48 protein-coding genes (1 of these 48 only partly in view) are annotated in these 52,356 nt (G+C 68.2%); 23 read left to right on the top strand and 25 right to left on the bottom strand.

The features are described 5' to 3' along the window. Positions 1-121: 121 nt before the first annotated feature. Positions 122-1,207, bottom strand: a complete 1,086-nt coding sequence (locus FN976_RS03155) for a PA0069 family radical SAM protein (RefSeq protein ID WP_145890853.1) — start codon at positions 1,205-1,207, stop codon at positions 122-124. Positions 1,208-1,310: 103 nt separating this feature from the next. Here FN976_RS03155 and FN976_RS03150 point away from each other — a divergent pair, with 103 nt between their 5' ends. The 3 genes from FN976_RS03150 to FN976_RS03140 are packed head-to-tail and all read left to right on the top strand — an operon-like array spanning position 1,311 to position 4,293. Next, positions 1,311-1,883 carry a GbsR/MarR family transcriptional regulator gene (locus FN976_RS03150; protein WP_145890851.1) on the top strand — a complete coding sequence of 191 codons (573 nt, stop codon included), beginning with the start codon at positions 1,311-1,313 and terminating at the stop codon, positions 1,881-1,883. 5 nt (positions 1,884-1,888) lie between these two features. Next, complete coding sequence (locus FN976_RS03145) at positions 1,889-3,268, top strand: cytochrome ubiquinol oxidase subunit I (protein WP_145890910.1); 1,380 nt, start codon at positions 1,889-1,891, stop codon at positions 3,266-3,268. 11 nt (positions 3,269-3,279) lie between these two features. Then, positions 3,280-4,293: a cytochrome d ubiquinol oxidase subunit II gene (locus FN976_RS03140; protein WP_145890849.1), complete on the top strand. Its 1,014-nt coding sequence runs from the start codon at positions 3,280-3,282 to the stop codon at positions 4,291-4,293. Between the two features lie 6 nt (positions 4,294-4,299). On the opposite strand, the gene FN976_RS03135 is transcribed toward FN976_RS03140, so the two are convergent. The 5 genes from FN976_RS03135 to FN976_RS03115 form a co-directional block, all read right to left on the bottom strand. Continuing rightward, complete coding sequence (locus FN976_RS03135; RefSeq protein ID WP_145890847.1) at positions 4,300-5,271, bottom strand: NAD(P)H-dependent flavin oxidoreductase; 972 nt, start codon at positions 5,269-5,271, stop codon at positions 4,300-4,302. Positions 5,272-5,285: 14 nt separating this feature from the next. Further along, entirely contained in the window at positions 5,286-7,076 is a 1,791-nt protein-coding gene (locus tag FN976_RS03130) for an acyl-CoA dehydrogenase (RefSeq protein ID WP_145890845.1), read from the bottom strand. A 63-nt stretch (positions 7,077-7,139) separates the two neighbouring features. Continuing rightward, complete coding sequence (locus FN976_RS03125; RefSeq protein ID WP_145890843.1) at positions 7,140-8,072, bottom strand: electron transfer flavoprotein subunit alpha/FixB family protein; 933 nt, start codon at positions 8,070-8,072, stop codon at positions 7,140-7,142. Position 8,073: 1 nt separating this feature from the next. Next, positions 8,074-8,823 (bottom strand): electron transfer flavoprotein subunit beta/FixA family protein, encoded by a 750-nt coding sequence (locus FN976_RS03120; RefSeq protein ID WP_145890840.1) that lies wholly within the window; start codon positions 8,821-8,823, stop codon positions 8,074-8,076. Positions 8,824-8,874: 51 nt separating this feature from the next. Further along, a complete protein-coding gene (locus FN976_RS03115) occupies positions 8,875-9,105 on the bottom strand; it encodes a hypothetical protein (protein ID WP_145890838.1) in 231 nt (76 codons plus the stop codon). On the opposite strand from FN976_RS03115, the gene FN976_RS03110 reads away from it, so the two are divergent. The 3 genes from FN976_RS03110 to FN976_RS03100 all read left to right on the top strand — a co-directional run bounded on the left by FN976_RS03110 (position 9,104) and on the right by FN976_RS03100 (position 11,979). After that, positions 9,104-10,120, top strand: coding sequence for a TRAP transporter substrate-binding protein (locus tag FN976_RS03110; protein ID WP_145890836.1), 1,017 nt, complete (start codon positions 9,104-9,106; stop codon positions 10,118-10,120). The two genes, FN976_RS03115 and FN976_RS03110, sit on opposite strands and share 2 nt — an antisense overlap. Positions 10,121-10,204: 84 nt before the next feature. Continuing rightward, positions 10,205-10,690, top strand: a complete 486-nt coding sequence (locus FN976_RS03105) for a TRAP transporter small permease (RefSeq protein WP_145890833.1) — start codon at positions 10,205-10,207, stop codon at positions 10,688-10,690. Further along, a complete protein-coding gene (locus tag FN976_RS03100; RefSeq protein ID WP_145890831.1) occupies positions 10,687-11,979 on the top strand; it encodes a TRAP transporter large permease in 1,293 nt (430 codons plus the stop codon). The genes FN976_RS03105 and FN976_RS03100 overlap by 4 nt, the downstream gene beginning before the upstream one ends. On the opposite strand, the gene FN976_RS03095 is transcribed toward FN976_RS03100, so the two are convergent. From FN976_RS03095 to FN976_RS03085, 3 genes are read right to left on the bottom strand one after another with little or no spacing between them, the layout of a single operon-like run. Further along, entirely contained in the window at positions 11,948-13,240 is a 1,293-nt protein-coding gene (locus tag FN976_RS03095; protein ID WP_145890830.1) for a mechanosensitive ion channel family protein, read from the bottom strand. The genes FN976_RS03100 and FN976_RS03095 overlap by 32 nt on opposite strands. Then, a complete protein-coding gene (locus FN976_RS03090) occupies positions 13,237-14,010 on the bottom strand; it encodes an enoyl-CoA hydratase (RefSeq protein ID WP_255440073.1) in 774 nt (257 codons plus the stop codon). The genes FN976_RS03095 and FN976_RS03090 overlap by 4 nt, the downstream gene beginning before the upstream one ends. 10 nt (positions 14,011-14,020) lie before the next feature. Next, positions 14,021-14,974, bottom strand: a complete 954-nt coding sequence (locus FN976_RS03085; protein WP_145890908.1) for a histone deacetylase family protein — start codon at positions 14,972-14,974, stop codon at positions 14,021-14,023. A 53-nt stretch (positions 14,975-15,027) separates the two neighbouring features. On the opposite strand from FN976_RS03085, the gene FN976_RS03080 reads away from it, so the two are divergent. Genes FN976_RS03080 through FN976_RS03060 form a run of 5 tightly spaced genes read left to right on the top strand, consistent with a single transcriptional unit; the run spans position 15,028 to position 20,753 of the window. Next, positions 15,028-15,948, top strand: coding sequence for an AAA family ATPase (locus FN976_RS03080; protein WP_145890826.1), 921 nt, complete (start codon positions 15,028-15,030; stop codon positions 15,946-15,948). Between the two features lie 5 nt (positions 15,949-15,953). Then, complete coding sequence (locus FN976_RS03075; RefSeq protein ID WP_145890825.1) at positions 15,954-16,931, top strand: DUF58 domain-containing protein; 978 nt, start codon at positions 15,954-15,956, stop codon at positions 16,929-16,931. Then, complete coding sequence (locus FN976_RS03070; RefSeq protein WP_145890823.1) at positions 16,925-18,931, top strand: transglutaminase TgpA family protein; 2,007 nt, start codon at positions 16,925-16,927, stop codon at positions 18,929-18,931. Before FN976_RS03075 ends, FN976_RS03070 begins: the two co-directional genes overlap by 7 nt. Then, positions 18,931-20,127, top strand: a complete 1,197-nt coding sequence (gene mltB, locus FN976_RS03065; protein WP_145890820.1) for a lytic murein transglycosylase B — start codon at positions 18,931-18,933, stop codon at positions 20,125-20,127. The genes FN976_RS03070 and mltB overlap by 1 nt, the downstream gene beginning before the upstream one ends. Next, positions 20,124-20,753 (top strand): HD domain-containing protein, encoded by a 630-nt coding sequence (locus tag FN976_RS03060; protein WP_145890818.1) that lies wholly within the window; start codon positions 20,124-20,126, stop codon positions 20,751-20,753. Before mltB ends, FN976_RS03060 begins: the two co-directional genes overlap by 4 nt. Before the next feature lie 107 nt (positions 20,754-20,860). Here the strand turns inward: FN976_RS03060 and FN976_RS03055 are convergent, their stop codons facing one another. Genes FN976_RS03055 through FN976_RS03035 form a run of 5 tightly spaced genes read right to left on the bottom strand, consistent with a single transcriptional unit; the run spans position 20,861 to position 27,744 of the window. Continuing rightward, positions 20,861-21,286 (bottom strand): GNAT family N-acetyltransferase, encoded by a 426-nt coding sequence (locus FN976_RS03055; RefSeq protein ID WP_145890817.1) that lies wholly within the window; start codon positions 21,284-21,286, stop codon positions 20,861-20,863. 21 nt (positions 21,287-21,307) lie between these two features. Further along, the gene (locus tag FN976_RS03050) at positions 21,308-22,906 is read right to left on the bottom strand and encodes a tetratricopeptide repeat protein (protein WP_145890815.1); all 1,599 of its coding nucleotides are present in this window, start codon (positions 22,904-22,906) and stop codon (positions 21,308-21,310) included. Then, on the bottom strand, positions 22,903-23,856 hold the full coding sequence (locus FN976_RS03045) for an alpha-E domain-containing protein (RefSeq protein WP_145890812.1): 954 nt from the start codon (positions 23,854-23,856) through the stop codon (positions 22,903-22,905). The genes FN976_RS03050 and FN976_RS03045 overlap by 4 nt, the downstream gene beginning before the upstream one ends. Before the next feature lies 1 nt (position 23,857). Then, positions 23,858-25,354, bottom strand: a complete 1,497-nt coding sequence (locus FN976_RS03040; RefSeq protein ID WP_145890810.1) for a circularly permuted type 2 ATP-grasp protein — start codon at positions 25,352-25,354, stop codon at positions 23,858-23,860. Between the two features lie 44 nt (positions 25,355-25,398). Beyond that, positions 25,399-27,744 (bottom strand): DNA internalization-related competence protein ComEC/Rec2, encoded by a 2,346-nt coding sequence (locus tag FN976_RS03035; protein ID WP_145890906.1) that lies wholly within the window; start codon positions 27,742-27,744, stop codon positions 25,399-25,401. A 140-nt stretch (positions 27,745-27,884) separates the two neighbouring features. Between FN976_RS03035 and FN976_RS03030 the strand changes: the two genes are divergently transcribed. The 4 genes from FN976_RS03030 (at position 27,885) to FN976_RS03015 (ending at position 35,548) form a co-directional block, all read left to right on the top strand. Next, a complete protein-coding gene (locus FN976_RS03030) occupies positions 27,885-31,361 on the top strand; it encodes a transglutaminase family protein (protein ID WP_145890809.1) in 3,477 nt (1,158 codons plus the stop codon). A 169-nt stretch (positions 31,362-31,530) separates the two neighbouring features. Further along, complete coding sequence (locus FN976_RS03025) at positions 31,531-34,152, top strand: circularly permuted type 2 ATP-grasp protein (protein WP_145890807.1); 2,622 nt, start codon at positions 31,531-31,533, stop codon at positions 34,150-34,152. Between the two features lie 12 nt (positions 34,153-34,164). After that, on the top strand, positions 34,165-35,064 hold the full coding sequence (locus tag FN976_RS03020) for a transglutaminase family protein (protein ID WP_145890805.1): 900 nt from the start codon (positions 34,165-34,167) through the stop codon (positions 35,062-35,064). 28 nt (positions 35,065-35,092) lie between these two features. Beyond that, positions 35,093-35,548 carry a RidA family protein gene (locus tag FN976_RS03015; protein WP_145890803.1) on the top strand — a complete coding sequence of 152 codons (456 nt, stop codon included), beginning with the start codon at positions 35,093-35,095 and terminating at the stop codon, positions 35,546-35,548. On the opposite strand, the gene FN976_RS03010 is transcribed toward FN976_RS03015, so the two are convergent. From FN976_RS03010 to FN976_RS02995, 4 genes are all read right to left on the bottom strand, one after another. Then, positions 35,494-35,763, bottom strand: coding sequence for a DUF2442 domain-containing protein (locus FN976_RS03010; protein WP_145890800.1), 270 nt, complete (start codon positions 35,761-35,763; stop codon positions 35,494-35,496). The two genes, FN976_RS03015 and FN976_RS03010, sit on opposite strands and share 55 nt — an antisense overlap. Then, entirely contained in the window at positions 35,763-36,746 is a 984-nt protein-coding gene (locus FN976_RS03005) for a response regulator (RefSeq protein ID WP_145890798.1), read from the bottom strand. Before FN976_RS03005 ends, FN976_RS03010 begins: the two co-directional genes overlap by 1 nt. Next, positions 36,746-37,345: an acyl-homoserine-lactone synthase gene (locus FN976_RS03000; RefSeq protein WP_145890796.1), complete on the bottom strand. Its 600-nt coding sequence runs from the start codon at positions 37,343-37,345 to the stop codon at positions 36,746-36,748. Before FN976_RS03000 ends, FN976_RS03005 begins: the two co-directional genes overlap by 1 nt. Positions 37,346-37,485: 140 nt before the next feature. Continuing rightward, positions 37,486-37,896: a DUF4902 domain-containing protein gene (locus FN976_RS02995; RefSeq protein ID WP_186510735.1), complete on the bottom strand. Its 411-nt coding sequence runs from the start codon at positions 37,894-37,896 to the stop codon at positions 37,486-37,488. 38 nt (positions 37,897-37,934) lie between these two features. On the opposite strand from FN976_RS02995, the gene FN976_RS02990 reads away from it, so the two are divergent. Continuing rightward, on the top strand, positions 37,935-38,654 hold the full coding sequence (locus FN976_RS02990; RefSeq protein ID WP_145890791.1) for a helix-turn-helix transcriptional regulator: 720 nt from the start codon (positions 37,935-37,937) through the stop codon (positions 38,652-38,654). A 79-nt stretch (positions 38,655-38,733) separates the two neighbouring features. Here the strand turns inward: FN976_RS02990 and parC are convergent, their stop codons facing one another. Genes parC through FN976_RS02965 form a run of 5 tightly spaced genes read right to left on the bottom strand, consistent with a single transcriptional unit; the run spans position 38,734 to position 45,553 of the window. Then, entirely contained in the window at positions 38,734-41,091 is a 2,358-nt protein-coding gene (gene parC, locus FN976_RS02985; RefSeq protein WP_145890789.1) for a DNA topoisomerase IV subunit A, read from the bottom strand. Between the two features lie 7 nt (positions 41,092-41,098). After that, entirely contained in the window at positions 41,099-42,250 is a 1,152-nt protein-coding gene (locus FN976_RS02980; protein WP_145890787.1) for a GGDEF domain-containing protein, read from the bottom strand. Then, on the bottom strand, positions 42,250-43,035 hold the full coding sequence (locus FN976_RS02975; RefSeq protein WP_145890785.1) for a lytic transglycosylase domain-containing protein: 786 nt from the start codon (positions 43,033-43,035) through the stop codon (positions 42,250-42,252). The genes FN976_RS02980 and FN976_RS02975 overlap by 1 nt, the downstream gene beginning before the upstream one ends. Then, positions 43,032-43,586, bottom strand: a complete 555-nt coding sequence (locus FN976_RS02970) for a GNAT family N-acetyltransferase (RefSeq protein ID WP_145890783.1) — start codon at positions 43,584-43,586, stop codon at positions 43,032-43,034. The genes FN976_RS02975 and FN976_RS02970 overlap by 4 nt, the downstream gene beginning before the upstream one ends. Continuing rightward, a complete protein-coding gene (locus tag FN976_RS02965; RefSeq protein WP_145890781.1) occupies positions 43,586-45,553 on the bottom strand; it encodes a DNA topoisomerase IV subunit B in 1,968 nt (655 codons plus the stop codon). Before FN976_RS02965 ends, FN976_RS02970 begins: the two co-directional genes overlap by 1 nt. A gap of 158 nt (positions 45,554-45,711) precedes the next feature. Between FN976_RS02965 and FN976_RS02960 the strand changes: the two genes are divergently transcribed. The 3 genes from FN976_RS02960 to FN976_RS02955 are packed head-to-tail and all read left to right on the top strand — an operon-like array spanning position 45,712 to position 47,458. Then, the gene (locus FN976_RS02960) at positions 45,712-46,944 is read left to right on the top strand and encodes an MFS transporter (protein WP_186510734.1); all 1,233 of its coding nucleotides are present in this window, start codon (positions 45,712-45,714) and stop codon (positions 46,942-46,944) included. A gap of 7 nt (positions 46,945-46,951) precedes the next feature. Beyond that, positions 46,952-47,083 carry a hypothetical protein gene (locus tag FN976_RS29350; RefSeq protein WP_255440071.1) on the top strand — a complete coding sequence of 44 codons (132 nt, stop codon included), beginning with the start codon at positions 46,952-46,954 and terminating at the stop codon, positions 47,081-47,083. 9 nt (positions 47,084-47,092) lie between these two features. Next, entirely contained in the window at positions 47,093-47,458 is a 366-nt protein-coding gene (locus FN976_RS02955; RefSeq protein ID WP_145890779.1) for a glyoxalase superfamily protein, read from the top strand. On the opposite strand, the gene FN976_RS02950 is transcribed toward FN976_RS02955, so the two are convergent. Then, the gene (locus FN976_RS02950) at positions 47,455-48,798 is read right to left on the bottom strand and encodes a M1 family aminopeptidase (RefSeq protein ID WP_145890778.1); all 1,344 of its coding nucleotides are present in this window, start codon (positions 48,796-48,798) and stop codon (positions 47,455-47,457) included. The two genes, FN976_RS02955 and FN976_RS02950, sit on opposite strands and share 4 nt — an antisense overlap. Before the next feature lie 39 nt (positions 48,799-48,837). Further along, complete coding sequence (locus FN976_RS02945; protein WP_145890776.1) at positions 48,838-49,716, bottom strand: alpha/beta hydrolase; 879 nt, start codon at positions 49,714-49,716, stop codon at positions 48,838-48,840. A gap of 84 nt (positions 49,717-49,800) precedes the next feature. On the opposite strand from FN976_RS02945, the gene FN976_RS02940 reads away from it, so the two are divergent. The 4 genes in view from FN976_RS02940 to bamC are tightly spaced (at most 34 nt apart) and all read left to right on the top strand, a layout consistent with a single transcriptional unit that may run on beyond the window. Beyond that, positions 49,801-50,613: an SDR family oxidoreductase gene (locus tag FN976_RS02940; RefSeq protein ID WP_145890773.1), complete on the top strand. Its 813-nt coding sequence runs from the start codon at positions 49,801-49,803 to the stop codon at positions 50,611-50,613. Then, a complete protein-coding gene (locus FN976_RS02935) occupies positions 50,613-51,146 on the top strand; it encodes a class I SAM-dependent methyltransferase (protein WP_145890771.1) in 534 nt (177 codons plus the stop codon). The genes FN976_RS02940 and FN976_RS02935 overlap by 1 nt, the downstream gene beginning before the upstream one ends. A gap of 32 nt (positions 51,147-51,178) precedes the next feature. Further along, a complete protein-coding gene (dapA, locus tag FN976_RS02930; RefSeq protein ID WP_145890769.1) occupies positions 51,179-52,066 on the top strand; it encodes a 4-hydroxy-tetrahydrodipicolinate synthase in 888 nt (295 codons plus the stop codon). Between the two features lie 34 nt (positions 52,067-52,100). Continuing rightward, positions 52,101-52,356: the beginning of an NlpB/DapX family lipoprotein gene (gene bamC, locus FN976_RS02925; RefSeq protein ID WP_145890767.1), read on the top strand. Its footprint extends 824 nt past the window's final position; only the first 256 of its 1,080 coding nucleotides appear in the window; it begins with the start codon at positions 52,101-52,103; the stop codon falls past the right edge of the window.

The raw sequence follows: 52,356 nt of genomic DNA, 5'->3' as shown, positions 1-52,356 counted from the left end.
TGCCGCTTTGGCCCCCACCCATGCCCCCGGCCGTCGTGGGGGGGCGGTGCGCCGGGCGCCCCACCCCAGCACCGCCACAAGAGCCAAGTAGGCTGGGTTGCGCGCAGCGCACCCCAGCTTGTCAGAAGAGGCTCGTCTGGCCCCCGATCGACGGCCGCCGGAACTCCACCGTCGGGAAGTCCGCCTTCTTCTGGTTGAACCCGAGCCGCTGCGCCGTCTTGCGGAAGCGCTGCCCGATCAAGTCGGCCCACGGCCCGCTGCCCTTCATTCGCGTGGCGAAGTCGCTGTCGTAGTCCTTGCCGCCGCGCATGTCCTGCACGCGATGCATGATGCGGTCCGCGCGCTGCGGATAGTGCAGTTGCAGCCACTGGCGGAACAGCGGCGCCACTTCCCAGGGCAGGCGCAGCACGTGATAGAACGCCTCGCGGGCACCCGCGTCCCACGCCGCTTCGAGCACCTGCTCCATGTCATCGGTCAGAAAGGGAATCTGCGGCGCCAGGCTGACGCCGCACGGGACGCCGTGTTCCGCCAGGGTGCGCAGGATGCGCAGCCGCCGGTGCGGCGCCGCGGCGCGCGGCTCCAGCTTGCGCGCCAGGTCGGCGTCGAGCGTGGTGATGGTGACGTACACCGCCGCCAGCCCCTGTGCGGCCATCGGTGCGATCAGGTCGAGGTCACGCTCGACACCGCTCGACTTGGTGACCAGGGCGAACGGATGGTTGGTCTCGTGCATCACCTCGATGATCCCGCGCGTGATGCGCAGTTCTCGTTCGACCGGCTGGTAGCAATCCGTCGCGGTGCCGATGGCGATGAAGCGCGGCTCGTAGGCCTTGCGTGCCAGTTCCTTTCTCAGGATCTCCACCGCGTTGCGCTTGGCGATGATCTTCGTTTCGAAGTCGAGCCCCGGGGACAGGTTCAGGTAGCTGTGCGTGGGCCGCGCGTAGCAGTAGATGCAGCCGTGCTCGCAACCGCGATAGGGGTTGATCGAGCGGTCGAAGTGGATGTCCGGGGAATCGTTGGTGGTGATGAGGCTGCGCGCGTCCTCCCAGATGACTTCCGTGGCCGGCCGTGCGGCGCCGTCCTCTTCGTCCAGGTTCTCCCAGCCATCATCGAAGCTGTGGCGCTCGTCGCGCTCAAAACGGTGCGGCATCCGCGTCGCCGCGCCGCGCCCCTTGATGGCCTCGACCGGAATGCGTTTGATACTGTACATGCAGACAGTATCGCAGCACGGCCGCCCGTGCCATAGCCCTACCGCCATTATCGAATTTTCAGTAATTACTGAAAACTAAAAAGAAGTGGCGCAGAATGGCGCCATGCCGCTCCAAGACCACCTGCCTCCGCTCAGCCGCCAGTTCGTCGCGCACTTCGGCGAAATGGGGAGCCGCTGGGGAATCAACCGAACCGTGGGGCAGATCTACGCGTTGCTGTTCATCGCTCAAAAGGCGATCCACGCCGACGAGATCGCCGAGACACTGGAGTTCTCGCGCTCCAATGTGAGCGTGGGCCTCAAGGAGCTGCAATCGTGGCGGCTGGTCCGCCTGAAGCACCAGCCGGGCGACCGCCGCGAGTACTTCGAAGCACCGGCCGACGTGTGGGAAATCTTCCGCGTGCTGGCGGAGGAGCGCCGGCGCCGCGAGGTCGAGCCCACGCTGTCCATGCTGCGCATGGCCTTGCTGGAGACGCCGACCACGGAAGCCGAGCGCCACGCACAGCAACGCATGCGCGAGATGTACGAGCTGATCGACCGGCTCATGACCTGGTTCGACGACGTGCAGAAGCTCGCGCCCGAAACCGCCATGCAACTCATGGGCATGGGCGCCACCGTGACCAAGGTGCTGGAACTGAAGGACCGCGTCACCGGCCGGTCCGCACGAAAGGACGCCTGATGGAGCTGGACACCCTGATGCTGTCGCGCATCCAGTTCGCGGCCAACATCTCCTTCCACATCCTGTTTCCGACGATCAACATCGCGCTGTGCTGGTTCCTGGTGTATTTCCGCCTGCGCCACAGCGCCACCAGGGACACACCGCAGGCGCAGGCCTGGGAAGAGGCCTACTACCTCTGGACCAAGGTGTTCGCCCTCACCTTCGCGCTGGGCGTGGTCTCCGGCATCACGATGAGCTTCCAGTTCGGCACCAACTGGCCCGGCTACATGGAGCGCGCTGGCAACATCGCCGGGCCGCTGCTTGGTTATGAAGTGCTCACGGCGTTCTTCCTGGAAGCGACGTTCCTCGGCGTCATGCTGTTCGGCCGCTCACGCGTCTCGGACCGCGTCCACCTTGTAGCCACCCTGATGGTCGCCGCGGGCACGACCTTGTCGGCCTTCTGGATCCTGAGCCTCAACTCGTGGATGCAGACGCCCACCGGCTACACGATCGTCGACGGCGTCTTCCACGCGAAAGACTGGTGGGCCATCGTCTTCAACCCGTCCTTCCCCTACCGGCTCACGCACAAGCTGCTGGCCTCGACCTTGACGGTGTCGTTCCTGATCGCGGGGCTGTCGGCCTGGCAGTTGGTGCGCGGCACCGCCAACGACGGCACGCAGCGCGCGTTGCGAGCCGCAGTGACGGCCGCCGCCATCGCGATCCCGCTGCAGATCTTCGCCGGCGACCTGCATGGCCTCAACACGCTGGAGCACCAGCCCGCGAAGATCGCCGCCATCGAAGGCATCTGGAAGACCGAGAAGAGCGCGCCGCTCACGCTGTTCGGTTTCCCGAACGAGAAGGAAGGTCGCACCGACTACGCGATCCACATCCCGAAGCTCGCGAGCCTGATCCTGGCGCACGACATCAATGCCGAACTCAAGGGCCTGAACGAATTTCCGAACGCGCATCCGCCGGTGGCGCCGGTGTTCTGGAGCTTCCGGGTCATGGTCGGCATGGGTATGTTGATGCTGGCGGTGTCGTGGTGGTGCGCCTGGACGCTGTGGCGCAAGCGGGCGCAGCCGTCGATCGCGCTTTCGCGGTGGCAGTTGCGTGCCCTGGTGGCGATGACCTTCTCCGGCTGGGTGGCCACCCTCGGCGGCTGGTTCGTCACCGAGATCGGCCGCCAGCCATTTCTGGTTTATGGCCTGCTGCGCACGGCAGACCTGGTGGCCGACCATGCGCCCGGGATGGTGCTGTCCACCTTGATCGCCTACCTCGCGGTCTACGCCTTCCTGCTCGTGTCCTACATCTTCGTGCTGGTGTACATGTCCGAGCACCCCGCGATGCCAACGCCCGAGACACCGCTCAGCCCCAAGGCCGCCACGCCCATCGGCGGCCCGGCCTGAAGGAGCACACGATGACTTTCACCTGGCCCACCGTGCTGCCGCTCATCTTCATGGCCGTGATGGGGCTCGCGCTGCTGGCCTACGTCATCCTCGACGGCTACGACCTCGGGGTCGGCATGCTCCTGCCCTTCGCCGCCGATGACGAGAAGGACCTCATGGTCGCCAGCATCGGGCCGTTCTGGGATGCGAACGAGACCTGGCTGGTGCTGGGCATCGGGGTCCTGCTGATCGCCTTCCCGAAGGCGCACGGGCTCGTGTTGTCCGCCCTGTACCTTCCGGTGGCGCTGATGCTGATCGGGCTGATCCTGCGCGGCGTGTCGTTCGATTTCCGTGTCAAGGCGCGGGCCGAGCGGAAGGCCCTGTGGAACCGCCTGTTCTTCGCCGGCTCGCTGCTGGCCTCGGTGGCGCAAGGCTGGATGCTCGGCAGCTACCTCACCGCCTTCGATCGGGGCCTGCTGTCGCTGCTGTTCAGCCTCGGTATCGCGGTCACGCTGCCGACCGCCTACGCCATGTTGGGCGCCGGCTGGCTGATCATGAAGACCAGCGGGCCGCTGCAGGCCAAGGCCGTCGCCTGGGCGCGCGCCGTGTTGTGGCCGATGGGCGCGGCGCTGGTCGGCATTTCGCTGGCGACACCATTGGTCAGCCACAACATCTTCGACCGCTGGTTCGCGATGCCGCAGTTCATCGGCCTGCTGCCGATCCCGGTGGCCTGCGCAGCGGCCTTCTTCGCGGCATTCCATGTGACGGCGCGGCCGCGCGTCATCGAAGCCGGTTACGGCTGGGTCGTATTCGCCAGCACGGTGCTGCTCTTCATGCTGGCCTTCCTGGGACTGGCGTACAGCATCTACCCGTACATCGTGATCGACAAGCTGACGGTCTGGCAGGCCGCGAGCGCCCACGATTCACTCGTCGTGATCTTCGTGGGGGTCGCGGTCACGCTGCCGGCCATCATCGTCTACACGGTCTTCATGTACCGGGTGTTCTGGGGCAAGGCGAGCGCATTGAGCTACGGGCTGCGCCCTTGAGGCGACTCAGGCCGCCTGGGGAACGAGCCGTGCGCGGGCCGCGTCGTATTCGCGCTTGAGCTTGGCGACGTAAGCCGCAGTGGTCATGACTTCGGTCACGGCGCCGATGCCCTGACCGCAGCCCCAGATCTCTTTCCAGGCCTTCGCCTTCGAGCCTTCGCCGCCGCTGAACTTCATGGTGCTGACGTCGCCCTCCGGCAGGTTGTCCGGGTCCAGGCCGGCCGCGACGATGCTGGGCTTCAGGTAGTTGCCGTGCACGCCGGTGAACAGGCTCGAGTACACGATGTCGTCGGAATTGCACTCGACGATCGCCTTCTTGTAGTCGTCGCTCGCGCGCGCTTCCTGGGTGGCGATGAAGGCGGAGCCGATGTAGGCGAAGTCCGCGCCCATGGCCTGGGCCGCCAGCACGGCGCCGCCGGTCGAGATCGAGCCCGACAGCGCGATCGGGCCGTCGAACCACTGGCGGATTTCCTGCACCAGCGCGAACGGACTCTTGATGCCCGCATGGCCGCCGGCACCGGCCGCGACCGCGATCAGGCCGTCCGCGCCCTTCTCGATGGCCTTGCGCGCGAACCTGTTGTTGATGATGTCGTGCAGCACCACGGCGCCGTAGCTGTGCGCGGCCGCATTGATGTCCTCGCGCGCGCCGAGCGAGGTGATGTAGACCGGCACCTTGTACTTCACGCACATCTCCATGTCGTGCTCGAGCCGGTCATTGCTCTTGTGCACGATCTGGTTGATAGCGAACGGCGCCGCGGGCTTGCCTGGGTTCGCCCGGTCATACGCCGCGAGCGTCTCGGTGATCTCGTGCAGCCACTCCTCCACCTGCGAGGCGGGCCGCGCGTTGAGCGCCGGCATGGCACCGACGATGCCGGCCTTGCACTGCTCGATCACCAACTTGGGGTTGCTGATGATGAAGAGCGGCGAGCCGATGACGGGAAGCGCGAGGTTCTGCAGGACGGCGGGGATCTTGGACATGGTTTCCTTGGAGATCAGAATGCTTCGAGTGGCAGCGCGGTGACGCTCTCGGCGCCTTCGACGATGCTGTCGCGCAGGCCCGGCGCCTTGGCCAGGATGTGGTCGGCATAGAAGCGCGCGGTGACGATCTTCGCCTCCATGAAGGCCTTGTCTTCGCCTTTGGCCGCAAGGTCCTCAGCCACGAGCAGCGAGCGCGCGAGTTGCCACCCCGCCATCACATTGCCGGCGAGCATGAGGTAGGGCACCGAGCCGGCGAACACGGCATTGGGCGAAGCCTTGGTCTGGCCGGCGACGAACTCGATCACGTCCACCAGGGCCTGGCGAGCGGCCGTGAGCCGCTTGCCGACGGCGCGCGCGGCGACGCTGTCGCGCTTGGCGAGCTCGGTCTCGGTCTTCTCGATCTGCGCGCAGATGGCCTTGGCCGTCTGCCCGCCGTCGCGCGCCGTCTTGCGCCCCACCAGGTCATTGGCCTGGATGGCCGTCGTACCTTCGTAGATGGTCAGGATCTTGGCGTCGCGGTAGTACTGCGCCGCGCCGGTCTCCTCGATGAAGCCCATGCCGCCGTGCACCTGCACGCCGAGCGAGGTGACTTCCAGGCTCATCTCGGTGCTGTAGCCCTTGACCAGCGGCACCATGAATTCGTAGAACGCGGCATTCTGCTTGCGGACGTCGGCATCTTGGTGGTGATGCGCGGCGTCATAAGCCGCGGCGGCCACGCTGGCCATGGCCCGGCAGCCTTCCGTGTAAGCGCGCATCGTCATCAGCATCCGCTTCACGTCCGGGTGATGGATGATGGGCGCGCTGGTGTTCATGGAGCCGTCGACCGGGCGCGATTGCACGCGGTCCTTGGCATACGCCACCGCCTTCTGGTAGGCGCGCTCGGCCACCGCGATACCCTGCACGCCCACCGCGTAGCGGGCGGCGTTCATCATGATGAACATGTACTCGAGGCCGCGGTTCTCCTGGCCGACCAGGTAGCCCACCGCGCCTCCGTGGTCGCCGAACTGGAGCACCGCCGTTGGCGAAGCCTTGATGCCCAGCTTGTGCTCGATGCTCACGCAGTGCGCGTCATTGCGGGCGCCGGGCTTGCCGTCCTGGCCGACCATGAACTTGGGCACCACGAACAGGCTGATGCCCTTCACGCCCTCCGGCGCGCCCACCACCCGGGCCAGCACCAGGTGGACGATGTTCTCGGCCATGTCGTGCTCGCCGTAGGTGATGAAGATCTTGGTGCCGAAGATCTTGTAGGTGCCGTCGGGCTGCGGCTCGGCGCGCGTACGCACCAGCGCGAGATCGCTGCCGGCCTGGGGCTCGGTCAGGTTCATGGTGCCGGTCCATTGGCCGCTCACCAGCTTTTCCAGGTAAGTCGCTTTGAGGTCGTCCGAACCCGCGGTCAGCAGGGCCTCGATGGCGCCGTCGGTCAGCAGCGGGCACAGCGCGAAGCTCAGGTTGGCCGAGTTCAGCATCTCGCCGCAGACCGCGCCGATGGTTTTGGGCAAGCCTTGGCCGCCGAAATCGCCCGGGTGCTGCAGGCCCTGCCAGCCGCCCTCGGCGTATTGCTTGTAGGCGTCCTTGAAGCCGGGCGTGGTCGTGACCACGCCGTCCTTCCAGCTCGAAGGATTGCGGTCGCCTTCGACGTTGAGCGGCGCCACCACGCCCTCGTTGAACTTCGCGCATTCCTCCAGCACCGCCTGGGCCGTCTCGAACCCGGCCTCCTCGAAGCCCGGCAATTGCGCGATCTGCTCGATGCCGGCGAGGTGCCGGATGTTGAACAGCATGTCCTTGACGGGGGCGGTGTAGCTCATGTCTTGTCTCCGGAACGGGCGGAAACAAGGCCTCCAGCGGAGGCCTTGTCCTTGGTTTGGCGCTTAGAGCTGAGAGATCAGTTCCGGCACCGCCGTGAACAGATCCGCTTCCAGCCCGTAATCCGCCACGCTGAAGATCGGCGCCTCCGGGTCCTTGTTGATCGCGACGATCACCTTGGAGTCCTTCATGCCGGCCAGGTGCTGGATGGCGCCGGAGATGCCGCAGGCGATGTACAGCTGCGGCGCGACGATCTTGCCGGTCTGGCCAACCTGCCAGTCGTTCGGTGCGTAGCCGGCATCGACCGCGGCGCGCGAAGCGCCCAGAGCCGCGCCCAGCTTGTCGGCCAGCGGCGTCAGCACTTCGTTGAACTTCTCGCTCGAGCCCATGGCGCGGCCACCGGACACGATGATCTTGGCCGCGGTGAGTTCGGGCCGGTCGTTCTTGGCGATTTCCGAACCGAGGAAGGTCGCCTTGCCCGAATCGGCCACGCCGCTCGCGGATTCCACCGCGCCGCTGCCGCCCGTCGCAGCCGCGGGATCGAACGCCGTGGTACGCACCGTGATCACCATCGTGGCGTCGCTGCTTTCCACGGTGGCAATCGCGTTGCCGGCGTAGATCGGCCTCTCGAAAGTCTTGGGACCATCGACTTTGATGATGTCGCTGATCTGCGCGACATCCAGCTTGGCGGCCACGCGTGGGGCGATGTTCTTGCCGCTGGCGGTGGCCGGGAACAGGATGTGGCTGTAGTTCGAGGCGATGGCGAGCACCTGCGCCGCCATGTTCTCGGCCAGGCCGTGCTCGAAGTGCGCGCCGTCGGCGTGGATCACCTTGCTGACGCCGGCGATCTGGCCGGCGGCCTTGGCCGCCTCCGCCGCGTTGGCGCCGGCCACGAGCACGTGGACGTCGCCGCCACATTGCGCAGCTGCGGTGACGGTGTTGAGGGTGGCCGGCTTGATGCTGGCGTTGTCGTGTTCGGCAATGACAAGGGAAGCCATTTCAGATCACTTTCGCTTCGGTCTTCAGTTTGGCCACCAGCGTGGCGACATCGGGCACCTTCACGCCGGCGCTGCGCTTCGGCGGCTCGGTCACTTTCAGCGTCTTCAGGCGCGGCTTCACGTCCACGCCCAGGTCCTCGGGCTTGACGATGTCCAGCTGCTTCTTCTTCGCCTTCATGATGTTGGGCAGCGTCACGTAGCGCGGCTCGTTCAGGCGCAGGTCGGTGGTGATGACCGCGGGAATGGAGATCGACAGCGTCTCCAGGCCGCCATCGACTTCACGCGTGACCTTGGCTTTGCCGTCAGCCACTTCCACCTTCGAAGCGAAGGTCGCCTGCGGCAGGTCGGCCAGGGCGGCCAGCATCTGGCCGGTCTGGTTGGCGTCGTCGTCGATCGCCTGCTTGCCCAGGATGACCAGGCCCGGCTGTTCCTTGTCGAACAGGGCCTTCAGCAACTTGGCCACGGCCAACGGCTGCAGTTCCTCGGTGGTTTCCACCAGGATGGCGCGATCGGCGCCGATGGCCATGGCGGTGCGCAGGGTTTCCTGGCATTGGGTGACGCCGCAGGAGACGGCGATGACCTCGGTGGCCACGCCCTTTTCCTTCAGGCGGACGGCCTCCTCGACGGCGATCTCGTCGAAGGGGTTCATGCTCATCTTGACATTGGCGATGTCCACACCCGTGTTGTCCGACTTGACCCGGACTTTCACGTTGTAGTCGACCACCCGCTTGACCGGGACCAGGACCTTCATCTGACGCGCTCCTAGATAGTGCTCGAATTGACGTTGACGTAAACTGGAATTCTATTCGGCATCGGCCTGCGCATTTGTCGCGATGCCGACAAAAACGAACGATCGTTCTTTTTTGATTATAGGCGGCACGGCAGCTGGTTTTAGAGCCGCATCACCAGGCAACTGTCCTGCGCCCGACAATTTGCCGAACGCACGGTCGGTGAATCCGGGTAAGTCAGGACCGGTGCGGCAGGCGCCCCGGCTTACAGTCTGTCGCACTGCAATCAGGAGTTCCTTCCGCATGAAACGCCAACTCGTCTCCCTCGCCGCCGTCGCCGCCTGCTGTGCCGCGCTGCCGGCCGCCGCCCAGACCACGCTCACCCTGTCCAGCTGGGTTCCGCCCACCCACGCGCTCACCATCGCCCAGGGCGAATGGTGCGAGCTGGTGTCCAAGAACTCCGGCGGCAAGATCAAGTGCAACCAGCTGCCGCGCGCCGTGGCGGCGCCGCCCGGCACCTACGACGCGGTGAAGAACGGCCTGGCGGACGTCTCGTTCACCGTGCACGGCTACACGCCCGGCCGTTTCGTGTTCACGCAGATGGCCGAGTTCCCCTTCCTCGGCGACACCTCCGAACCCCTGTCGGTCGCCTTCAACAAGGTGGCCATGAAGTACCCGCAGTTCGTGCAGGAGCACCAGGGCATCAAGGTCCTGGCGTTCTTCACGCACGGCCCGGGCATCGTCTTCAACACGAAGAAGCCCGTGACCAAGGTGGAAGACCTGCAGGGCCTGAAATGGCGCGTGGGCGGTGGCATGGTCAACGAGATCACCAAGACGCTCGGCATGAACGTCACGCTCAAGCCGGCGCCGGATTCCTATGAGCTGCTGTCCGGCGGCGTCATGGACGGCACCTTGTTCCCCGCCGAGTCCACGGAATCGTTCAAGATCGACAAGCTCGTCAAGCACGCCACCATGTTCCCGGGCGGCCTGTACAACACCAGCTTCGTCTTCATGATGAACCCCGACAAGTACAACAAGCTGACGCCTGACGAGAAGAAGGCCGTGGACGACGCCTCGGGCGAAGTCGCCGCCCGCATCATGGGCCGCAACTGGGACAAGGTGGACCGCCGCGGCATCGCCCTCATGCAGGCCAACAACGTGCAGATCGTCAAGGCCGACGCCAAGTTCGTGGCCGACGTGAAGTCCAAGACCTCGCAGCTCGAAGCCAAGTGGGCGAAGGACGCGGAGGCCAAGGGCCTGAAGGACGCCGCCAAGGTGCTGGCCGAATTCCGCAGCGAGATCGCCAAGGCGTCGAAGTAATCCGCGGGCTCTGGTACAAAGGCGGCACCCCGGGGACTCCGGGGCGCCGCCTTTTTTGCGCGCCCTGAACGGAAAATTCCAACAATGAAGAAAATCCTGGAGCTGCTGTGCGGCCTGCTGGCCGGCACCGCGCTGTTCGCCATCATGGCGCTCACGTTCTTCGACGTGCTGGGCCGCAAGTTCCTGAGCAACTCCATCCCCGGATCGCTGGAACTCACCGAGCTGCTGATGGTCGTGGTGATCTTCGGGGCGCTGCCCCTGGTGTCGGAACGCGGCGAGCACGTGGAATTCGACTCGCTCGACCCCTTCCTGCCGCTGTGGCTGCGCAGGCTGCAGGCCGTGCTGGTGCATGTGCTGTGTGCCGCCGCGCTGTTCGGCCTGGCCTACGTGATGTGGGGCTCCGCCGGGCAGTTCCTGCAGAACGGTGAGACCACCGCGCAGCTCAAGATCCTGAAGGCGCCCTTCCTCTACGGCATGAGCGTGCTCTGCGCGGCGACGGCCGTGATCCACCTGTTCCTGGTCGCGCAGCCGCCGGCGCAGCGGATGGAAGGTGAAGGGGTGGCGTTATGACAGAGGCGCTGCTGGGTTTCGGCGCCATCTTCCTGCTGGCACTGATGCGGGTGCCCCTCGCGTTCGCCATGGGCCTGGTCGGCATCGCCGGCATCGGCCTCACCAGGGGCTGGAACCCGGCGGTGGCCAGCACCGCGCAGGTGGTTTACGAAACCGGCTTCGCGTACACGCTGTCGGTGATCCCGCTGTTCATCCTGATGGGCAACTTCGTGGCGCGCGCCGGGCTCGCGCACGAGCTGTTCCAGGCGGCTTATGCGTTCATCGGCCATTTCCGCGGCGGCCTGGCCCATGCCACGGTGGCGGCGTGCGCCGGCTTCGGCGCCATCTGCGGCTCGTCCATCGCCACCGCCGCCACCATGAGCAAGGTGGCATACCCGTCGATGAAGAAGCTGGGCTACAGCGGTGCCCTCTCCACGGGCGTCATGGCCGCCGGCGGCACGCTGGGCATCATGATTCCGCCGTCCACCATCATGGTGATCTACGGGATCATCACCGAGACGAACATCGGCAAGCTGTTCGCGGCCGGCGTGATCCCGGGCGTCCTGAGCGCGTTGGGGCTGATGGCGGGCATCGTCATCATCACCTCGCGCGACCCCGAACATGCCCCCCCCGGCGAACGCACTTCGTGGCCCGATCGCTGGCGCGCACTGCGCGGCATCTGGGGCGTCGCGTTGCTGGTCGTGGTGGTGCTGGGCGGCATCTACGGCGGACTGTTCACCGCCACCGAGGGCGCGGGCTTCGGCGCCTTCGGCGCTTTCCTGTTCGCGCTCGCGCGCCGGCGCCTCAGCTGGAAGATCCTGCTCGACGTCCTGGTGGAATCGGCCCGCACCACGGCCATGCTCTTCACGCTGCTGATCGCCGCGACCATCTTCGCCAACTTCGTCAACTTCACGACCTTGCCTGGCGACCTCAAGGCGTGGATCACGACCGCTGGCCTGTCGCCCACGATGATCATCGTGGCGATGATGGGGATCTACGTGATCCTGGGCACGGTGATGGAAGAACTGACGATGGTGCTGCTCACCATCCCGCTCTTCTTCCCCATCGTCACCAGCCTGGGCTTCGATCCCATCTGGTTCGGCGTGCTGATCGTGATGGTGGTCCAGATCGGCCTGATCTCGCCGCCGGTCGGCATGAACCTGTTCGTGCTGAACGCGCTGATCCCCGAGGTCGGCCTGGGCCAGATCTTCCGGGGCTGCTGGCCCTTCGTGCTGGTGCTGGTGATGATGCTGGGGCTGCTGATCGCCTTCCCGCAGCTCAGCCTGTGGCTGCCGTCGCTGATGAAGTAGCGGGGGGGCCGGCCGCGGCCGGCGCGGGCTGCATGTGCAGCACGCGCTGCGGGAAGGGGATGTCGATGCCGGCCTCGCGCAAGGCCTTCAGGATGCGCCGGTTGACGTCGGACTTGACGGCGCCCTGGCCGTTCTGCGGGTCGGCGATCCAGAACTGCACCGAGAACTCGAGGCCGTCGGCGCCGAAGCGCGTGAGGCGGACCGCGCATTCCGGCTCGGCGATCACCCGGGGCACGTCGCGGGCCGCCTCGAGCAGGATGCGCTCCACCTGTTCGACGTCCGCGTCGTAGCCGACCGTCACGTCGGTGGTGAGCAGCACCTTTGGGTCGGCCAGCGAGAGATTCTCGATCCGCTGGGTGATGAGCATCTCGTTGGGCACCACGGACTCGCGGCCGTTCAGCGAGCGGATCAGCGTGTAGCGCGTCTTGATGTCCACGACGATGCCCTCGAAGTTGTCCACGCGCACCGTGTCGCCGATGCGCAGCGAGCGCTCGAACAGGATGACGAAGCCGCTCACGTAGTTGGCGGCGAGCTTCTGCAGGCCGAAGCCCAGGCCGACGCCCAGGGCGCCGCCCAGCACCGACAGCGCGGTCAGGTCCACGCCCACCGCCGACAGCGCGAACAGGAAGCCGACCAGCAGCAGAACGGCGCGGATGGCGTTGGCCGCCACCTTGCGCAGCGACAGGTCGGACACGGAGTCGCGCAGCACGTTGCGCTCCACCGTCGCGGAAATCCAGAGCGCCAGCACCAGCACCACGCCGGAGGAAAGCACACCCTGCACCAGGCTCAGCAAGCTCAGCTTGGACTTGCCGAAGGCGAACTGGATGGACTCCATTTCATCCATCACCATTGGCAGCAAGCCCAGGATCCACAGCACGGCCGCGCCCCAGGCCAGCCAGGAGAAGAGCCGCTCCACCAGCCGCGCCAGCGAGGAGTGCGGGAACGCCACCGTGAACACGCGCGCAAGCAAGCGGATGCCCGCCAGCGAAATCAGCACCGGCACGGCGATGCGCAGCAGCGGCACCTTCTGGAACTGCTGCAGGCCCAGCCGGCTGGAATACACCAGGGCCAACGCCAACAGCGGAAACAGCACGCCGTCGACGATGGCGCGGCCGAACCAGATGGAATCCCGGGAAGACGCACGCCGGCCGACCGCCCAGCAGATCCCGTAGGCGGCCGCCAGGCACAAGACCAGCACGGCGAATTCCCAGCTCAGGGCCTCGTGCCCCAGCTCGCGCAGCAGCTTCTCCAGCGGGATCATGCCCAGCCGGGCTTCCGCTTCTGGGTGAAGGCGGTCACGCCTTCCAGCGCGCAGCCGTCCATCATGTTCGCGGCCATGGTCTGGCCGGCCAGCTGGTACGCCGCCTCCAGGCCCATCTCGCGCTGGCGGTAGAAGAGTTCCTTGCCCATGGCCAGCGCCACGCGCGGCTTCGCCAGGATGCTGGCGACGAGCTGGTCGATCCGTGCGTCGAGTTCCGCCGGAGGTACCGCGTGGTTCACCAGCCCGCGCCGCGCGGCTTCGCCCGCATCGATGAAATCGCCGGTGACGAGCATCTCCATCGCCTGCTTGGCCGGCACGTTGCGCAGCAGCGGCACGCTGGGGGTGGAGCAGAACAGGCCGAAGTTCACGCCGCTCACCGCGAAACTGGCGTCGGTGGAGGCCACGGCCAGGTCGCATTGCGCCACCAGCTGGCAGCCCGCGGCGGTTGCCAGGCCCTGCACGCGCGCGATCACCGGCACCGGCAGCTTCTGGATGGCCAGCATCATGCGGCTGCACTGCGCGAAGAGCCGCTGGTAGTAGTCCAGCGAGGGGTGGGCGATCATTTCCTTCAGGTGGTGCCCCGCGCTGAAGGCCTTGCCTTGCGCGCCCAGCACCACCACGCGCGCGCCCTCGTCGGCCGCGACAGCGTCCAGGGCCGACTGCAGCGCGGCCAGCATCTCTTCGGACAGCGCGTTGAAGCTGGCCGGCCGGTTCAGCGTGAACCGGACGACGCCGCGGCCATCCCTTTCGACGATCAGTGGTTGGTCCACGCCGTCGCCTCTACAGGTCCGCCAGTACGCGCACGTGGGCTTCGACGCTTCGCCCCAGCGCATCGAGGTTGTAGCCGCCCTCCAGGCAGGACACGATGCGTCCTTGCGCGTGGCGCTTGGCGACCTGGCGGATCTGGGCCGTGATCCAGGCGTAGTCCGCCTCGACCAGGCCCATCTGGCCGAGATCGTCTTCGCGGTGCGCGTCGAAGCCGGCGCTGATGAAGATCATCTGCGGCTTGAACGCCTCCAGCCGGGGCAGCCAGCCGTACTCCACGAGTTCGCGCACCGCCGGGCCCCGCGTGTAAGCGGGCACCGGCAGGTTGACCATGTTCTTCGCTTGCGAACCGGCGCCGGTGTGCGGATAGAACGGGTGCTGGAAGAAACTCACCATCAGCACCCGCTCGTCGCCGGCCAGGATGTCCTCGGTGCCATTGCCGTGGTGAACGTCGAAATCGACCACGGCGACCCGTTCGAGCCCGTGCCGCTCCAGCGCGTAACGGGCCGCGACGGCCACGTTGTTGAAGATGCAGAAGCCCATGGCGTGATCGCGGCACGCGTGGTGGCCCGGCGGGCGCACGGCGCAGAAGGCGTTTTCCAGCTCCCCGGCGATCACGGCATCGGTGGCTGCCAGGGCGGCCCCGGCGGCACGCAGGGCGGCGTCCCAGCTGTGCCGGTTCATGGCCGTGTCGGGGTCGATGTAGATGTGGTCGGAGCCGCCGGCGTCTTCCTGCTCGCGCAGGTCCTGGGCCAGCCCGCGCATGGCGGCCACGTGCAGGCGGTCGTGGGCCAATTCGAGCTGGGTCAGGCCCGCGAGCGGCGCCTCGCGGTGCTCCAGGGCGTCGGCGACGCCGCTGGCAAGCAAGCGGTCGTCGATCGCATCGAGGCGTTCCGGGCACTCGGGGTGGCCGCGGCCCATGTCATGGCGCCTGCAATCGGCGTGCGTGAAATACCCGGTTTTGTTCACCGTCAAGGCCTGCTAACGCTCGGCTAATGCTGTTTTGGGATAAGGTTCCCGCTATGGAAGCACAACAAAAACTGAAGAAACTGCTCGATCAGCTTAACACGGTGATCGTCGGCAAGCCGGCCCAGGTCCGGGACTGCGTGGCCTGCCTGCTGGCGGGGGGGCACCTGCTGATCGAGGACGTCCCCGGCGTGGGCAAGACCACCCTGGCGCACGCCCTGGCCCGGGCGTTCGGGCTCCACTTCTCGCGCGTGCAGTTCACGGCCGACTTGATGCCCAGCGACCTGTCGGGTGTCTCCATCTACGACCGCGGCAAGGAAAGCTTCATCTTCCACCCAGGTCCGATCTTCGCGCAGGTGCTGCTGGCCGACGAGATCAATCGCGCCAGCCCCAAGACGCAGAGCGCGCTGCTGGAAGCGATGGAAGAGAAACAGGTGACGGTGGAAGGCGAGACGCGCGCCCTGCCTTCGCCCTTCTTCGTGATCGCCACCCAGAATCCGCACGACCAGCTGGGCACGTTCGCCTTGCCGGAGTCACAGCTGGACCGCTTCCTGATGCGCATCTCGCTGGGCTACCCCGACCGGGCCGCCGAGCGCGCGCTTTTCACGGGCTCCGACCGCCGCCACATGGTCGAGCACCTGCAGAACACCTTGGCGCCGGCGGAGTTGCAGTCCCTCCAGCAGGACGTGCTGGCCATCCACGCGGCCGACCCGCTGCTGGACTACGTGCAGGACCTCATTGCGGCCAGCCGGAACGGCCGCTGGTTCCTGCAGGGCCTGAGCCCGCGGGCCGGCATCGCGGTCATCCGCGCGGCCAAGGCGCAGGCGCTGCTGTCGGGCCGCGACTACGTCGCGCCGGACGACGTGCAGGCCATCTTTCCCCAGACGGTGGCGCACCGCCTGATCCCAGTGGGTGACGCTGGCCGGGGGCCCATCGAGCAGGTCCGGGCCATGCTGGAAGGCGTGGCGCTGCCCTAGAACCAATGGTCGCCGCAGTCTTCAACCCGTTCGGGTACGCGCGTCAGCGCTTCCGCCAGTGGTGGCAGGCGCGCCTGCCCCTGGTGGACACGATGACGCTCACGCAGCGCAACGTCTACATCCTGCCGACGCGGCCCGGCTTCATGCTCATGCTCACGCTGCTGGTGCTGCTGGTGGCGTCGATCAACTACCAGCTGAACCTCGGCTACCTGCTCACCTTCCTGCTGGCCGGCAGCGCGGTCGTCGGCATGCACGTCTGCCATGCCACCCTGCGCGGACTCACGCTGATCCTCACGCCGCCCGAGGCGCAGTTCGCCGGCGCCAGCGCCACCTTGTCCATCGTGCTGGCGAACGAGCGCAAGTCGGCCCGGCACGGCATCGGCCTGGCGGTGCTCGACGCCACGCATGAAGACCACTGGGCCTGGACCGACGTGCCCGCGCAAGGCAGCTGCACCGTGCAGGTGGCCTTCAAGCCGGAGCGCCGCGGGCTGCATCCGGTCCCTCCGCTCACCGCCGAAACCCGTTTCCCGCTGGGCACGTTCCGCGTCTGGACGGTGTGGCGGCCCGCTTCCCAGGTGCTGGTGTACCCACGGCCCGAGCCTTATCCGCCACCCCTGCCTCCCGGCGAGCCGCGCGCGGGCGGCGCCGCCGCCATGCGTGCGCAGAACAGCGGCGAATTCGAAGGCGTGCGTGCCTACCGCCGCGGTGACCCGCTGAAGCTGGTGGTGTGGAAGAAGGCCGCCAAGTCCGACGAGCTGGTGAGCCGCGACACGATGCAGTCCCAGCGCTATGAACTCTGGCTCGACTACCAGCAGGCCGGCCACGCCGACCGCGAGCCTCGCCTGTCCCGCCTCGCGGCGTGGGTCCTGCAGGCCGACAAGCTGGGGCAGGACTACGGGCTGCGGCTGCCGGGGCACGAGATCGCGCCGGGAAGCGGCGAGGCGCACAAGCGGCGCTGCCTGGAGGCGCTCGCCGTATGCTGAAGCGCGCCATTTCCCTGGGCGCGCTGCCGCGCGACACGCGCGACACGCTGTTCCTGTTGCTGGTGATCGCCTGGGTGATGATGCCGCAGGTGGGCAACCTGCCCTGGTGGTGCTCGCTCCTCGCCGGCGGGGTGCTGGCCTGGCGCGCGATCATCGCCGTCACCGGCAAGCCGCTGCCGGGTCGCTGGTGGATCGCCGGCATCCTGGTCGTGGCGCTTGGTGCCACCTGGCGCACGCACAACACGCTGCTGGGGCGTGACGCCGGCGTGACCCTGATCGTGGTGCTGCTGGCCCTGAAGACGCTGGAGCTGCGGGCGCGGCGCGACGCCTTCGTCATCTTCTTCCTGGGCTTCTTCGCGATGCTCACGAACTTCTTCTTCTCCCAGACGCTGCCGGTGGCCGCTGCCATGCTGCTCGGACTGCTGGGGCTGCTCACTGCGCTGGTGAACGCCCACCTGCCGGTGGGCCGCCCGCCGCTGGCGGAGGCCGCCAAGACGGCGGCCTGGATGGCGCTGCTGGGCGCGCCGATCATGGCCGTCATGTTCCTGCTGTTCCCGCGCTTCGCGCCGCTCTGGGGCATCCCGGCGGATGCGATGAGCGGCCGCAGCGGCTTGTCGGCCAACATGCAGGTAGGCAACGTGGCCAGCCTGGCGCTGGACGAGAGCGTGGCATTCCGCGTCAAGTTCGAAGGCGAGCCCCCCGCGCAGAGCGATCTCTACTTCCGCGGGCCCGTGCTCTCCAATTTCGACGGCCGCGAATGGCGGCCGCTGCAGGCCCGCCCGGGTTCGCGCTTCCCGATCGTGTACTTCGGCGCTTCCGGGCTGGAGGGCCTGGGCACCCCGGTGCGCTACCAGGTGACGCTGGAGCCGCACAACCGGCCCTGGCTGCTGGTGCTGGACGCCGCCGTGAAGCCTCCGGCCGCGCCGGGCATGGAAGCGATCATGAGCACCGAGCTGCAATGGTTCTCGACCCGCCCGGTGACAGACCTGCTGCGCTACCAGGCCGAGAGCTACGTCGACTTCCGCCATGGCCCGAGGAACAGTGCCGCCCTCCCGCAGGAATACACGCAGCTGCCGCCCGGCTTCAACCCGCAAACGCAGAACCTGGCGGACGAGATCAAGGCCGAGTTCCCCGGCAACCCGGCGGCGCAGGTCCGCGCCGCGATGAACCGGCTGCGCACCGGGGGCTACAGCTACACGCTGGAGCCGGGGGTGTATGGCCAGCACACGGCCGACGAATTCTGGTTCACCCGCAAGGAAGGCTTCTGCGAGCACATCGCGTCGGCCTTCGTGGTGCTGCTGCGCGGCATGGACATCCCGGCGCGGCTCGTGACGGGCTACCAGGGCGGGCAGCGCAATTCGGTGGACGGCTTCTGGATCGTGCGGCAAAGCGATGCCCACGCCTGGACCGAGGTCTGGCTGGCCGGGCAGGGCTGGGTCCGCGTGGACCCCACATCGGCGGTGATGCCGGGCCGCACCGGATCGTTCCAGCGCTTGGTCGCGCCGCAAAGCGTGTTCACCACCGCGATGAACAGCGTGAACCCCAGCCTGGCGGCCAACCTGCGCGCGGCCTGGGAAGCGCTGAACAACAGCTGGAACCAGTGGATCCTGAACTACACGCAGAGCAAGCAGCTCGACCTGCTGAAGAACCTGGGCTTCAAGTCGCCGAGCTGGGAAGACCTCAGCTACGTCCTGATCGCGATCATCGTCGCGCTGGCGCTCGTGGGGGCGGCATGGAGCTGGTGGGACCGCCGCGTGCACGACCCGTGGCTGCGCCTGCTGTCGCGCGCCCGCAAGCGGTTGAACGCGGCCGGGCTGGAGCTCGGCAGCGCCGCACCGCCGCGCCAAATTGCGACGCTTGTCACAGCACGTTTCGGCGAGGATGGGCGACGATTGGCGGACTGGTTCCTGCGGCTCGAAGCGCAGCGTTATGCGCGCCGGCCGGAGGCCGACCTGCGCGCGCTCCGGCGCGAATTCCAACAGCTTCCCTGGCCCGCCTGATGCACTTCGCTTCGCTGCTCTTCCCACTCACCCTGCTCGTTTTCTCCTTGCCGGTCGTGGCCCAAACGCCGCCCGGGCCCGCGTCCGAACCCGCCGCAGCCGCCCAACCGCAGGCTGCAGAACAACAGGCGCCCGCGCCGGCAGCCAAGGCATCGAACGCCACGCCGTCACGACCGCGCCCCGCGGCGGCCGCCCGCCGGGCTCCCGCGCGCGGCACGCCGTACGCCGGCCGCGAGGACGCGATGCAGTTCGCCGACGAAATCGCGCAGAAGCGCGGCCTCGACCGCGACTGGGTGCGAGCCGCCATCGGCGAGGCGCAGAACCTGGCCGTCGTCTCGCGGCTGATGCAGCCGCCACCGGCCGGCACGCCCAAGAACTGGCGGGTCTACCGCAGCCGCTTCATCGACCCGATCCGCACCGCGGCCGGCGTGAAATTCTGGCGGGCGAACCGGGCTACCCTCGAACGCGCCGAGAAGGAATTCGGCGTGCCCGCCGAAATCATCGTCGGCATCATCGGCGTCGAGAGCATCTACGGACAGCAGATGGGCGACTTCCGCGTGATCGATGCGCTGGCCACGCTGTCGTTCGATTTCCCGGCTTCGCATCCGCGCGCGGCCGAGCGCGTGCAGTTCTTCCGGGGCGAACTCGAACACTTCCTCGCCTGGCACAGCAAGGCCGGCACGAGCCCCCTGCGCCCGCGCGGCAGCTACGCCGGCGCCATGGGCATGCCGCAATTCATGCCGAGCAGCCAGGCGCGCTGGGCGGTCGACTACGACGGCGACCAGCGCATCGATCTCGCGGGCAGCCCCGCCGACGTGATCGGCTCGGTCGCCAACTACTTCAAGGGCTACGGCTGGAACCCCGGCATGCCCACCCACTACCCCGTGCGGTTCGACACCGCCCGGCTGGATCTGGAAGGCCTGCTCGTGCCTGACATCCTGCCCACCTTCAGTGTGGCCAGCTTCCAGGCCAAGGGCGCCATCCTGGAAGGGCCCGCACTGGATCACAAGGGACCGCTGGCGCTGGTGGAACTGCAGAACGGCGCCGACCCGCCGCAGTACGTGGCGGGCACCGAGAACTTCTACGTGATCACGCGCTACAACTGGTCGAGCTACTACGCGATGGCGGTCATCGAACTGGGCCAGGAGGTGAAGGAAGCACTGGGCCGGCCGCCTGCCGCGCGGGCCACGCAATGATCGGCCCGCAGGAGTGGCGGCGCCTGTGGGAATCCCTGGGGGCGCGTACCGTGCCCCAGGGCCTGCTCAACCAGCTGATGGCGAGCTACAGCGAGCCGCACCGGCGCTACCACACGCTGCAGCATCTGCGCGATTGCCTGCTGCACTTCGACGCGGCGCGATCCATGGCGGAGCGTCCGGATGAAGTGGAACTGGCGCTGTGGTTCCACGACGCCGTGTACGACCCCGCGGGCAAGGACAACGAAGAGCGCAGCGCCGATTGGGCGCGCGCCAGCATGCTGGCGGCGGGCTGTGACGCCGCCGCGGCGGAGCGCGTGCATGCATTGGTGCTGGCGACGCGCCATGACGACATGGCGGCACCGGACGACGGCGACACGAAACTGCTGCTCGACATCGACCTGGCCAGCCTGGGATCCGCGCCAGCGCGCTTCGACGATGACAACCGCGCGATCCGGGCTGAGTACGCGCATGTGCCCGAACCCGACTACCGGGACGGACGGCGGCGCATTCTCGAAGGCTTCGTGGCGCGGCCGCGCATCTACCGGACCTCCGCCTTCCATGACGCGCTGGAACGCCGGGCGCGCGAGAATCTCGGCCGGGCGCTGGCGGCGCTGCAGGAGCCTTAGCCCTCGGCTCCAGCTAGCGCAATGCGTTCGCCGATCCAAGGGGCGTGAGGTGGATCGAACACAAGGCCGGTGACGGTAGGCAAGTCGGCGGGTTCCTCCCGCGTAGGTCAGGCGCCGCCGACGTATGGATCTGCGCGGTTGATCTCCATGAAAGTCTCTGGTTTCTCGAGCGGAGCGAAGCCGTACTTCGCATAGAGCCCCCTCGCGGTGCTGCTGACGAGAACCCAGCGCCTCAAGCCCTGCAGGCGCGGATGAGCAAGCACTGCCTCCGTGAGCATCCTGCTGTAGCCCTTGCCGCGGTGTTCCTGAACAACGAATACGTCCAGCACGTAGGCAAAGGTCGTGTAGTCGGTCACCACCCGCGCGTATGCAACCTGCGCCTCTGAGTTGAACAGGCCGAAGTTCAGCGAGTTCTGCATGGATTCACGCACCAAGTCTTTGGGGATCCCCCTCGCCCAGGGAGAGTCTTCCGAGAGGAATCGATGGATCAAGTCCACGTCTTGCGCCGCAGGATCGGTTCGGAGTGACAGCATGGGTTCCTTCTACCTGACGCGCTAGGGGGAGGTGGTGTTGCGCTCAAGTGCCGGTGCAGGCCAGTTTCCGAGCCCCTGCTGCAAAGCGGCCATCACCCGCCCCACCTGCACCGCCCTCGGCTCGCCGAAGCCACGCCGGAACAGGCGCGCCGAGGGGTACCAAGGTGAATCCTCGCGCTCCAGCAGCCAGCGCCAATCGGCATTGGGCGGCAGCAGGATCCAGACCGGTTTGCCCAAGGCCCCGGCCAGGTGCGCGATCACCGTATCGACAGTCACGACCAAGTCGAGCTGTTCGATCATCGCGGCGCTGTCACCGAAGTCGCGCCACTCGGGGGTGAGGTCGACCAGGCGCGCCGCATCGACTTCAGCATCGGTGAAGCCCGCCGCGTCGCCCTTTTGCAGGCTGTAGCACTGCACACCCGGCAAGCGGGTGAACGGCTCCAGCAAACTCAAGGGAACGCCGCGATTGCGGTTGTTGACCTGCCCCGGCGCACCGGACCAGCACAGGCCCAGCTTGAAGCGGCCTTCCGCCGGCCGCAGGCGTTCACGCCACGCAGGGCGCCGCTGCTCGGGCGATTGCAGGTACGACACGGGCGCGGGGATGGTCGCCAGCGCCGTGTCGAACCGGCCCGGCAGCTCCATCAGCGCCGCATGCACGTGCACCTGGAGGTTCTCGCCGGGCGCCAGGCAATGCACGCGCGGAAAGCTCGCCTGCACCACGGGCACCAACTCTGGCTGGATCACGCAGTGCACCCTGGCGCCCAGCGCCTCGAGTTGCGGCACGTAGCGGATTGCCTGGATCACGTCGCCCAAGCCCTGCTCGGCATAGACCGCAATGTCCTGCCCGGCCACCGGCTGCTGCCGCGCGCCCTGCCACTCGGCATGCGGCACGTAGAAGGCGGGCCGCCGCACACGCTCGGTGTCCCGCCAGCGATGTTCGTACCAGGCCCAACCCTCCTGCAGGCGGCCGGCCAGCAGCAGCGTGAACGCCAGGTCCAGCTGCGCGAGCGCAAAGCCCGGCTGCAGATCCAGCGCCTGCCGCAGCACGCGTTCGGCTTCATCCAGGCGATTGAGGTTCAGCAGGGCGGTGCCCAGGATGCGCACGGCGTAGGGATGGTCGGGCGCGAGTTGCACCGCGCGCTGGGCGTGCGCGAGCGAGCCCTCGAAGTCCTCCATGCGCCAGAGGATGCCGGCCAGGTCCACATGCGCCTCCAGGAAGCTGGCATCCAGCGCGAGCGCGTCGCGGTAGTGCTGCGCGGCGCCATCCAGCTTGCCGGCCTGCTCCAGGCAATAACCCGCATGCAGCAGGTTCGCGCGGTTGCGCAGCCCCAGGCGCTCGAGCAGCTCACGGTAAATTGGTGCGGCCTGCGCGTACTGCCGTTGCGCCAGCAGCAGGTCGGCCAGCAACTGCATCGCCGTCGGTTCACCCGGGGCGATGCGGCAGGCATCCGTCAGCCACGCGGTGGCGCTGAGCTTGTCACCGCCGCCGGCCAGTGCCTGGGCGAGGCCGATGCGCGCGGGAACGGATTGCGGCTCGCGCTGCAGCGCCTGCACGAAGGCGGCGCGCGCTTCGTGGAAGCGGCCGGCGGCCAGCAGGGCGCCGCCCTCCGCGAAGGTCATGCCGGCACGAGGAAGTCGCGGCTGATGCGCGCGCCGAGGTCGTTCACGCGGTCCAGGAACTGCGTCAGGAAAGCGTGCAGGCCGTTGGCGAGAATCTCGTCGATGTGGCCGTACTGGAGTTCGGCGCGGATCTTCCCCGCACGCCGGCGCGTTTCGTTCGATTGGTCGTTGGCCACCGAGGCCAGGTTGCTCACCACCTCGTTCATGCTGGCATGCAGCGAGCGCGGCATGTCCGCACGCAGGATCAGCAGATCGGCCACGCGCTCCGGCTTGATCACGTCCCGGTAGACCTTGCGGTAGATCTCGAAGCCGGAGACGCTGCGCAGGATCGCGCTCCAGTGGTAGAAGTCGTATTCCTGGTCCTGCTCGGTGGCGGCGCCGAAGAAGTCGCTCTGCACCGCGTGGAACTTCACGTCCACCAGCCGCGCCGTGTTGTCCGCGCGTTCGAGGAAGGTGCCCAGGCGCATGAAGTGCAAGGCTTCGTCCATCAGCATGGTGCCCACGGTCACGCCGCGCGACAGGTGCGAGCGGAATTTCACCCATTCGAAGAACTGGCCCGGGTCGCGCTCGAACTCGCCGGAGCGCAGCATGCGGTTGACCTCCAGCCAGGTCTGGTTCTGCGTCTCCCAGGCCTCGGTGGTGAGCGAGCCGCGCACCGCCCGCGCGTTCTCGCGCGCCGCGCGCAGGCAGGACACGATGGAGGACGGGTTGCTCTCGTCCTTCACCATGAAAGGCATCACGCGCACCGGGTCGATTTCCCCGTGCTTGGCGGTGTAGGCCGGCATCAGCTCGCTGATGGACAGCATGCCCTGCCAGCCGACCTGCGCCACGGCGGCCGACTGCGGCAGCAGCGAGGTCTGGTAGTTGACGTCCAGCATGCGCGCGGTGTTCTCCGCACGCTCGGTGTAGCGGGACATCCAGAAGAGGTGGTCGGCGGTGCGGCTCAGCATGTCAGACCTCCAGGATCCAGGTGTCCTTGGTGCCACCGCCCTGCGACGAGTTGACGACCAGCGAACCTTCCTTCAGCGCGACGCGGGTCAGCCCACCCGGCACCATCTGCACCTCCTTGCCCGAAAGCACGAACGGCCGCAGGTCGATGTGGCGCGGAGCAATGCCTTTTTCGACGTAGGTGGGGCAACTGGAAAGCGAAAGCGTCGGCTGCGCGATGTACCCATCCGGCTTGGCCTCCACCGCCTTGCGGAAGTCCTCGATCTCCTGCTTCGTGGCGGCGGGCCCGACCAGCATGCCGTAGCCGCCCGCGCCATGGACCTCCTTCACCACCAGGTCTTTCAGGTTGGCCAGCGTGTACTTCAGGTCTTCCGGATTGCGGCACATGTAGGTGGGCACGTTGGAGAGGATCGGCTTTTCGCCCAGGTAGAACTCGATCATCTTGGGCACGTAGGGGTAGATCGACTTGTCGTCGGCGACGCCGGTGCCCACCGCATTGCAGATGGTGACGTTGCCGGCGCTGTAGGCGTCGATCAGGCCGGCGCAGCCCAGCGTCGAGGTCGGGCGGAAAACCGACGGATCGAGGAAGTCGTCATCCACGCGCCGGTAGATCACGTCGACCCGCTTCGGCCCGCGCGTGGTCCGCATGTAGACGTAGCGGTCCTTGACGAACAGGTCCTGGCCCTCGACCAGTTCCACGCCCATCTGCTGCGCCAGGAAGGCGTGCTCGAAGTAGGCGCTGTTGTACATGCCGGGCGTGAGCACCACCACCGTGGGGTCGGACGCGCCGGGCTGGGCCGAGGCGCGCAGCGTCTCCAGCAGCAAGTCGGGATAGTGCATGACCGGCGCGACGCGATGCGAGCTGAACAGCTCGGGGAACAGCCGCATCATCATCTTGCGGTCTTCCAGCATGTAGCTCACGCCGCTGGGCACGCGCAGGTTGTCCTCCAGCACGTAGTACTCGCCTTCGCCCTTGGCGTTGCGGGCGCGCACGATGTCGACGCCGGCGATGGTGGAGTACACGTGGTGTGGCGTGTAGACGCCCATCATCTCCTTGCGGAACTGCGCGTTGTTCAACACCTGTTCGGCGGGCACGATGCCGGCCTTCAGGATCTCCTGCTCGTGGTAGACGTCATGCAGGAAGCGGTTCAGCGCCGTCACCCGCTGCACCAGGCCTTTTTCCATCGTGGCCCACTCGTGCGCAGGGATGATCCGGGGGATCAGGTCGAACGGGATCAGCCGTTCGGTGCCGGAACCGTCTTCGTCCTTGGCGCCGTACACCGCGAACGTGATGCCGACCCGGCGGAAGATCATCTCCGCCTCTTCGCGGCGCGAGCGCATCATCTCTTCGGGCTGGCGGCCCAGCCACTGGGCGTAGCCCTTGTAGTGGTCCCGCACACCCTGCGCCTGCGACTGCGACATGCCCCCCATCGACTGCGACTGGAACTGGATCGGCCCGCCTTCGGGCAACTGGGTGAGCATCTCGTCGAATTTCTGCATGGGCGCTTTTCTCCGGAACACAGGATAGCAAGTTCCAGGCCGCGTCAGGGTGGCCGGTGGTGCCAATAGCGCCGGGCCGTCACCCTTTCGCAATCGACGGCCTCGGGCCGCGCGGACCGCCAGCGGGCCGCGCCGCAACGCGCCGATTCGATGAGAGCGATGTCCTGCGCCGAGTAGCGCTGCACGACCTCGGGCGCCGGGTGGCCGAAGCGGTTGCGGTACCCGGCCTGCACCAGGGCGGTGGTGGGGCGCACGGCCGCCAGCCAGGCTGTGCTGGAGGATGTCTTGCTCCCATGGTGAGGCACCAGCAGGATGTCCGCCCGCAACGCGCTGGCGCCCCGAGTGAGCAGGGCCTCTTCCTGCGCCCGCTCGATGTCGCCCGCCAGCAGCGCCTGGCGGCGCCCGTTCGCAATCCGCAGGACGCAGCTGACGGTGTTGGGCTTCACGCCGGCGCGGTAGTCGGCGGCGGCCGGATGCAGCACCTCGAAGCGCACGCCGTCCCATTCCCAGCCTTGGCCCGTCTCGCAGCGCGCGGCCGGGCGGCCTGCCAGGAGCGGATGCCCGTCTTCCAGCGAACTGACCAGGCGGGCCTGCGGCTGCATGCCCAGGACGGCCGGTGCGCCGCCCGTGTGGTCGATGTCGCGGTGGCTGAGGACGATCGTGTCCACCGTCTCGCCGAGCGCGCGCAACAGCGGGACCACCACCCTCTGGCCGGCATCCGATTCACGGCTGTAGGCTGGGCCGGCGTCGTAGACGAGTGTGTGCGTGGCCGTCCGGACCAGCACCGCGTTGCCCTGGCCCACGTCGGCCGCCAGCAGCTCGAACTCGCCGGGCGGTGGCCGGGCCGGCTGCCAGAGCAGCACCGGCAACAGCAGCGGCAAGCCCATCGCCCGCCAGGCGGGCGGCCAGCGCATCGCCAATAGCGTGCCGCCCAGCACCCCGGCGACGCCCGCCCACACGGGCGGCGCCGCGGTCGACAGCGTGGCGAAAGGCAGCTGCGCCAGCCATCCCAGCGCGCTGGCCAGCACGGCGAGCGCCGCGGCCGCGCCATCCCAGGCCACGGGGATCACCACGCCGGCAAGGCCGAGCGGCGTCACCACCAGCGTCACCCACGGGATCGCCACCAGGTTGGCCAGCATGCCCACCAGTGACACCTGGCCGAACAGCAGCAGCGACAAGGGCGTCAGCGCCAGGGTGACGATCCACTGCTCGCGCAGCAGCGCCAGCGTGCGGGCGGGCAGCCCGCGCGGCGCCGATGCGGCGCCGGGGTCGGTGGCGAACAGCACCCCCACGGCCACGAAGCTGAGCCAGAACCCGGGTTGCAGGAGGGCCCAGGGATCCACCGTGACCACGGTCGCGCAGGCCAGGAGCCACACATGCGGCCAGGGCCAGGCCCGCGCCCCCAGGCGCAGCCACCCCACGGCCGCCAGCATCCAGACCGTCCGCTGGGCCGGCACGCCCCAGCCGCTGAAGATCGCATAGGCCAGCGCCAGCAGCATCCCGCCCAACAGGCCGGCCTGTTGCGCCGGCAATCGCAGGCACAGCCGCGTGCTGCGCCGCCACAGGCCACGTACCGCCAGGGCGGCGGCCCACGCGAACATCGTCACGTGCAGGCCCGAGATGCTCATGAGGTGCGCGACGCCAGTGGCGCGGAACACGTCCCAGTCGGCGCGCTCGATGGCGCCCTGGTCGCCCACCACCAGCGCGGCCAGGATGCCGGCCAGCCGCCGGTCCTCGACGCGGGCGAAGATCGCGTCGCGCACCTGCTGCCGCAGTTGCTCCACCGGGTGCTGCCAGGTGCTCGCGATGCGCTGCGGGCGTGGATCGGCCGGGCCGGCGCGCACGTAGCCCGTGGCCTGCAGGCCCTGCTCCCACAGCCAGAGCTCGTAGTCGAACCCGTGCGGATTCAGGTGGCCGTGCGGCGCCTTCAGCCGGACCGTCATCTGCCAACGTTCCCCTGCGCGCAACTCGGCCGGTTGCCGCTGCAGCTCGGGGCGGCCCTCACCGCCGAGGACACCGCCGTACCAGCCGAGCGCGACTTGCGGCGGGACGCGCACCTCGGCGCCTGCCAAGCTCGCCGACTCGACGCGCATCCGGAACCGGACACCTGCTTCGCTGCGGTGCGGCATGGCCGAAACGACGCCGGTGAGGGCGAGGTCGCGGCCTTCGAGCGCGGGGGCGAGGCCTTGCGAAGAAAAGTGGGTGGCGCGCAACCCGGTCGCGGAGAACGCGAGGAGGGCCGCGGCGACGAAAGCGAATCCAATGCCCCATTCCGACCGACCTCTCCAGCGCGCCGCTGCCAGACCCGCCATCAACGCAGCCGTCAGGAGCCACGCATAGGTGCCCGCGCCCCACAGCCCGGCCTGCTGGATCTGGAACGCCGGACCCATGACGGCGCCCGCCAGCACCGGCGCGAGCCACCATCCCCCCTGCTTTTGTGCGGTCACGCTCCGCTCAACGCCCCGGCCTGCCGCCGCGACGACGGGAAAAGGACCGCCGATGTTGGCTTGCCTCTTGCTACCATGCTCTCATGTCCATCCATGCCGCCCTGAACCACGTCACCCGGTACAAATACGATCGCCCCGTGAACCTCGGGCCCCAGGTGGTGCGGTTGCGGCCCGCGCCGCATTGCCGCAGCAAGGTCGTCTCGTACTCACTCCAGGTGAAGCCGGCCAAGCACTTCACCAACTGGCAGCAGGACCCGTTCGCCAATTACCAGGCCCGGTTCGTCTTTCCGGAGCCGACGCGGGAATTCGAGGTGACCGTGGATCTCGTGGTGGAGATGGCGGTCTACAACCCGTTCGACTTCTTCCTGGAGCCGAGCGCGGAGAAATTCCCGTTCGAGTACTCCAAGGACCGGGCACAGGAACTCGCACCCTACCTCGCCTGCGAGCCCATGACGCCGCGTGTCATGGCCTACCTGGCCAGGATCGACCGCAAGCCCATGGTCACCATGGACTTCCTGGTGGCACTCAACCAGCAGCTGCAGCGCGACGTCAAGTACCTGATCCGCATGGAGCCCGGCGTGCAGACGCCCGAGCAGACGCTGGAACTCGCCAGCGGCTCCTGCCGCGACTCCGGCTGGCTGATGGTGCAGCTGCTGCGCCGCCTGGGCCTGGCCGCCCGCTTCGTGTCGGGTTACCTGATCCAGCTCAAGCCGGACGTGAAGGCGCTCGACGGCCCGAGCGGCACCGAAGTGGACTTCACCGACCTCCACGCCTGGTGCGAGGTCTACCTCCCCGGAGCCGGCTGGATCGGCCTCGACCCGACCTCCGGCCTGCTGGCGGGCGAAGGACACATCCCGCTGGCCTGCACACCGCAGCCCTCGGGCGCCGCGCCCATCGAGGGCCTGGTGGACGACGCCGAGGTGGAGTTCAGCCACCACATGGTCGTCTCGCGCATCTACGAGTCGCCGCGGGTCACCAAGCCCTATTCCGAAGAGCAGTGGAAACAGGTGCTGGCCCTGGGCGAGGAAGTCGACCAGGCACTGGAAGCGGGTGACGTCCGCCTCACCATGGGCGGCGAACCCACCTTCGTGGCGGTCGACGACCGCGACGGCCCGGAATGGAACACCGACGCCCTGGGGCCCACCAAGCGGGCTTATGCCACCGAACTGGTGCATAAGCTGCGCGCGGAGTATGGGCAAGGCGGCTTCCTCCACACGGGCCAGGGCAAGTGGTACCCCGGGGAGCAATTGCCCCGCTGGGCCATCTCGATCTGCTGGCGGGCCGACGGCCAGCCATGCTGGAGCGACCCGGGGCTGTTCGCCGACGAGCGCGTGCCCTCGCACTACACAGCCAAGGACGCCGAGCGGTTCGTCCAGGCCCTCGCCGGCACGCTGGGCGTCACCGGCAAGTACATCCAGCCGGGTTATGAGGACGTCTTCTACTACCTCTGGCGCGAACGCAAGCTGCCGGTGAATGTCGACCCGTTCGACGCGCGGCTCGACGACGAGCTCGAACGCACCCGCCTGCGCCGCGTGTTCGACCAGAAGCTCGACGCCGTGGTGGGCTACGTGCTGCCGCTGCAGCCCGCGCCCGGCGACGGCCCCAAGCTGCGGGGGCCGGTCTGGACCACGGGCCCCTGGTACTTCCGGGACGACCGCATGTACCTGATCCCCGGCGATTCGCCGATGGGTTACCGGTTGCCGCTCGACGCGCTGCCGTGGGTGAGCAAGTCCGACTACCCGTACATGATCGAGCGCGACCCGATGGCGCCGGCTGACGGCCTGCCGCCGCACGGCTTGCAGGCGGGCCGGTACATGCAAGGCCCGGTGGGCCCGCGCGCGGAAGCGCCACGGGTCTTCCAGGACGGCATGGGCCGCTTCGACGCCACTTACCGCGGCCAGGGCCATGGTCCCAGCGAGCCGGCCGATTTCGCGGTGCGGCGACCCAGCAAGTTCGAGTCGGCGCAGTGGGTGGCGCGCACTGCGCTCTGCGTGGAGGTGCGCGACCCGCAGCGCGCCAACGGCCCCAAGGCCGAGAAGGAGCATGGCGGCAAGAGCGGCATGCTCTACGTCTTCATGCCGCCACTGGCGGAGCTGGAGGAATACCTCGACCTGCTGACGGCGGTGGAGGCCACGGCGAAATCGTTGGGCGTGAAGATCGTCCTCGAAGGCTATCCGCCGCCGCGCGACGCCCGCCTGAAGGTGCTGCAGGTGACGCCCGACCCGGGCGTGATCGAAGTCAACATCCACCCCGCCCATAACTGGCGGGAACTGGTTGCGCACACCGAATTCCTCTACGACGCGGCCTTCGAGAGCCGCCTCTCGGCCGAGAAGTTCATGACCGACGGCCGGCACACCGGCACCGGCGGCGGCAACCACTTCGTGCTGGGCGGCGCCACCCCGGCCGACTCGCCCTTCCTGCGCAAGCCCGAGCTGCTGGCGAGCCTGCTGCTGTACTGGCACAACCATCCCAGCCTGAGCTACCTGTTCTCCGGGATGTTCGTTGGCCCGACCAGCCAGGCACCCCGCATCGACGAAGCGCGCAACGACCAGCTGTACGAGCTGGAACTGGCGATCAAGGAGATCGAGCGCAACCGGCAGGTCTACGGCCAGGCCATGCCGCCGTGGCTGGTGGACCGGACGCTGCGCAACATCCTGGTCGACGTCACCGGCAACACGCACCGCAGCGAGTTCTGCATCGACAAGATGTACTCGCCCGACAGCGCGACCGGCCGCCTCGGCCTGCTGGAACTGCGTGCGTTCGAAATGCCGCCGCACGCGCGCATGAGTGTCGTGCAGCAGTTGCTGCTGCGCGCGCTGGTGGCGCGCTTCTGGAAGGAACCGTACCGCCTGCCCGCGACGCGCTGGGGCACCGAACTGCACGACCGCTGGCTGCTGCCGACTTTCGTGCACATGGACATGGAGGACGTGCTCAGCGAGATGCGTGCCGCCGGCTACGCATTCGACAGCGCCTGGTTCGCGCCGCACTTCGAGTTCCGCTTCCCGATCGCCGGCGAGATCCAGGCCATGGGCGTGCAGCTCACGCTGCGCAACGCGCTGGAACCGTGGCACGTGATGGGCGAGGAAGGTGCGCCGGGCGGCACGGCGCGCTACGTCGATTCGTCGCTGGAGCGCATCGAGGTCAAGGTGACCGGCCTGAACGAGAGCCGCTACGTCGTCACAGTGAACGGCCGTGCGTTGCCGATGCAGCCCACGGGCACCGTCGGGGAATTCGTCGCGGGTGTGCGCTATCGCGCGTGGCAGCCGCCGTCGGCGCTGCACCCCACCATCGGCGTGCATGCGCCCCTGACCTTCGACCTCGTCGACACCTGGATGAACCGCTCGCTCGCGGGCTGCCAGTACCACGTGGCGCATCCGGGTGGCCGCAACTACGTGACCTTCCCGGTGAACGCGTACGAGGCGGAGAGCCGGCGTCTGTCGCGCTTCTTCCGCATGGGACATACGCCTGGGCAGTTGCGTGTGCCGCCGGCGACGATTCATGTGCCGGGGAGCCGGGAGTTTCCGTTCACGCTCGACTTGCGAAGGCCGGCACGAGTTTGAGTTCTTAGGCCTCGCGTGGCAAAGCCGCACGCGGGCGGGCTGTGGCGCGCTGGCCCGGCCACGTGCGGCGTTGCCGCGAGGACGAAGAACGTGAATGGACGCGGACGAAATCGCAACCGCGCAACAACCAAATAGACCCCATCTGCCCGCGATGTGACAATACCCCGGCGTGGACCACCCCAACGATTCGCTGTTCGGCACCGAGCCCCATGAAACGCCCGCCGCCCTCGCGGCCGCGCTGGCACCGCCCGCCGCTCCGGGCCACTTCGACGAATTGAGGGGCGGGGTCTCGTCGCCATTGGCGGACGCACCCACGGGCACCCAGGTCCACGTCGCCCCTGACGCCCCGCCCGCGCCCCACTGGGCCCGCTTCTTCGACACGCTGGGCCGCGAAGGCTTCGAAGACCTGAACCGCCGCACGGTCAACCTGGAACGCCAGGTCCGCGACAACGGCATCACCTACAACGTCTACACCGAGGGCGGTGGACCGCAGCGGCCCTGGTCCGTGGACCTGTTCCCGCTGATCCTGTCGCCGCGCAGCTGGCAGCAGATCGAAGCCGGCGTGCTGCAACGCGTCCGCTTGCTCGAGAAGATCATGGCCGACGTCTACGGGCCGCAGGAACTGCTCTCGCGGAACCTGATGCCGCCCGCGCTGGTGCAAGGGCATCCCGGCTACCTGCGGGCGATGCACGGTGTCGTGCCCGCGGGTGGGCGCCACCTGCACATCTGCGCATTCGACCTGGCGCGTGACCCGTCGGGCGCCTGGTGGGTGGTGACGCAGCGCACGCAGGCGCCGTCGGGCCTGGGTTACCTGCTCGAGAATCGCCTGGTCATCTCTCGCCAGTTCCCCGAAGCGTTTCGCGACCTGAAAGTGCAGCGGCTCGCGGCGACCTACCGCGCGTTGCTCGAAAGCCTGCAGACGATGTGCCCGTCGCGCGGGGAGGACCCGCGGGTCGTGCTGCTCACACCGGGCCCTTACAACGAAACCTATTTCGAGCACGCCTACCTCGCGCGCTACCTGGGGCTGACGCTGGTGGAGGGCAGCGACCTCACCGTGCGCGACCAGCGCCTCTTCCTCAAGACGCTCAAGGGCCTGGAGCCGGTGCACGGCGTGCTGAAGCGGCTCGACGACGAATTTCTCGACCCGCTGGAGCTGCGTTCGGATTCGCACCTCGGCGTGCCGGGTCTTCTGCAAGCCATCCGGGCCGGCAACGTGTTGGTCGCCAACGCGCCCGGCACCGGCTTCCTGGAATCGACGGCCCTGCTCGGCTTCCTGCCGGCCCTCTGCCGTAACCTGTTGGGCGAAGAGCTCCGGCTGCCGGCGCTCGCCAGCTGGTGGTGCGGCGAGCGCGCCGCCATGGAAGCCGCGCTGCCCCAGCTGGGCGCGAACGTCATCAAGGCCACCTACTCGGGCGCCGGCGCGGGCGCCGTGCTGGGCAAGAACCTCTCGCGGCGCGAACTCGACGAGTGGGCCGGCCGCATCGTGCGGGAGGCCGACCAGCACACGGTGCAGGCATACCTGCCGCTGTCGCAGATGCCCACGTGGAAGCCGTCGCCCGCGGGCGACCGGATCCTGCCGCGTTCGCTGCTGCTGCGCGTGCTCGCCGTGTCGGACGGCCCACAGGGCTGGCGCGTGCTGCCTGGCGGCCTGACGCGCATCGCCACGGCGGAACTCGAGATCGCCTCCATGCAGCGCGGCGGCAGCAGCGCCGACACCTGGGTGATGACGGAAGGCGAAGTCGACTCGACCAGCCTGCTGCACCACGAGCACCCCTCGGTGGACACGCCGCACCGCACGCGCACCGTCACCAGCCGCTCGGCCGAGAACATGTTCTGGCTGGGCCGTTACACCGAGCGCACGGAGAACACCGCGCGTCTCGCCCGGCTGACCATCGAGAGCCTCAACGGCGAAGACCAGTCGTCCATGCCGCTGCTCGCCTGGCTGACCGAGCTGGCCGTGAGCAATGCGCTGGTGTTGCCGGCGGTGCCGGCCGCCACGCAGGCCAGGCGGGTGTTCGAACGCTCACTGATCGCGGCGCTCGCCGACACCGAAGAGTCCTACAGCGTCGGCTTCAACCTGTGCGCGTTGCGCGGGGCCGCGTCGGCACTGCGCGAACGGCTCTCGCTGGAGCAGTGGAACGTGATCGTGCGGGCCGAGCAGGACTTCCAGCGCGGGTGCGCGGCCTGCACCGAAGACGGCGACTTCTCCCCGGTGGAAGCCGTGCGCGTGCTGGAAGCCCTCTCGGGCCATACCGCTGCCATGACGGGCGCGCAGACGGATCGCATGACCCGCGATGACGGCTGGCGCCTGCTGTCGACCGGCCGCCACCTGGAGCGGCTGGCGTTCCTGGCGCAGGCGCTGTCCTGCGCGTTCGAGACCGCGGCCGTCGCCGATGAAGGCGGTTTCGAGGCCGTGGTGGCCCTGTTCGACAGCACCATCACCTTTCACGCGCAGTACCAGCAGCGCCACGACATCCCGGCGCTGGTGGACCTGCTGGTGCTGGACCGCGACAACCCGCGCTCCCTGGGCTGGGTGGCGCACACGGTGCGCGGCCGTCTGGCCAAGCTGGCCGGCGCACCGGCCGGCGAGCCGACGCCGCAGGCGGATGCGGTGCCCGATCCGAAGGATTGGTCGCTCGAGGCACTGTGCGAGCGCGATGAGGAAGGCCGCTACGCGACGCTGCTCGAACTGCTGCAGCAGTGCGTGGATGGCGCCTACCGCATGTCCGATGAACTCACGTCACGCTACTTCGCGCATTCGGGCGACGCGCGTTACAGCGTGGGGGCCTGAGCCTTCGACACCATGCTCCTCCACGTCACCCACGAAACCGCCTACGACTACGCGCCGCCCGTGCGCACGGCGCAGCACATGGCGCACCTCAAGCCCGTGCACAACGGACAGCAGCAACTGCTGGAGCACCGCATCACCATCGAGCCGGAGCCGGCGCAGCAATCGGACGCCATCGACGTCTACGGCAACACGCGGCATTTCTTCAGCCTGCAGGCGGTGCACGACACGCTGCGGGTCGTCTCCGAGAGCCTCGTGTCCACGTCCGCGATCGCCGAGCCGGAGTGCTCGCTGGCCTGGGAGCAAGTGCGCGAGCACCTGCGTTACCACCGGGCGGCCCAATACGATCCGGCCGCGGAGTTCTCCTTCGCTTCCCCGTATGTCCCCCGGCACGCCGATTTCATCGCTTACGCCCAGCCCAGCTTCCCGGTGGGGCGGCCGTTGCTGGAAGCGGCGCGCGAACTGATGCATCGGATCCATGCGGACTTCGAGTACGCCACGCAAGCCACCGACGTGAACACGCCCCCGCTGGAGGCGCTGGCACTGCGCAAGGGCGTGTGCCAGGACTTCGCGCACGTGATGCTGGGCTGCCTGCGCAGCCTGGGGCTGGCGGCGCGCTACGTCAGCGGTTATCTCCTCACCGAACCGCCGCCGGGCCAGACGCGGCTGGTGGGCAGCGATGCGTCACACGCCTGGGTCTCGCTGTACCTTCCCGCCGATGGCGAGCATGGCGCGCAATGGGCGGACCTCGACCCGACCAACGACCGCGCGCCGGGCGAGGATTACGTGACCCTCGCGCTCGGGCGCGACTATTCCGATGTGTCGCCCATCCGCGGCGTGATCCACGGCGGCGCCAACCATGCGCTGCGCGTGGCCGTGACCGTGGCGCCCGCGAAAGAGGCTGCCGCTCCGTAGAATCCGCGGATTCCAAGGAGAGCAAGCCATGAGCGTCTACGACAAGCTGAAGGAACTGAACATCACCCTGCCGCCGGTGGCCACGCCGGCGGCCGCCTATGTGCCCTTCGTGCGCACCGGCAACCTGGTCTTCCTGTCGGGGCATATCGCCAAGAAGGACGGCAAGGCCTGGGTCGGCAAGCTGGGCCAGACCATGCAGACCGAAGAGGGCAAGGCGGCCGCGCGCGCCATCGCCATCGACCTCCTGGGCACGCTGCATGCGGCGGTGGGCGACCTGAACAGCATCACGCGGATCGTGAAGGTCATGAGCCTGGTGAATTCCTCGCTCGATTTCACCGAACAGCACCTGGTCACCAACGGGGCCAGCGACCTTCTTGGCGAAGTGTTCGGAGCCAGGGGCGCGCACGCGCGCAGCGCTTTCGGCGTCGCTCAGAACCCCATGGGGGCCTGCGTGGAGATCGAGCTCATCGCGGAAGTGGGCTGATCCGCCGCGCCCCGGATGAAGTCCACCGACAGGTCGATCGCAAGGGTGGGCCAATAGAGGTGGCCCGGCGGGTGCCATTGCACCTCGGCCAGCTGGTCGACGGTGGCCCGCCGGAACCAGGGGAACTGCTTGAAAGGCAGCCGCAGTTCCTCGCGGCCGACCTGCAATGAAAAGCCGTGCGAAGAGACACGCGTGAGTTCAGCGGGGGCGTTCATCAGAATCTGCTCTGGTTGACCGCGCGCTCCTGCGCGCGGCGCATGCGGGGCCCGCCCATGGACCGGTGGAACATCTGCAGCGCGCCCAGCAGGCGCCCTTCGGGGCCCAGCGCGAAGGCGGGCAACGCCGCGAAGTGACCCGCCTTCTGGCCGGCACTGCCGCCCACCGCCAGCATCAGCTCGATGTTGCTCAGGCAGTGGCCGGCGGCGATGCTGCGCACGTCGGCTGCGCGCAGGCAGTAGTGCTCGGCGCGATCGGCGGCCTCGTCGAGGCGCGCGGGGTCCTGCAGCTGCAGCCAGGAGATGCCGCCCCAGAGGTCGGCGCCGAGGATGCCGAAGGGCTCGCCGATGCAGATCCACTCGTGCCAGTGTTCGTGCGCGTAGCGCACCAGCGCGGCGGCGACGCCATCGTCGTTCAACAAACGCAACTGCGAATGCGAGAGGGTCGCGCGCCAGATGCGGTTCGCGCGGGTATCGGGCCGGTGCATGAGCGCGCGGACCGTGGCGCTGCCTCCGGCGGACGCCACGCGCTTCGGAATGCACGCGTCGATCTGCCCGCGGGCGAGTGCTTCATGGGCCGAGTCGGTTTCCGCCTCCCCCGTGAGCAAGGCCTTGCAACCCGGCCATCCGACCAGTTCGGTCAGCGCGGCCAGGCCGTCCGTGCCCGGCATCAGGTGGTCCGCCAGCAGCACCTTGGTCAGGTCGCAACGGTCCGGATGCGTCGTCCAGTAATCAAAAATAAGGCGCAGCAGCGAGCCCCGGCCTTTTTTCCAGTCCTCCACTACTCGCTGCTGCGCCCAATAATCCTGCTCCCAGAGCGGCGGTTCCTGCTGGATCGCGTTCGTGCAGGAATCCGGGTGCCCATAGGTGCGAACCGTCCACTCCGGCGCCAATGCCGCGCCCAACCGCTCGACCTCGCCCGGGTCGTCGTCCAGAACGGCGACGGCCCCCGGCCGATGCGCCAGCGGAAACCGGACGCCCATCACTGGCCCAAGGCGCGCCGGGTGATTTCGTCCGCTTCGATGAAGCAGGCCACGGTGAGCACGCCGCCGATGCGCACCGGCGGGCCCAGGCGATGGACGTTCACGCCCTGCTTCTTCAGCATCCGCTCGATCGGCGCGGTCGTCACCGTCACGTAGCGCGCCACGCCATGCGCCTGGGCGAGGCGCGACGCCTCCGTCATCAGGGCCACCGAAAGTTCACCAAAGCCCAGCTGCGGATTGCCGGCATCTTCGGTGCTGGCAAGGCGCGCCGTGGCCAGGGCGAAGCGGCTCAGCTCCCAGCAGTCCGCCGAGGCCGGCGCGGGCTGGCCGTGCAGCAGTTCGGGGAACACGTCGCGCAGCATGTTGGGCCCCAGCGTGGGCAGGATGCGCCAGCAGGCATCGACGCGATGGTCCGGCGTGCGCGCGACGATGTAGCTCGCGTCGGGCAAGGCGTCGTACTGGTCGATCTCCTTGCCGTCAGGCGTGGTGTGCACCTGCCAGCCCAGACGTTCGTGGAACACTTCGTAACGCAGGCGGAACATGCCGTCGCGCTCGATTTCCGACAGTTGCTCGAGGCTGCCCGTGACTACCGTATGCATGATGTGAGCCCTTCGTCTTCCGTGAGCTCGCATTGGAAGTCGGCGGCGGTGGCGCGTAACCTACGGAACTCCGTAGGCACGGCCCGCCCAGACGTGGCCTGGGTTGCGGGCCGCCACTGTGTTTAACCTCATTGAATTCTTCATTCCGCGGAAACGGCGTCCGCGGACACTTCTTCCCAGGGCAGATCAAGAATGAGCTGGATCAGCGCCTCATCGGTGTCGTGCCGGCTCATGTCGTACCCGCCACTGTCGATGAGCGTGATGTTGGAGCGCGGAGGCACGCTCGTCTGGGCCCGGAGCGCACCGTCGTGCAGGCGCATCCAGTCCCACCCCAGGGACACGAGGCGCCCCTGGCTGCGGCCCTGCCACTCGGTGATGCCGGCGGACTGGACGGCACAACGCGCCAGCCTCGCGTCCTCGAGCACGCCGGGGTCTTGCACCGTACAGACATGTTCAAACACAATAGACAACAATGCGGCTTCGCGCAGGCGTACCCGGCGGTCGTGGGAATGCATCTGCGGGTACGTCACATCGGCTGTGATCGAGTACATATGAAGACCTTTCATTTTCCTGTTGCGAGGAATCAGCTTTGAAGGACGCCGCGCAGCTGTCCCAGATTGCTTCGATGACCGCGGCGGTGGATGAAGCGGACTTCCTCCAGAAGGCCCAAGCCGCCGCCCGGGCCATCGGCTTCGAGCACGTGCTGCTCGGCTTCGAATGGCGGCGGCATTCGTTGCCGCCGATCCAGCATGTCACCAGCGGGTTTCCCGCGGGCTACCAGCAGGTCTACGTCGAGCGCGGCCTCATCATGCTGGACCCCACGGTGCCCTACTGCCAGACGCACACGCAGCCGCTCGAGTGGGACGAAGCGATGTACACGTCGCCGCAATCGCGGGAAGTGCTGGAGGAGTCGCGCAAGTACGGCCTGAGCCACGGGCTGAGCGTCCCCGTGCACGAGAGCGGGAGCATCGCCAGCATGCTCAGCCTGGGGCGCGACAAGCCGTTCGAAAGCGACAGCGAACGGGAAGTGGTCATGGCGGGCGGCAGCGTGCTCGCCAACTGCGCGCATGTGGTCATCAAGCGCGTGCTGTTCCCCGCTTTCGCCGCCCAGTTGCGCGCGCGGCTCACCAAGCGCGAGCTCGAATGCCTGCAATGGATCGCGCAGGGCAAGAGCAACACGGTGATCGCGGACATCCTGCGCATCTCGGAAAACGCGGTCGAATACCACCTCAAAAGCCTCTTTCCCAAGCTCAAGGTTTCCACCCGGGTGCAGGCGGCCATCGTGGCGGTGGAGATGAGCCTGGTGTGAGCCCCACCGGCGCGGAGTCTACGCAGCGCGGCGGCGGATTGCGACTACGGAACTCCGTAGGTGCGGGCCCTTGTGTGACTTACTCGACGCGTTGAACGCCCAGCGGCTTGAAGCCCAGGTCCGCCGCCTTGCCCTTGCGCCCACGCGCCCCCTTGGCATTGTTCAGCGAACGGATCTCCAGCACTTCCTCGCGCTCCTTGTCGGCGCGGCCCACACCCGTGATGCGCACCGAGCGCGTGTAGGCGGCCGCGCCCGCGAGCTCGTCCTTGGGCTCCAGGTCGATCAGCATCAGGCCGCGCCCGCCGTTCGCCATCTGCTTCAGCTCGGAGATTTCGAAGGTGAGGATGCGCTTGCCGGTCGAGGCGCAGCACACGTGCGTGGCGGGCACGTGCAACGCTCCCGGCGTGGCACCCGTGGGCGGAGGGATGTTGGCCGGGGACGGCCGGCACACCGTCTCGCCGGTGCCCAGCGTGAGGAAGCTCTTGCCGCCTTTCTGCCGCGACACCATGTTCTCCACGGTGGCGAGAAACCCGTAGCCGCCTGAATTGGCGAGCAGCAGCCAGGCACTTGCCGCGCCCGCGAAGTAGTGCACCAGCTGCGTGCCGGATTCGAGTTCGACGAAGGTGGTGAGCGGCTGGCCGTCGCCACGTGCACCCGGCAGGATCGCGACGGGTACGGAGTACACGCGGCCGTTGCTGCCGAAGGCCAGCAGCGTGTCGACCGTGCGGCACTCGTAGGCGCCATACAAGCCGTCGCCCGCCTTGAACGCGAAACCGGTGACGTCGTGGCCATGGCCCTGGCGCGCGCGCACCCAACCCTTCTGGGAGATCACCACGGTGACCGGTTCATCGATGATCCTGACTTCGGCCACCGCCTTTTTCTCCGCCTGGATCAACGTGCGGCGCGCATCGCCGAACTGCTTGGTGTCGGCCTCGATCTCCTTGATCATCAGGCGGCGCAACGCGGCCGGGGAACCGAGGATCTCTTCGAGCTTCTTGCGGTCCTCGCGCAGCTCTTTCAGTTCCTGCTCGATCTTGATCGCTTCCAGCCGTGCGAGCTGGCGCAACCGCAGGTCGAGGATGTCGTCGGCCTGCCGCTCGGTCAGCTTGAAGCGCGCCATGAGCGCGGGCTTCGGCTCGTCGCTCTTGCGGATGATCGCGATGACCTCGTCGATGTTCAGCAGCACCAGCTGCCGGCCCTCGAGGATGTGGATGCGGTCCAGCACCTTGTCGAGCCGGTGCTGCGAGCGCTTTTCGATCGTGCGCTGGCGGAACTCGATCCATTCCGTGAGCATGCGCCTCAGCGACTTCTGCACCGGCTTGCCGTCCAGGCCGACCATGGTGAGGTTGATGGGCGACGAGGTTTCCAGGCTGGTGTGCGCCAGCAGCGAGGTGGTGAGCTCCGCCTGGTCGATCCGGCTGGTCTTGGGTTCGAACACCAGGCGCACCGGGGCGTCCTTGCTCGACTCGTCGCGCACCGCGTCCAGCACGGCCAGCACGGTCTGCTTCAGCATCACCTGGTCCTGGCTCAGGGCCTTCTTGCCGGCCTTCACCTTCGGATTGGTGAGCTCCTCGATCTCTTCCAGCACCCGCTGCGTGCTGACGCCCGGCGGCAGCTCGGTCACCACCAACTGCCACTGGCCGCGCGCGAGTTCCTCGATTTTCCAGCGCGCGCGTACTTTCAGCGAGCCCCGGCCCGTGCCGTAGGCTTCGGCGATGTCGGCCGCGCTGCTGATCACCTGGCCGCCGCCCGGGTAGTCCGGACCCGGCACGTGCGTGAACAGCTCCTCGTCGGACAGCTTCGGGTTCTTCACCAGCGCCACGCAGGCCTCGGCGATCTCGCGCAGGTTGTGGCTGGGGATTTCGGTGGCCAGGCCGACGGCGATGCCGCTCGCGCCATTCAGCAGCACGAAGGGCAGCCGCGCCGGCAGCACCACGGGCTCCTGCGTGCTGCCGTCGTAGTTGAGGATGAATTCGACGGTGCCTTCGTCGAGTTCGTCCATCAGCAGGTTGGCGATCTTCGCGAGGCGCGCCTCGGTGTAGCGCATCGCCGCCGCGCCGTCGCCGTCGCGGCTGCCGAAGTTGCCCTGGCCGTCGATCAGCGGGTAGCGCTGCGCGAAGTCCTGCGCCATGCGCACCAGCGCGTCGTAGGCGGCCTGGTCGCCATGCGGATGGAAACGGCCCAGGACGTCGCCGACGACGCGCGCACTCTTGACCGGCTTGGCCCCGGAGGCGCCGCCGCCGAAGCCCAGCCCCATGCGATACATCGAATACAGGATGCGCCGCTGCACGGGCTTCTGCCCGTCGGCGACATCCGGCAGGGCCCGGCCCTTGACGACGCTGAGCGCGTATTCCAGGTAGGCGCGCTGGGCGTAGCCGGCGAGGTCGAGTTCGCCGTCGCCGCCGTCTTTGTCGAAAGTGATCAGGTCTTGTTCCACGGAATGCTCAAGCAGTCAATTCGGCCAGATGGGAGACGAGCTCCTCCCGGCCGACGGTCACGATGCGGCGCTCGGAAGTCGCCTGCAGCTCCTGGTCGAGGCGGGCGCCCAGGCGGTTCAGCAGCAGCCGCGGCGGCACTTCCTCGGTCGGCACGCCGGCCATCACGAGGCGGAAGCGCAGGAATTCGGTCGTGCCGGCCAGGGGCTCCTTGAGGCCGGCGACCAGGATGCGGGTCGCCACGTTGGCGGCTGCCTCGCCGGTGGCCACGCCTTCGGCCAGCACCGCGAAACGCGCGTGCGTGAGCCGCGCGGCCACGTCGCCATCTCGCAGCAGAGCGTCACGCACGCGGCTGGCGGCGGCCAGCACCGCCGACTCGGCGGCCTCGGCGCCGAACTCCGCGGCCAGCGCCTGCAGGTTTTCGATCTGAACGAGCATCAGCACGCTCGGGTGGCCATAGCGCCGCAGCATGTGGCGCGACGCGTTGATGCGCTCCTCCATCACCAGCGGCGTCGCCAGCCCGGTCAGGGGGTCGATGGTGTTGCGCGCCTTGATGCGTGCACGGGTCTCGCCGAACAGCCGGCCGCGCCAGCCAGTCGCCAGGTAGATGCAGGCGCTCCAGATCGTGAGCAGCGCCGCCACCACGAGCGTCATGCTGGTTTCGGCATCCGCGGCTTCCCAGACCAGCGCCGCGCTGCCCAGGATGAGGGCGCCCACGCCGGGCACCAGCCACCAGGCCCAGGGCTGGCTTTGCGGCCAGGCGCGGCGCAGCAGCATCGCCGTCACCAGTGCCCAGAGCACGGTGCCCAGCGGGAGGCACCAGGGCTGGAAGATGGAAGCGACGGCCAGCAGCGGCAGGACGACCAGGCTCGCGCCCAGCAGCCAGCGGCGCGCCTTGCGCAAGGCGCCGGCATGGCTGACCAGCTCCAGCAGTTGCGCGCCCGCGATCGCCAGCATCAGCAGGAACACGGCGTGCGGCAGCAGCGCGTGCCGTCCCATCATCGACTGGACGGCCATCACCCCGAGCAAGGTCGCGGCGGCGTGCAGCAGCAACGCACGCTCCCGGTAGGTGTTGGCCTTGATGGCGCAGAAGAAGACGACGAGCACCTGCGCGCCCACGAAGGCGCCCAGCCAGACCGCTTCCATGTCCATCGGCGCCATCAGTCGGTGGAGGTGATCGCGACGGCTGGCGGCAGGTTGCCCCGCCCGATGGCTCCACCGACCGGCAGCTCCATGCGGATGCGGTTCGGCGCGCGCCCGCCCGGCCGCATGGCGCTGGGCGGCTTGAGCGTGGTGTACAGCTGCATCACCGTCTTCACGTAGTTCTGCGTCTCGGGATAGTTGGGGATGCGGTTGCCCGCGCGCTGCACCGCGCCCTCGCCGGCGTTGTAGGCGGCCAGGGCGAGCTCGAGCTGGCCCGGGAACATCTTGATGAGATCCGCCAGGTAGCGGGCGCCCGCACGCACGTTGATGCGAGGGTCGGTGAGCTTCTTTTCGACCGGCACCCGGGCATCGCCCACCACGCCATAGCGGGCGGCTGTCGCGGGGATGATCTGCATCAGCCCGACCGCGCCCTTCGGCGAAACCGCGCCGGGGTCGAAGCCGGACTCCGTGGCGATCAGCGCCTGCAGCAGTTCGTAGTCGACGCCGTGGGCGATGGAGGCCTCGCGCAGGTGGTGCTTGACCTGCCTGAAGCTGGGCGACACTTCGAAGAAGGCGATCAGCTTCGGCGGCGCCGTCGGCACGGCGACCTGCCGCGCCGTCTTGACGCCGGCCGCCGTGTCGAAACTTTCGCCACCACGGAAAAAGAGTTCGTAGCGCTCGTCGACCTTCTCCGAGGCGAAGTGGGCGACGCCGCGCGCGTCCACGTAGCCCCAGACTTCGGCGCGCGCCGGGGCTGCGGCCACGGCCAGGACGAACGCGGCGGCGACGAGCCAGGCCTTCATGCGGCCTGCTCCAGCGCCGAGGCACGGCGCGCGGCGAATTCGGACTGCAGCATCGACATGACGATGAGCGACTCGAAGCCGCCGGTCACCTTCACCGATTCGCGCAGCTCGCCTTCGACAATGAAGCCCTCGCTGTCGTAGAACGCCTTGGCCCGCGTGTTGGGCTTCTTCACGTCCAGCCAGAGGCGGTGCGCACCCAGGTCGTCGAACGCGACCTTCTTGACGACCCGCAAGGCGGCGCGCCCAAAGCCCTGGCCCTTGGAGCGGACCACCATGCGCTTGAGTTCGAGCGACTGGTGCTGGCTGCGGCAGCCGATCAGGATGAGGAAGCCGACGGCATCCAGGCCGGGCCCGCCTTCGAGGATGAAGTGGCGGAAATCGGGGAAGCGGATCGCGGCCTCGTGCTGCGTCTTTTCCCAGGGCGTGATGAACGGCAGGTTCTCGGGGTCCTGTTCGAGCGAGAGCACGAACTCGATGTCGCTGCTCATGGTCGGCCGCAGGCGCACGCGCACGGGCGCGCGGTCGTCGTTGGCGGCGGTCACGGCGTTCATCAGATATCGATCTCCACGGCGTCGCCGTGCAGTTCCATCAATTCGCGGCGGGCCGCGGCTTCGCCCTTGCCCATGAGCTTGGTGATGAGGCTTTGCGTGCCCTCGAAGCCGCTGGCGCCCAATTGCACCGGCAGCAGGCGGCGCGTATCCGGATTGAGTGTGGTTTCCCACAGTTGTTCCGCGCTCATTTCGCCCAGGCCCTTGAACCGGCTGATGGTCCAGGCGCCTTCGCGCACGCCTTCCTTGCGCAACTTGTCCAGCGTGGCGACCAGTTCGCCTTCGTCCAGCGCATACATCTTGGAGGCGGGCTTCTTGCCGCGCGCCGGTGCATCCACCCGGTAAAGCGGCGGCCGTGCGACATAGACGTTGCCCGCGTCGATCAGCTTGGGAAAGTGCTTGAAGAACAGCGTGAGCAGCAGCACCTGGATGTGCGAGCCATCGACGTCGGCGTCCGACAGGATGCAGACCTTGCCGTAGCGCAGGCCGGTCAGGTCGGGCGTGTCGTTCACGCCATGCGGATCGACGCCGATCGCCACCGCGATGTCATGGATTTCGGTGTTGGCGAACAGGCGGTCGCGCTCGACCTCCCAGGTGTTCAGCACCTTGCCGCGCAGCGGCAGGATGGCCTGGCATTCCTTGTCGCGGCCCATCTTGGCGCTGCCGCCGGCGGAGTCGCCCTCGACCAGGAAGATCTCGTTGTGCGAGAGATCCTTGCTCTCGCAGTCGGTCAGCTTGCCGGGCAGCACCGCGACGCCGGAGCCCTTGCGCTTCTCGACCTTCTGGCCCGCCTTCTGCCGGCTCTGCGCCGCCTTGATCGCGAGTTCGGCCAGCTTCTTGCCGTAGTCCACGTGCTGGTTCAGCCACAGCTCCAGCGCCGGGCGCACGAAGCTGGAGACGAGGCGCACGGCGTCGCGGGAATTCAGCCGCTCCTTGATCTGGCCCTGGAATTGCGGGTCCAGCACCTTGGCGGACAGCACGTAGGAAGCCCGGGCGAACACGTCTTCCGGGAGCAGCTTCACGCCCTTGGGCTGCAGGTTGTGCAGCTCGATGAAGCTCTTGACGGCGTTGAACAAGCCGTCCCGCAGGCCGCTCTCGTGCGTGCCGCCGGCGGTGGTGGGGATCAGGTTGACGTAGCTCTCGCGCACCGGCTGGCCGTCTTCCGTGAAGGCCACGCACCATTGCGCACCCTCGCCTTCGGCGAAGTTGTCGTTGCTGTCGGCGAACCCTTCGCCTTCGAACAACGGGATCACGGGGTCGCCCGTGAGCGTCTGCATCAGGTAGTCGCGCAGGCCGCCCTTGTACTGCCACGACTGGGTTTCCTTGGTCTTCTCATTCACGAGCGAGACCGTGACGCCCGGCATCAGCACAGCCTTGCTGCGCAGCAGGTGGGCCAGTTCGGCCATCGGCAGCGCCGTGGTCTCGAAATACTTCCCGTCGGACCAGACCCGCACGGTGGTGCCCTGCCGGCGGTCGCCCTCGACGGCCTTGCGCGTCTTCAGCTTCTCGATGACGTCGCCGCCGGAGAAGGCGATGGTGGCGACCTGGCCCTCGCGGTGCACGGTCGCTTCCAGCCGCTTGGCCAGCGCGTTGGTCACCGACACGCCAACGCCGTGCAAGCCGCCGGAGAAGCTGTAGGCGCCGCCCTTGCCCTTGTCGAACTTGCCGCCGGCATGCAGGCGCGTGAACACCAGCTCGATCACCGGTGCCTTCTCTTCCGGATGCATGCCGAAGGGGATGCCGCGGCCGTCGTCTTCGACGCTGACCGAGCCGTCCGTGTGCAAAGTCGTCTTGATCCGCTTGCCGTGACCGGCCAGGGCTTCGTCGGCCGCGTTGTCCAGCACCTCCTGCAGCACGTGCAGGGGGTTGTCGGTGCGGGTGTACATGCCGGGGCGCTGCTTGACGGGCTCAAGGCCCTTCAGCACCCGGATGGATCCTTCGGAATAGTCGGACGGTGGTTTGGTCGCCATGGGAGGCAGCATTGTAGTCGCGGCCGCCTCCGGGACTGTATGGATCCACAGTCATGGCGCGATCCATGCCGTCCGGGCATCAATCCAAGCCAAAGATTTCAACAGGGTCGTCAGCGTGGCGACGAGCAATTCACGGGGCTTGTCGCTACAGTCCCCGCATGAATCCGCCGGCCCCCAAGTTCTCGCCCCAACTTTCGATGCAGCAGGTGTTGATCTGCGGCGCCATGATCGTCACGCTCTCCATGGGCATCCGGCATGGCTTCGGGCTCTGGCTGCAGCCGATCACCCAGGCCCAGAACTGGACGCGCGAGACCTTCTCGTTCGCGCTGGCGATCCAGAACCTGTCCTGGGGCATCTTCGGCATCTTCGCCGGCATGGTGGCGGACCGTTTCGGCGCCTTCCGGGTCCTGATCGGCGGTGCCCTGCTCTATGCGGGCGGCCTGGCCGGCATGGCGCTTTCCACCTCGCCGTTCATGTTCACCCTGACGGCCGGCGTCCTGCTGGGCGCGGCCCAGGCCGGCACCACGTACGCCGTGGTCTACGGCGTGATCGGGCGCCAGATCGACCCCGCCAAGCGTTCCTGGGCGATGGGCGTGGCGGCGGCCGCCGGCTCCTTCGGCCAGTTCCTGATGGTGCCGGTGGAAGGCTTCCTGATCAGCGGCCTGGGCTGGAAGGAAGCGCTGCTGGCGCTGGCCGTCATCGTGCTGCTGATCGCGCCCTTCGCGCGCGGCCTTCGCGAGCCCGGGTTCGCCGGCGGTGCCGCCCCCGCGCGCGACCAGTCCATCGTCCAGGCGCTGCGCGAAGCGTTCAAGTACCCCAGTTTCCAGCTGCTGATGGCAGGTTACTTCGTGTGCGGCTTCCAGGTGGTCTTCATCGGCGTGCACATGCCCAGCTACCTGAAGGACAAGGGCCTGTCGCCGCAGGTGGCCAGCTACGCGCTCGCGCTGATCGGCCTGTTCAACGTGTTCGGCACCTACATCGCCGGCTCCCTGGGGCAAAAGCTCGCCAAGCGCAAGATCCTGGCCACCATCTACCTGGGCCGCGCCGCGGCGATCAGCGTGTTCCTGTGGGCGCCGCTGTCGCCGCTGTCGGTCTACATCTTCGCCAGCGTGATGGGGCTGCTCTGGCTGTCGACGGTGCCGCCCACGAATGCCACAGTGGCGCAGATCTTCGGCGTGGCGCACCTGTCCATGCTGGGCGGCTTCGTCTTCTTCAGCCACCAGATCGGATCCTTCATGGGCGTGTGGCTGGGCGGCCTGCTGTACGACCGCACGGGCAGCTACGACATCGTCTGGTACATCGCCATCGCGCTGGGCATCTTCGCGGCGCTCGTCAACCTGCCGGTGCGCGAAGCCCCCATCGCGCGCGGCCCGGCGCCGCAGCCGGCTTGAGCGTGTGATGCCGGCGCGCGCGAAGAAGGCCCTCGCCTACGGCGCCGCCATCGCGGCGTTGCTGGGCGTCTTCGTGCTGTACACCCGGCCGCAGATGATGGTGGCACTCAGCGACTTCATGTGGGCGTGCTTCAACTAGGTCGTCACCATGAAGCTCGCACCGCCCATCCCCATCCTGCGCATCTTCGATGAGGCCAAGGCACTCGAGTTCTACATCGACTTCCTCGGCTTCCGCGTCGACTTCGAGCACCGCTTCGAGCCCGGCCTGCCGCTTTACATGCAGGTGTCGCGCGATGGCTGCGTGCTGCACCTGTCGGAACACCATGGCGACGCGACGCCAGGTTCGGCGCTGCGCATCGAAACCGAAGGGCTGGACGAATTCCAGCAGTCGTTGCTGGCGAAACAGTACAAGAATGCGCGGCCCGGCATCGAGCAGGCCCCGTGGGGCCGTGACATGACCGTCCAGGACCCGTTCGGCAATCGCCTGGTCTTCTCCAGCCTGAGTCCGGACTAGGAACAGGAAGTGGCGGTGGGGATGGTGGACGAACGCAGCCAGCTCGCGGCGCAAGCCGCCGGGTCGTAGCCCGTCTCCTGCCGCACCGTGTCGAGCAGGTCCTGCATGCGCGCGGCCTGCCCGGCGTGCCGCCGATGGAAGGTGCCCAGTGCGCGGTCGAGCGCCGTCACACCGACCCGTTGCCCCAACGCACGCAGGAAAAAGGCGCCACGCACATACGGCGCCTGCGAATACAGCCCGCTGCGCACGACATCGATCTGGTTGCAGCCCTGCGGCCACACCGGCTCGGTGCCGCGCAGGGTGCGCAACTGGGCCGCATGGCTGTCCCAGACGGCCGCACCCACATCGGGTGCAACCACTTCCAGCGCGCGCGCCGCGAGGTAGCTGGCCGTGCCTTCCGACAGCACGAAGTCTTCCCAGCACGCCAGCCGGACACCGTTGCCGAACCAGCCATGCGCTGCCTCGTGCACGTGCAAGCCGGCATCGGCCACCGCGGGCGAGGCGATGTGCCAGCGCGGGTGGTGCTCCATGCCGCCGTAGGCGCCGGCGCCCCAGGCCACGGCCACCGGGCCGGCCTCGGCGCCGAAGCGGTAGGGGCCGAGCGTCGCTTCCATCCATTCGAAGGCGTCGCGCAGGTGGCGGGTGCCTTCGGCCATCGTGTCGCGCTGGCCTGGCAGGTAGGAGGCGACGAGGCGCGTGCCGGCCCCCGTGCGGCCCAGGTCGAGGTCGGTGTAGGCCCCGGTCGCCCAGCCGAGCTGGTAGGCCGGCGCGGCCGTCAGTACACCGGCCGGCTGGATCACGCGCTGGCCGGTGGGAGCATTCGCCACGTTGACCGACAGGTCGACGCCCTGCGCCGGCAAGGATTGGCAAGGGAACAGGTTGCCGCAGTACGACGGCCAGGTGAAGGTGTAGCCGGCCGCGGCCGCACCGTCGAAGTTGTCATGCACCTGGAACCGGTAGCGGATGACCACGATGGTGTTGCCTGCCGCCGCGGCCAGGCCCAGCTCGAGCCGGTCGCCCCGGTCGGCCCAGAGCAGGTCCGAACCGGCGGACGAGACGCCGCTGATTTCCAGGTCGCCGATTTCCAGGGTGGCGCCGGGCGCGGTGGCGGGGCCCAAGGTGATCGTGGCGGTCGCGAATCGGGTGCTGGCGTCGACCTGCAGCGCGGTGGCGAGCACGCGGCGTTCGGGGTTCGCCGTCGCAGGCACTGGCGGCTGCGGTTGCGGTTGCGGTTGCGGATTGACCCCCGGATCGCCGGACCCACCCCCGCAACCCGCCTGCACCAGAGCCGCAAGCACCACGAACCCCGCGGCACGAGCCCATTCCAACCACGCCTTCATGACGCCAGTCTAGGACACCGGCTGCGGATGAGCCTGCCTTCAGGCTGGCGGCGGCTCGTTGCGCAGGAACGCCAGCACCTCGTCGCGCACGGGCGCCAGCCGCCGCAACGGCGGCGCGAGCGCGCCCACGATGGTGCCGTGGCCGACGCCGTCGAGCAGGCGGTGACGGACCGGTGTGCCGGCCGCCTCCAGCCGGCGAGCCAGCCCCTGCGTGCTGCGCACTGGATTCACCACGGTGTCCTCGGTGGGCGCCAGCAGCAAGGCGCGGGAACGCCGCCCCCCCGCATGGGCGATCGGCTGGCTGTCGGGCGGCGTATGGGGCCAATCGAATGCCACGCGGGCTTCCGGGTTGACGATGGGCAGGAAGTCATAGGGACCCGCCAGTCCCACCCACCCCGCCAGTTGCGCCGGCGCCAAACCGGCCGCCGACAGCCAGCGCGCGTCCAGCGCCAGCATGGCCGCGTTGTAGCCGCCGGCGCTATGGCCCATCAGGTACAAGTTCCGGCGGTTCAGGCCGAGTGCCGGGGCCTGGTCGAACGCCCAACGCGTCGCGGCGGCGCAGTCGGCGAGGATCTGCTGCCAGCGCACGGCCGGGCTCAGGCGGTAGTCCGCCACCGCCACGGCCACGCCACCGGACGCCAGCGATTCGCCGACGAACCCATAGTCCGCGCGTTCGCCGCTGCTCCAGCTGCCGCCGTAGAAGAACACCACCAGCGGCGTGGCGGCGACCACAGTGTCCGGCAGGTAAACGTCGAGCCGCTGGCGCGGGTCGGCGCCGTACGCCACGCCTTCCTGCCGGCGGTGGCCGCTGCCGGCCAGCGCGTTCAGCACGCTCACGCCAGAGCAGCCGGCGAGCCCCAGGGCGCCGGCGGCGCAAAGGAAGGCCCGGCGCGCCAGGGTTGGTGGGGAGGCTGGCATTGGGATGTCGGATGGTCTCACGCAGTGGGTACGGCGCGGGAGGGCGCGCGGTTTCACCAGCCTGGTCGAGTAGAGTCCCCATCCATGATCGTGACCCTCATCACCGGCGGCTCCGATGGCATCGGCGCCGAGCTGGCCCGGCAGCTGGCGGCGAAGCAGCGCGGCGACGCCGCCCTGGTGCTCGCGGGCCGCAGCCAGCAGAAGCTCGATGCCGTTGCCGCGCAATGCCAGGCGCAGGGCGCGAAGACGCTGTGCGTGGCCATGGACGTCGCCCAGGAGCCGCAGTGCCGCTCGCTGGTCGACCAGGCCATGCAGCAGTTCGGGCGCATCGACAACCTCATCAACAACGCCGGCGTGTCGGCGCAGGCGCTGTTCGAGGAGGTGAAGGCGGAAGACCTGCACTGGTACGAGACGCTGATGAAAGTGAACCTGTGGGGCTCGGTCTGGTGCACGCATGCGGCCCTGCCCCACCTCAAGGCCACGCGTGGCCGCATCGTCGCGGTGGGGTCGCTCGCCGGCCTGTTCGGCGTGCCGGGCCGCACGGCGTACAGCGCGACCAAGTTCGCCATGACCGGTTTCTTCGAGGCGCTGCGCATCGAGCTGCGGGGTGCCGGCGTCAGCGTGACCACGGCCTATCCCGGCGTGGTCGCCACCAGCATCCGCCACCGGGGCTTCAATGCGCGTGGCGAACCGGCGGGCTCCAGCGGCCTGAAGGAGGACGACGCCATGCCGGTGGAGGAATGCGCGCGGCTGATCCTCGAGGGCATGGAGAAGCGCGAGCGGGAAGTGGTGATGGTGGCCAAGGCACGGCTGGGACGCTTCATGAAGCTCATCGCGCCCGGCTGGGTCGAGAAGCAGGCGCTGGCGGCCCTCAAGGATGAAGTGAAGCCGCACTGATGCACGGAACCGAAGACGCCTCCCCCTGGATCATGCGCTGGAGCCACCTCGTGCCGGCCGGCGGCGCGGTGCTGGACCTGGCCTGTGGCCGGGGCCGGCACATGCGCTGGTTCGCGGCACGCGGCCACCCGGTCACGGGCGTGGACCGCGATGCGGACGCCATCGCCGCGGTCACCGCCCCGGGGGAGGCCATCCAGGCCGACATCGAGAACGGCCCCTGGCCTTTGACCGGCCGCCAGTTCGCCTGCGTCGTCGTCACCAACTACCTGTGGCGGCCGCTCTTCCCGCGCATCCTGGACGCGGTCGCACCCGGCGGGCTGCTGCTCCACGAAACCTTCGCGCAGGGCAACGAGACGGTGGGCAAGCCTTCGCGGCCGGATTTCCTGCTGGCGCCCGGGGAACTGCTGCAGGCCTATCCCGGTCTACGCACCGTGGCGTTCGAGGATGGTTTCCTGGAGTCACCACCCCGCTTCGTGCAGCGAATCGCCGCTGTCCGGCCGGAATCACTCGAAATGAAGCGTTACACGCTCTAGTTAGAATCCTGCTTTCCCCGGACAAGACGGCAATGACACCGATTACTGGCAGCATCGTGGCCCTGGTGACCCCGATGCACGACGACGGCAGCGTGGACTACCCCGCCCTGCGCAAGCTCGTCGACTGGCACATCGCCGAAGGCACCGACTGCATCGGCGTCGTCGGCACCACCGGTGAGTCGCCCACGGTCGACGTGGAGGAGCACCAGGAAATCATCCGGGTCGCGGTGGAACAGGCACGCGGCCGCGTGCCCATCATGGCCGGCTGCGGCGCCAACTCCACCATCGAAGCCATCGCCCTGGCGAAGTACGCGCGGAAGGTCGGCGCCGACTGCCAGCTGCAGGTCGTCCCCTACTACAACAAGCCGACGCAGGAAGGCCTCTACCGCCACTTCAAGGCGATCGCCGAAGCCACCGGCGACCTGCCGACCGTGCTGTACAACGTGCCCGGCCGCACCGTGGCCGACATGCTGCACGACACCGTGCTGCGCCTGGCCGAAGTGCCCGGCATCGTCGGCATCAAGGAAGCCACCGGCAACGTCGAGCGCGCGCAATGGTTGATTCGCGACGTGCCCAAGGGCTTCTCGGTGTATTCGGGCGACGACCCGTCGGCCGTGGCGCTCATGCTGTGCGGCGGCCAGGGCAACATCAGCGTCACCGCGAACGTGGCGCCGCGGCTGATGCACGAGCTGTGCGTGGCCGCGGTGGCGGGCGACGCGAAGCGCGCGATGGAAATCCAGTTCAAGCTGATGCCGGTGCACAGGCATCTGTTCGTCGAAGCCAATCCGATCCCCGTGAAATGGGCGATGGCCCGCATGGGCCTGATGGGTGGCGCGCTGCGCCTGCCCATGACGCCGCTGGCCCCCGCCAACGAAGCCGTGGTCGAGCAGGCGCTGCGCGCCGCCGGCCTGCTCACCTGAGCGCACCCGGCGCCGAATCCGAAAGAGGAATGCGATGAAGTTTTCCGTGAAGCTGGGGCTCGTGGCCCTGTCCGCCCTGCTGGCGTCCTGCAGCGTGCTCGAGGGCGAAAAGATCGACTACAAGAGCGCCGGCAAGGGCGTCTCGCTGGAAGTCCCGCCCGACCTGACGCAACTGTCGCGCGACAGCCGCTACGTCGTGCCCGGGGGCCCGGTGTCCGCTAACAGCTTCCAGGTGGGGCAGTCGGTGTCCAGCGTGCCGACCGCCGCCACCGCGGTGGGCGACGTCCGGA

Origin of the sequence: Caenimonas sedimenti (assembly GCF_007833165.1) — a bacterium.
Classification (GTDB): domain Bacteria; phylum Pseudomonadota; class Gammaproteobacteria; order Burkholderiales; family Burkholderiaceae_C; genus Ramlibacter; species Ramlibacter sedimenti.
This window is presented reverse-complemented; position numbering and strand designations above follow the sequence as displayed.

Excerpts from the sequence above, each read along its gene's own strand:
- FN976_RS03155 (WP_145890853.1), bottom strand. The coding sequence starts at position 1,207 with ATGTACAGTATCAAACGCATTCCGGTCGAGGCCATCAAGGGGCGCGGC.
- FN976_RS03150 (WP_145890851.1), top strand. The coding sequence starts at position 1,311 with ATGCCGCTCCAAGACCACCTGCCTCCGCTCAGCCGCCAGTTCGTCGCG.
- FN976_RS03140 (WP_145890849.1), top strand. The coding sequence starts at position 3,280 with ATGACTTTCACCTGGCCCACCGTGCTGCCGCTCATCTTCATGGCCGTG.
- FN976_RS03135 (WP_145890847.1), bottom strand. The coding sequence starts at position 5,271 with ATGTCCAAGATCCCCGCCGTCCTGCAGAACCTCGCGCTTCCCGTCATC.
- FN976_RS03130 (WP_145890845.1), bottom strand. The coding sequence starts at position 7,076 with ATGAGCTACACCGCCCCCGTCAAGGACATGCTGTTCAACATCCGGCAC.
- FN976_RS03125 (WP_145890843.1), bottom strand. The coding sequence starts at position 8,072 with ATGGCTTCCCTTGTCATTGCCGAACACGACAACGCCAGCATCAAGCCG.
- FN976_RS03120 (WP_145890840.1), bottom strand. The coding sequence starts at position 8,823 with ATGAAGGTCCTGGTCCCGGTCAAGCGGGTGGTCGACTACAACGTGAAA.
- FN976_RS03110 (WP_145890836.1), top strand. The coding sequence starts at position 9,104 with ATGAAACGCCAACTCGTCTCCCTCGCCGCCGTCGCCGCCTGCTGTGCC.
- FN976_RS03115 (WP_145890838.1), bottom strand. The coding sequence starts at position 9,105 with ATGCGGAAGGAACTCCTGATTGCAGTGCGACAGACTGTAAGCCGGGGC.
- FN976_RS03105 (WP_145890833.1), top strand. The coding sequence starts at position 10,205 with ATGAAGAAAATCCTGGAGCTGCTGTGCGGCCTGCTGGCCGGCACCGCG.
- FN976_RS03100 (WP_145890831.1), top strand. The coding sequence starts at position 10,687 with ATGACAGAGGCGCTGCTGGGTTTCGGCGCCATCTTCCTGCTGGCACTG.
- FN976_RS03095 (WP_145890830.1), bottom strand. The coding sequence starts at position 13,240 with ATGATCCCGCTGGAGAAGCTGCTGCGCGAGCTGGGGCACGAGGCCCTG.
- FN976_RS03080 (WP_145890826.1), top strand. The coding sequence starts at position 15,028 with ATGGAAGCACAACAAAAACTGAAGAAACTGCTCGATCAGCTTAACACG.
- FN976_RS03075 (WP_145890825.1), top strand. The coding sequence starts at position 15,954 with ATGGTCGCCGCAGTCTTCAACCCGTTCGGGTACGCGCGTCAGCGCTTC.
- FN976_RS03070 (WP_145890823.1), top strand. The coding sequence starts at position 16,925 with ATGCTGAAGCGCGCCATTTCCCTGGGCGCGCTGCCGCGCGACACGCGC.
- mltB (WP_145890820.1), top strand. The coding sequence starts at position 18,931 with ATGCACTTCGCTTCGCTGCTCTTCCCACTCACCCTGCTCGTTTTCTCC.
- FN976_RS03060 (WP_145890818.1), top strand. The coding sequence starts at position 20,124 with ATGATCGGCCCGCAGGAGTGGCGGCGCCTGTGGGAATCCCTGGGGGCG.
- FN976_RS03055 (WP_145890817.1), bottom strand. The coding sequence starts at position 21,286 with ATGCTGTCACTCCGAACCGATCCTGCGGCGCAAGACGTGGACTTGATC.
- FN976_RS03050 (WP_145890815.1), bottom strand. The coding sequence starts at position 22,906 with ATGACCTTCGCGGAGGGCGGCGCCCTGCTGGCCGCCGGCCGCTTCCAC.
- FN976_RS03045 (WP_145890812.1), bottom strand. The coding sequence starts at position 23,856 with ATGCTGAGCCGCACCGCCGACCACCTCTTCTGGATGTCCCGCTACACC.
- FN976_RS03040 (WP_145890810.1), bottom strand. The coding sequence starts at position 25,354 with ATGCAGAAATTCGACGAGATGCTCACCCAGTTGCCCGAAGGCGGGCCG.
- FN976_RS03035 (WP_145890906.1), bottom strand. The coding sequence starts at position 27,744 with ATGGGTCCGGCGTTCCAGATCCAGCAGGCCGGGCTGTGGGGCGCGGGC.
- FN976_RS03030 (WP_145890809.1), top strand. The coding sequence starts at position 27,885 with ATGTCCATCCATGCCGCCCTGAACCACGTCACCCGGTACAAATACGAT.
- FN976_RS03020 (WP_145890805.1), top strand. The coding sequence starts at position 34,165 with ATGCTCCTCCACGTCACCCACGAAACCGCCTACGACTACGCGCCGCCC.
- FN976_RS03015 (WP_145890803.1), top strand. The coding sequence starts at position 35,093 with ATGAGCGTCTACGACAAGCTGAAGGAACTGAACATCACCCTGCCGCCG.
- FN976_RS03010 (WP_145890800.1), bottom strand. The coding sequence starts at position 35,763 with ATGAACGCCCCCGCTGAACTCACGCGTGTCTCTTCGCACGGCTTTTCA.
- FN976_RS03005 (WP_145890798.1), bottom strand. The coding sequence starts at position 36,746 with ATGGGCGTCCGGTTTCCGCTGGCGCATCGGCCGGGGGCCGTCGCCGTT.
- FN976_RS03000 (WP_145890796.1), bottom strand. The coding sequence starts at position 37,345 with ATGCATACGGTAGTCACGGGCAGCCTCGAGCAACTGTCGGAAATCGAG.
- FN976_RS02995 (WP_186510735.1), bottom strand. The coding sequence starts at position 37,896 with ATGTACTCGATCACAGCCGATGTGACGTACCCGCAGATGCATTCCCAC.
- FN976_RS02980 (WP_145890787.1), bottom strand. The coding sequence starts at position 42,250 with ATGGCGCCGATGGACATGGAAGCGGTCTGGCTGGGCGCCTTCGTGGGC.
- FN976_RS02975 (WP_145890785.1), bottom strand. The coding sequence starts at position 43,035 with ATGAAGGCCTGGCTCGTCGCCGCCGCGTTCGTCCTGGCCGTGGCCGCA.
- FN976_RS02970 (WP_145890783.1), bottom strand. The coding sequence starts at position 43,586 with ATGAACGCCGTGACCGCCGCCAACGACGACCGCGCGCCCGTGCGCGTG.
- FN976_RS02965 (WP_145890781.1), bottom strand. The coding sequence starts at position 45,553 with ATGGCGACCAAACCACCGTCCGACTATTCCGAAGGATCCATCCGGGTG.
- FN976_RS02960 (WP_186510734.1), top strand. The coding sequence starts at position 45,712 with ATGAATCCGCCGGCCCCCAAGTTCTCGCCCCAACTTTCGATGCAGCAG.
- FN976_RS29350 (WP_255440071.1), top strand. The coding sequence starts at position 46,952 with ATGCCGGCGCGCGCGAAGAAGGCCCTCGCCTACGGCGCCGCCATCGCG.
- FN976_RS02955 (WP_145890779.1), top strand. The coding sequence starts at position 47,093 with ATGAAGCTCGCACCGCCCATCCCCATCCTGCGCATCTTCGATGAGGCC.
- FN976_RS02950 (WP_145890778.1), bottom strand. The coding sequence starts at position 48,798 with ATGAAGGCGTGGTTGGAATGGGCTCGTGCCGCGGGGTTCGTGGTGCTT.
- FN976_RS02945 (WP_145890776.1), bottom strand. The coding sequence starts at position 49,716 with ATGCCAGCCTCCCCACCAACCCTGGCGCGCCGGGCCTTCCTTTGCGCC.
- FN976_RS02940 (WP_145890773.1), top strand. The coding sequence starts at position 49,801 with ATGATCGTGACCCTCATCACCGGCGGCTCCGATGGCATCGGCGCCGAG.
- FN976_RS02935 (WP_145890771.1), top strand. The coding sequence starts at position 50,613 with ATGCACGGAACCGAAGACGCCTCCCCCTGGATCATGCGCTGGAGCCAC.
- dapA (WP_145890769.1), top strand. The coding sequence starts at position 51,179 with ATGACACCGATTACTGGCAGCATCGTGGCCCTGGTGACCCCGATGCAC.